At 73.1% G+C, this 56896-nt stretch carries 50 protein-coding genes (2 of these 50 only partly in view); 16 read left to right on the top strand and 34 right to left on the bottom strand.

Annotated features, from left to right (window positions below):
* Together KU893_RS11385 and KU893_RS11380 are read left to right on the top strand one after the other, a co-directional pair.
* On the top strand, positions 1 to 1747 hold the 3' portion of the coding sequence (locus tag KU893_RS11385; protein WP_218234480.1) for an MMPL family transporter. 389 nt of this gene lie to the left of the window's left edge; only the last 1747 of its 2136 coding nucleotides appear in the window; its start codon lies off the left edge, out of view; it ends in the stop codon at positions 1745 to 1747.
* Between the two features lie 105 nt (positions 1748 to 1852).
* Positions 1853 to 4462, top strand: coding sequence for a bifunctional FO biosynthesis protein CofGH (locus tag KU893_RS11380; protein WP_218234479.1), 2610 nt, complete (start codon positions 1853 to 1855; stop codon positions 4460 to 4462).
* Positions 4463 to 4470: 8 nt separating this feature from the next.
* On the opposite strand, the gene KU893_RS11375 is transcribed toward KU893_RS11380, so the two are convergent.
* From KU893_RS11375 to KU893_RS11365, 3 genes are read right to left on the bottom strand one after another with little or no spacing between them, the layout of a single operon-like run.
* A complete protein-coding gene (locus KU893_RS11375) occupies positions 4471 to 5718 on the bottom strand; it encodes a sugar ABC transporter permease (RefSeq protein ID WP_218234478.1) in 1248 nt (415 codons plus the stop codon).
* Complete coding sequence (locus tag KU893_RS11370) at positions 5715 to 6554, bottom strand: ATP-binding cassette domain-containing protein (RefSeq protein WP_218234477.1); 840 nt, start codon at positions 6552 to 6554, stop codon at positions 5715 to 5717. Before KU893_RS11370 ends, KU893_RS11375 begins: the two co-directional genes overlap by 4 nt.
* The gene (locus KU893_RS11365) at positions 6554 to 7645 is read right to left on the bottom strand and encodes a substrate-binding domain-containing protein (RefSeq protein ID WP_218234476.1); all 1092 of its coding nucleotides are present in this window, start codon (positions 7643 to 7645) and stop codon (positions 6554 to 6556) included. The genes KU893_RS11370 and KU893_RS11365 overlap by 1 nt, the downstream gene beginning before the upstream one ends.
* Before the next feature lie 152 nt (positions 7646 to 7797).
* Between KU893_RS11365 and KU893_RS11360 the strand changes: the two genes are divergently transcribed.
* Positions 7798 to 8964, top strand: a complete 1167-nt coding sequence (locus KU893_RS11360) for an ROK family transcriptional regulator (RefSeq protein WP_218234475.1) — start codon at positions 7798 to 7800, stop codon at positions 8962 to 8964.
* On the opposite strand, the gene KU893_RS11355 is transcribed toward KU893_RS11360, so the two are convergent.
* Positions 8965 to 9834, bottom strand: a complete 870-nt coding sequence (locus KU893_RS11355) for an alpha/beta fold hydrolase (RefSeq protein WP_218234474.1) — start codon at positions 9832 to 9834, stop codon at positions 8965 to 8967.
* A 75-nt stretch (positions 9835 to 9909) separates the two neighbouring features.
* Between KU893_RS11355 and KU893_RS11350 the strand changes: the two genes are divergently transcribed.
* Both KU893_RS11350 and KU893_RS11345 read left to right on the top strand, forming a co-directional pair.
* Positions 9910 to 10407, top strand: coding sequence for a DUF5709 domain-containing protein (locus KU893_RS11350; RefSeq protein ID WP_218234473.1), 498 nt, complete (start codon positions 9910 to 9912; stop codon positions 10405 to 10407).
* Between the two features lie 71 nt (positions 10408 to 10478).
* Positions 10479 to 10622, top strand: coding sequence for a GPGG-motif small membrane protein (locus tag KU893_RS11345; protein ID WP_218234472.1), 144 nt, complete (start codon positions 10479 to 10481; stop codon positions 10620 to 10622).
* 67 nt (positions 10623 to 10689) lie between these two features.
* On the opposite strand, the gene KU893_RS11340 is transcribed toward KU893_RS11345, so the two are convergent.
* The 10 genes from KU893_RS11340 to KU893_RS11295 all read right to left on the bottom strand — a co-directional run bounded on the left by KU893_RS11340 (position 10690) and on the right by KU893_RS11295 (position 26635).
* Complete coding sequence (locus tag KU893_RS11340) at positions 10690 to 12795, bottom strand: methyl-accepting chemotaxis protein (RefSeq protein ID WP_218234471.1); 2106 nt, start codon at positions 12793 to 12795, stop codon at positions 10690 to 10692.
* A 161-nt stretch (positions 12796 to 12956) separates the two neighbouring features.
* Positions 12957 to 15572 (bottom strand): EAL domain-containing protein, encoded by a 2616-nt coding sequence (locus KU893_RS11335; protein WP_218234470.1) that lies wholly within the window; start codon positions 15570 to 15572, stop codon positions 12957 to 12959.
* A gap of 139 nt (positions 15573 to 15711) precedes the next feature.
* The gene (locus tag KU893_RS11330) at positions 15712 to 16107 is read right to left on the bottom strand and encodes a hypothetical protein (RefSeq protein ID WP_218234469.1); all 396 of its coding nucleotides are present in this window, start codon (positions 16105 to 16107) and stop codon (positions 15712 to 15714) included.
* Positions 16108 to 16178: 71 nt separating this feature from the next.
* Positions 16179 to 17762, bottom strand: coding sequence for a glutamine-hydrolyzing GMP synthase (gene guaA / locus KU893_RS11325; protein WP_218234468.1), 1584 nt, complete (start codon positions 17760 to 17762; stop codon positions 16179 to 16181).
* 439 nt (positions 17763 to 18201) lie between these two features.
* On the bottom strand, positions 18202 to 19917 hold the full coding sequence (locus KU893_RS11320) for a GMC oxidoreductase (RefSeq protein ID WP_218234467.1): 1716 nt from the start codon (positions 19915 to 19917) through the stop codon (positions 18202 to 18204).
* Positions 19914 to 21545, bottom strand: coding sequence for a succinic semialdehyde dehydrogenase (locus KU893_RS11315; RefSeq protein ID WP_218234466.1), 1632 nt, complete (start codon positions 21543 to 21545; stop codon positions 19914 to 19916). The genes KU893_RS11320 and KU893_RS11315 overlap by 4 nt, the downstream gene beginning before the upstream one ends.
* A gap of 168 nt (positions 21546 to 21713) precedes the next feature.
* The gene (locus KU893_RS11310; protein ID WP_218234465.1) at positions 21714 to 22712 is read right to left on the bottom strand and encodes a phosphotransferase; all 999 of its coding nucleotides are present in this window, start codon (positions 22710 to 22712) and stop codon (positions 21714 to 21716) included.
* Between the two features lie 91 nt (positions 22713 to 22803).
* A complete protein-coding gene (locus KU893_RS11305) occupies positions 22804 to 24258 on the bottom strand; it encodes an aldehyde dehydrogenase (RefSeq protein ID WP_218234464.1) in 1455 nt (484 codons plus the stop codon).
* 26 nt (positions 24259 to 24284) lie between these two features.
* A complete protein-coding gene (locus KU893_RS11300; protein WP_218234463.1) occupies positions 24285 to 25484 on the bottom strand; it encodes an Rv3169 family protein in 1200 nt (399 codons plus the stop codon).
* Entirely contained in the window at positions 25481 to 26635 is a 1155-nt protein-coding gene (locus tag KU893_RS11295) for a phosphotransferase family protein (protein ID WP_218234462.1), read from the bottom strand. Before KU893_RS11295 ends, KU893_RS11300 begins: the two co-directional genes overlap by 4 nt.
* Before the next feature lie 88 nt (positions 26636 to 26723).
* On the opposite strand from KU893_RS11295, the gene KU893_RS11290 reads away from it, so the two are divergent.
* Positions 26724 to 27314 (top strand): TetR-like C-terminal domain-containing protein, encoded by a 591-nt coding sequence (locus KU893_RS11290; protein ID WP_218234461.1) that lies wholly within the window; start codon positions 26724 to 26726, stop codon positions 27312 to 27314.
* Positions 27315 to 27429: 115 nt separating this feature from the next.
* Here the strand turns inward: KU893_RS11290 and KU893_RS11285 are convergent, their stop codons facing one another.
* The 4 genes from KU893_RS11285 to guaB form a co-directional block, all read right to left on the bottom strand.
* Positions 27430 to 28137: a carbon-nitrogen hydrolase family protein gene (locus KU893_RS11285; RefSeq protein ID WP_218234460.1), complete on the bottom strand. Its 708-nt coding sequence runs from the start codon at positions 28135 to 28137 to the stop codon at positions 27430 to 27432.
* A gap of 13 nt (positions 28138 to 28150) precedes the next feature.
* Entirely contained in the window at positions 28151 to 29257 is a 1107-nt protein-coding gene (locus KU893_RS11280) for a GuaB3 family IMP dehydrogenase-related protein (protein ID WP_218234459.1), read from the bottom strand.
* Between the two features lie 24 nt (positions 29258 to 29281).
* A complete protein-coding gene (locus tag KU893_RS11275; protein WP_218234458.1) occupies positions 29282 to 29653 on the bottom strand; it encodes a hypothetical protein in 372 nt (123 codons plus the stop codon).
* 72 nt (positions 29654 to 29725) lie between these two features.
* Positions 29726 to 31225 carry an IMP dehydrogenase gene (gene guaB / locus KU893_RS11270; protein WP_218234457.1) on the bottom strand — a complete coding sequence of 500 codons (1500 nt, stop codon included), beginning with the start codon at positions 31223 to 31225 and terminating at the stop codon, positions 29726 to 29728.
* A gap of 59 nt (positions 31226 to 31284) precedes the next feature.
* Here guaB and zwf point away from each other — a divergent pair, with 59 nt between their 5' ends.
* Positions 31285 to 32787: a glucose-6-phosphate dehydrogenase gene (gene zwf / locus KU893_RS11265; RefSeq protein WP_218234456.1), complete on the top strand. Its 1503-nt coding sequence runs from the start codon at positions 31285 to 31287 to the stop codon at positions 32785 to 32787.
* Here the strand turns inward: zwf and KU893_RS11260 are convergent.
* From KU893_RS11260 to KU893_RS11250, 3 genes are all read right to left on the bottom strand, one after another.
* Positions 32750 to 33757: a cytochrome d ubiquinol oxidase subunit II gene (locus KU893_RS11260; protein ID WP_218234455.1), complete on the bottom strand. Its 1008-nt coding sequence runs from the start codon at positions 33755 to 33757 to the stop codon at positions 32750 to 32752. The two genes, zwf and KU893_RS11260, sit on opposite strands and share 38 nt — an antisense overlap.
* Entirely contained in the window at positions 33754 to 35157 is a 1404-nt protein-coding gene (locus KU893_RS11255) for a cytochrome ubiquinol oxidase subunit I (protein WP_257441594.1), read from the bottom strand. The genes KU893_RS11260 and KU893_RS11255 overlap by 4 nt, the downstream gene beginning before the upstream one ends.
* A gap of 86 nt (positions 35158 to 35243) precedes the next feature.
* On the bottom strand, positions 35244 to 35708 hold the full coding sequence (locus KU893_RS11250) for a hypothetical protein (RefSeq protein WP_218234454.1): 465 nt from the start codon (positions 35706 to 35708) through the stop codon (positions 35244 to 35246).
* A gap of 80 nt (positions 35709 to 35788) precedes the next feature.
* On the opposite strand from KU893_RS11250, the gene KU893_RS11245 reads away from it, so the two are divergent.
* Together KU893_RS11245 and KU893_RS11240 are read left to right on the top strand one after the other, a co-directional pair.
* A complete protein-coding gene (locus KU893_RS11245; RefSeq protein ID WP_218234453.1) occupies positions 35789 to 36499 on the top strand; it encodes a response regulator transcription factor in 711 nt (236 codons plus the stop codon).
* Positions 36500 to 37792 carry a HAMP domain-containing sensor histidine kinase gene (locus KU893_RS11240; RefSeq protein ID WP_218234452.1) on the top strand — a complete coding sequence of 431 codons (1293 nt, stop codon included), beginning with the start codon at positions 36500 to 36502 and terminating at the stop codon, positions 37790 to 37792.
* A 10-nt stretch (positions 37793 to 37802) separates the two neighbouring features.
* Here KU893_RS11240 and KU893_RS11235 read toward each other — a convergent pair whose 3' ends face one another.
* A complete protein-coding gene (locus tag KU893_RS11235; protein ID WP_218234451.1) occupies positions 37803 to 38333 on the bottom strand; it encodes a hypothetical protein in 531 nt (176 codons plus the stop codon).
* A 130-nt stretch (positions 38334 to 38463) separates the two neighbouring features.
* Between KU893_RS11235 and KU893_RS11230 the strand changes: the two genes are divergently transcribed.
* From KU893_RS11230 to KU893_RS11210, 5 genes are read left to right on the top strand one after another with little or no spacing between them, the layout of a single operon-like run.
* Entirely contained in the window at positions 38464 to 38928 is a 465-nt protein-coding gene (locus KU893_RS11230; RefSeq protein ID WP_218234450.1) for a hypothetical protein, read from the top strand.
* Positions 38925 to 39875: an FAD:protein FMN transferase gene (locus KU893_RS11225; RefSeq protein ID WP_218234449.1), complete on the top strand. Its 951-nt coding sequence runs from the start codon at positions 38925 to 38927 to the stop codon at positions 39873 to 39875. Before KU893_RS11230 ends, KU893_RS11225 begins: the two co-directional genes overlap by 4 nt.
* Complete coding sequence (locus KU893_RS11220; RefSeq protein ID WP_218234448.1) at positions 39872 to 40480, top strand: ferric reductase-like transmembrane domain-containing protein; 609 nt, start codon at positions 39872 to 39874, stop codon at positions 40478 to 40480. The genes KU893_RS11225 and KU893_RS11220 overlap by 4 nt, the downstream gene beginning before the upstream one ends.
* Complete coding sequence (locus KU893_RS11215; RefSeq protein WP_218234447.1) at positions 40477 to 41727, top strand: NADH-ubiquinone oxidoreductase-F iron-sulfur binding region domain-containing protein; 1251 nt, start codon at positions 40477 to 40479, stop codon at positions 41725 to 41727. The genes KU893_RS11220 and KU893_RS11215 overlap by 4 nt, the downstream gene beginning before the upstream one ends.
* Entirely contained in the window at positions 41724 to 41924 is a 201-nt protein-coding gene (locus KU893_RS11210) for a ferredoxin (RefSeq protein WP_218234446.1), read from the top strand. Before KU893_RS11215 ends, KU893_RS11210 begins: the two co-directional genes overlap by 4 nt.
* A gap of 10 nt (positions 41925 to 41934) precedes the next feature.
* Here the strand turns inward: KU893_RS11210 and KU893_RS11205 are convergent, their stop codons facing one another.
* The 3 genes from KU893_RS11205 to groES form a co-directional block, all read right to left on the bottom strand.
* Positions 41935 to 42798, bottom strand: a complete 864-nt coding sequence (locus KU893_RS11205; protein WP_218234445.1) for a GNAT family N-acetyltransferase — start codon at positions 42796 to 42798, stop codon at positions 41935 to 41937.
* Between the two features lie 136 nt (positions 42799 to 42934).
* A complete protein-coding gene (gene groL / locus KU893_RS11200; protein WP_218234444.1) occupies positions 42935 to 44560 on the bottom strand; it encodes a chaperonin GroEL in 1626 nt (541 codons plus the stop codon).
* A gap of 79 nt (positions 44561 to 44639) precedes the next feature.
* A complete protein-coding gene (gene groES / locus KU893_RS11195) occupies positions 44640 to 44933 on the bottom strand; it encodes a co-chaperone GroES (protein ID WP_218234520.1) in 294 nt (97 codons plus the stop codon).
* Between the two features lie 200 nt (positions 44934 to 45133).
* Here groES and KU893_RS11190 point away from each other — a divergent pair, with 200 nt between their 5' ends.
* Both KU893_RS11190 and KU893_RS11185 read left to right on the top strand, forming a co-directional pair.
* Positions 45134 to 47263 carry an MMPL family transporter gene (locus tag KU893_RS11190; protein ID WP_218234443.1) on the top strand — a complete coding sequence of 710 codons (2130 nt, stop codon included), beginning with the start codon at positions 45134 to 45136 and terminating at the stop codon, positions 47261 to 47263.
* Positions 47264 to 47296: 33 nt separating this feature from the next.
* On the top strand, positions 47297 to 48472 hold the full coding sequence (locus KU893_RS11185) for a class I SAM-dependent methyltransferase (RefSeq protein ID WP_218234442.1): 1176 nt from the start codon (positions 47297 to 47299) through the stop codon (positions 48470 to 48472).
* Between the two features lie 12 nt (positions 48473 to 48484).
* On the opposite strand, the gene tsaD is transcribed toward KU893_RS11185, so the two are convergent.
* From tsaD to KU893_RS11140, 9 genes are all read right to left on the bottom strand, one after another.
* Positions 48485 to 49549: a tRNA (adenosine(37)-N6)-threonylcarbamoyltransferase complex transferase subunit TsaD gene (tsaD, locus tag KU893_RS11180; RefSeq protein WP_218234441.1), complete on the bottom strand. Its 1065-nt coding sequence runs from the start codon at positions 49547 to 49549 to the stop codon at positions 48485 to 48487.
* Positions 49546 to 50007, bottom strand: a complete 462-nt coding sequence (gene rimI, locus KU893_RS11175; protein ID WP_218234440.1) for a ribosomal protein S18-alanine N-acetyltransferase — start codon at positions 50005 to 50007, stop codon at positions 49546 to 49548. Before rimI ends, tsaD begins: the two co-directional genes overlap by 4 nt.
* Positions 50004 to 50627 (bottom strand): tRNA (adenosine(37)-N6)-threonylcarbamoyltransferase complex dimerization subunit type 1 TsaB, encoded by a 624-nt coding sequence (gene tsaB, locus KU893_RS11170; protein ID WP_218234439.1) that lies wholly within the window; start codon positions 50625 to 50627, stop codon positions 50004 to 50006. The genes rimI and tsaB overlap by 4 nt, the downstream gene beginning before the upstream one ends.
* A gap of 42 nt (positions 50628 to 50669) precedes the next feature.
* Positions 50670 to 51824 carry a glycoside hydrolase family 16 protein gene (locus tag KU893_RS11165; protein WP_218234438.1) on the bottom strand — a complete coding sequence of 385 codons (1155 nt, stop codon included), beginning with the start codon at positions 51822 to 51824 and terminating at the stop codon, positions 50670 to 50672.
* Between the two features lie 132 nt (positions 51825 to 51956).
* Positions 51957 to 52904 carry a tRNA (adenosine(37)-N6)-threonylcarbamoyltransferase complex ATPase subunit type 1 TsaE gene (gene tsaE, locus KU893_RS11160; protein WP_218234437.1) on the bottom strand — a complete coding sequence of 316 codons (948 nt, stop codon included), beginning with the start codon at positions 52902 to 52904 and terminating at the stop codon, positions 51957 to 51959.
* Entirely contained in the window at positions 52901 to 53998 is a 1098-nt protein-coding gene (locus tag KU893_RS11155) for an alpha/beta fold hydrolase (RefSeq protein ID WP_218234436.1), read from the bottom strand. The genes tsaE and KU893_RS11155 overlap by 4 nt, the downstream gene beginning before the upstream one ends.
* Positions 53995 to 55164 (bottom strand): alanine racemase, encoded by a 1170-nt coding sequence (gene alr, locus KU893_RS11150; RefSeq protein ID WP_218234435.1) that lies wholly within the window; start codon positions 55162 to 55164, stop codon positions 53995 to 53997. Before alr ends, KU893_RS11155 begins: the two co-directional genes overlap by 4 nt.
* A gap of 5 nt (positions 55165 to 55169) precedes the next feature.
* Positions 55170 to 56612, bottom strand: coding sequence for an NAD(P)H-hydrate dehydratase (locus KU893_RS11145; RefSeq protein WP_218234434.1), 1443 nt, complete (start codon positions 56610 to 56612; stop codon positions 55170 to 55172).
* Positions 56609 to 56896, bottom strand: partial view of a holo-ACP synthase gene (locus KU893_RS11140; RefSeq protein ID WP_218234433.1) — the 3' portion only. It continues 69 nt past the right edge of the window; 288 of the gene's 357 nt are visible here — the last part of the coding sequence; its start codon lies beyond the right edge, outside the window; its stop codon occupies positions 56609 to 56611. Before KU893_RS11140 ends, KU893_RS11145 begins: the two co-directional genes overlap by 4 nt.

The raw sequence follows: 56896 nt of genomic DNA, 5'->3' as shown, positions 1-56896 counted from the left end.
GCTCGAGTTCACCGTCAACTACGGCGACAAGCTCTGGGAGGAGCTGCCCGACCTCAAGCCGGAGATCGACAAGATCATCGCGATCGACGGCGTGAAGTCCTACCTCGCCGGCGCCGGCGGCCAGAGCGCCGACGCCGCGACGATCTTCTCCTCCGGCGACAGCAACCTGCTGCTGATCACGCTCGGCGTCGTCGTCCTCATCCTGCTGGTCACCTACCGCAGCCCGATCCTGTGGCTGCTGCCCATCCTGACCGCGGTGGTCGGACTCGGCGCCGCGATGGGCGTGCTCTACCTGCTCGCCAAGAACACCAGCCTCACCGTCAACGGGCAGACCCAGTTCATCCTCACCGTGCTCGTCATCGGCGCCGGCACCGACTACGCGCTGCTGCTGGTGGCCCGCTACCGCGAGGAGCTGAGGCGCCACGAGGACCGTCACGAGGCGATGGCCTTCGCCCTCCACCGTGCCGCTCCGGCCATCTTGGCCAGCTCCGCGACCGTGGTCGTCGGCCTGCTCTGCCTGATGTTCGCCGACCTCAACTCGACCGCTGGCATGGGGCCGGCCAACGCCATCGGCATCGCCGTCACCTTCGTCGTGATGGTCACCCTGCTGCCGGCGCTGCTGGTGATCTGCGGTCGCTGGGTGTTCTGGCCCTTCGTGCCGCACTTCGGCACCTCCGAGCCGACCGCCTCCGGGCTGTGGGCGAAGGTCGGCCGCGGCATCGCCCCGCGGCCGCGCGTGGTCTGGGTCGGCACCGCCCTCGCCCTTGCCTTCCTGTGCCTGGGCTTCCTCCGCCTCGACACGAGCGGCATCCCGAGCGACGAGCAGTACACCCAGGACCAGGACTCGGTGATCGGCCAGACGATCCTGGTCGAGCACGGCCTCGTCGACGCGAGCACACCGATCCAGGTCGTGGCGAACGCCGACCACGCGGACGACGTGGTCGCCGCGATGTCCGGGGTCGACGGCATCTCCGCGCCGGTCCAGGTCGCGAGCAAGGACGGCACGGCGCTGATCGTCGCCGACCTGACGAGCGATCCCTACTCCGACAAGGCGACCGCAGCCGTGGAGGACGTGCGCGCCGCGGTCCACGACGTGCCCGGGGCCGACGCCCTGACGACCGGCATGACGGCCGTCTCGATCGACATCATGGATGCGTCGGCACGGGACAACAAGGTGATCATCCCGATCGTGCTGGGCGCCGTGCTGCTCATCCTGGCCGGGCTGCTGCGATCCATCCTGTCGCCCGTCCTGCTCATCGGCACGGTGATCTTGTCCTTCGGCGCCGCGCTCGGCATCTCCGGCCTGGTCTTCGACCTGCTCTACGGCCGCGAGCACACCGATCCGGGCTTCCCGTTGTTCGCGTTCGTCTTCCTGGTGGCCCTCGGCATCGACTACAACATCTTCTTGATGACCCGGGTCCGCGAGGAGGCGGCGGTCCACGGCACCCGGCGCGGCTCCCTGATCGCGCTGTCGTCGACCGGCGGCGTAATCACCTCGGCCGGCCTGGTGCTGGCAGCCACGTTCGCGATGCTCGGGACGATGCCGATGACCTTCACCCTCCAGCTCGGCACGACCGTCGCGCTGGGCGTGCTGCTCGACACGATGATCGTCCGGTCGGTCCTGGTGACCGCGCTGAACCTCGACCTGGGCGGGAAGATCTGGTGGCCGAGCAAGCTCGACCGGGGGGACGCGACGGTCACCGGACCGCCGGCCGCCGAGGAGCAGAAGGTGCCGGCGCTCGACTGATCGCCCGCCGATCGACCAGCGATCGTTCGGGTCCTCACGGGTGGACGTCCGGCCAGTGAGTAGAACCTGTTCTACCCGGGGCGTCCACCCGTTAGGCTCGTCGCGATGTCCGAGGTGCCCACCCCCCAACAGATCCGTCGGGCGCTGGCCCGCGCCGAGCGCGGCGCCGCGCTCGACCTCGCGGAGACCACCGCTCTCCTCGCCGCGACCGGCGAGGAGCTCGACCGGCTGACCGCGGCGGCGGCGAAGGTCCGCGACGCGGGCCTGGTCGCCGCGGGGCGCGACGGTGTCGTCACCTACTCCCCCAAGGTGTTCATCCCGATCACCCGGCTGTGCCGCGACCGCTGCCACTACTGCACCTTCGTGGAGACGCCTTCAAGTGGACGCAGGCAGGCCGCACGCGACGGCGGTGCTGATTGGTCGCCGTACCTGTCCCCCGACGAGATCCTCGACATCGCCCGCCGGGGCGCCGAGCTCGGCTGCCTGGAGGCGCTGTTCACCCTCGGCGACCGGCCCGAGGACCGGTGGCCCGAGGCGCAGGCCTGGCTCGACGAGCAGGGTTACGACTCGACGCTGGCCTACATCCGGGCGATGGCGATCCGGGTGCTCGAGGAGACCGGCCTGCTCCCGCACCTCAACCCCGGCGTGATGTCGTGGGAGGAGCTCAACCGGCTCAAGCCGGTCTCCCCGTCGATGGGGATGATGCTGGAGACCACCTCGCGGCGACTGTTCGAGACCAAGGGCGAGGCGCACTACGGCTCCCCCGACAAGGACCCCGAGGTCCGCCTCCGGGTGCTCGAGGACGCCGGCCGCCACGGCATCCCGTTCACCACCGGGCTGCTGGTCGGGATTGGCGAGACATTGACCGAGCGCGCGGAGACGATCTTCGCGCTCCGGGCGACCTCGCGGGCCTACGGCGCCGTGCAGGAGGTCATCGTCCAGAACTTCCGGGCCAAGCCCGACACCGCGATGCGCCACGTCGACGACCTCGCCCTCGCGGAGTACCGAGCAGCGATCGCGGTCACCCGCCTCGTCCTCGGCCCGAAGGCCCGGATCCAGGCGCCGCCCAACCTGGTCGACCTCGAAGAGTGCCGTGCGCTGCTCGACGCCGGCGTCGACGACTGGGGCGGCGTCTCGCCGCTGACCCCCGACCACGTCAACCCGGAGCGGCCGTGGCCCTCGCTGGACCGGCTGCGCTCGATCACCGCGACCTGCGGCTTCGAGATGCGCTCCCGGCTGACGGTGCACCCGGAGTACGTCGTCGGGTCGCTGCAGCGCGGCGAGGCCTGGATCGACCCGCGGCTGCACGCCCACGTCGCCGCGCTCGCCGGCCCCGACGGTCTCGCGGTCCCCGAGGTCCGGCCCACCGGCCTGCCCTGGCAGGAGCCCGACGGCGGCTTCGCGGCTGATCATGGCCGCGGTCGGACCGACCTGCACGCCGCCATCGACCATGACGGACCGACCGGGGGCCGCACCGACGACCGTCGCTCCGACTTCGGGTCGGTGTACGGCGACTGGGCGGCCGTCGGCGAGGCGGCAGCCCGGACCGGGCTGATCGATGGTGCTCCCGCCGTCCTCCACGCCGAGGGCGGCGACGCCCTGCGCGCGGCCGAGGCCGCCGCGGAGTCGGGCCTGGTCGACCTCTCCGACGAGCACGCCCTGACCCTGATGACCGCCTCAGGCGACCTGCTGCGAGCCGTGGTCCGGCTGGCCGACGACCTGCGCAAGGAGGCGGTCGGCGACGAGGTCACCTACGTCGTCAACCGGAACATCAACTTCACCAATGTCTGCTACGTCGGGTGCCGGTTCTGCGCCTTCGCGCAGCGCCGCACCGACGCCGACGCCTACTCCCTGTCGTACGCCGAGGTCGCCGACCGCGCCCAGGAGGCCTGGGACCTGGGCGCGACCGAGGTCTGCATGCAGGGCGGCATCGACCCCGAGCTGCCCGCGTCGGCCTACTTCGACATCGCGGCGGCGGTCAAGCAGCGGGTCCCGGACATGCACGTCCACGCGTTCTCCCCCATGGAGGTCGTCAACGGCACCGCCCGCACCGGGCTGTCGATCGAAGACTTCTTGATCAAGGCCCGCGAGTCCGGCCTCGGGTCGCTGCCCGGCACCGCCGCGGAGATCCTCGACGACGAGGTCCGCTGGGTGCTCACCAAGGGCAAGCTCCCCACCCGCACCTGGATCGAGATCGTCTCCACCGCGCACCGGATCGGGCTCCCGACGACCAGCACGATGATGTACGGCCACGTCGACAACCCGCGGCACTGGGTCGGCCACCTGGGCGTGCTCAAGCAGGTCCAGGACACCGCGGCCGAGAACGGCAGCGCTGGGTTCACCGAGTTCGTGCCGCTGCCGTTCGTCCACACCTCGGCGCCGATCTACCTGGCGGGCGTCGCCCGCCCCGGGCCCACGCTGCGCGACAACCTCGCCGTGCACGCGATGGCCCGGATCCTGCTCCATGGCCGGATCTCCAACATCCAGACCTCGTGGGTCAAGCTCGGCATCGACGGCACCCGGGCCATGCTCAACGCCGGCGCCAACGACCTCGGCGGCACCTTGATGGAGGAGACCATCTCCCGGATGGCCGGCTCCGAGCACGGCTCCGCCAAGACCGTCGAGGAGCTCACCGAGATCGGCGCCGGCATCGACCGGCCGGTGCGCGAGCGCACCACGCTCTACGGTGAGCCCCCCGTGCGGACCGGCCGCTAGGGCGTGTCCTAGCCTCTGCCGCTGCTGGACCGGGCGCGGCGGGCGACGGAGTCGATCGCGACCGCGAGCAGCAGCACCGCTCCGGTGACGATCAGCCGCACGTCGGAGTCGACGTTCATCAGGTTCAGGCCGGTCCGGATCGCCTGGAGCACGAGGATGCCGAGCAGGGCGGAGTAGGCCGAGCCCCGGCCCCCGAAGAGGCTGGTGCCGCCGATGACGGCCGCGGCGATGGCGGTGAGGTTCGTGTCCGTCGTACCGCTCGACTGGGAGACCGTGGTGAGCTGCCCGGCGACGAGCACGCCGCCGAGCGCGGCGAAGGTCGAGCAGAGCACGAACACCGAGCCGTAGACCAGGCCCACGCGGATGCCGGCCCGGCGGGCCGCCTCCTCGTTGCCGCCGACGGCGTAGACGTAGCGCCCCCAGCGGGTGCGGCGCAGCAGCAGGTCCATGAGCACGACCAGGCCCGCGAAGAGCACCGGCAGGTAGCCCCAGCCCCGGTCGATGCCGAGGTAGTAGGTCAACCAGCCGAGGCCGATCGCCAGAGCGGCGCCCTTGACGATCACCCCGAGCAGGTTGGGCGGGGTGAGCCCTGCAGCGCGCTTCTGGCGGATGGTCCACAGCCGCGAGCCGACGTAGACGGCCACGACGACCGCGACGAGGGCGTAGCCCTGCCCGTCGGAGAGGAACTTCTGCCGGGTGAACTCGGGCAGGCCGGAGTCGCGGGGCAGGTTGATCGTGCCCTGGTCGCCGAGCACCCAGTAGAGGGCACCCTCGAAGGCGAGCAGCCCGGCCAGGGTGAACACGAAGCTGGGGACCCCGACCCAGACGAACAGGACGGCGTAGCCGGCGCCGATCAGCGCGCCGAGCGCGATCGCAGCAAGCACCGACAGCGCCAGGGGCTGGCCGTGGCTGACGAACATGACGGCTGTGGTCGCGGAGGTGAAGCCGGAGACGGTACCGACGCTGAGGTCGATCTCGCCGAGCAGCAGCACGAGCACGATGCCGAGCGCGATCACGCCCAGCGGGGCGGCGTACAGCGTCATCGTGACCAGGCTGCGCGAGGACAGGAAGGTGGGTTCTTGGCTGTAGAAGAAGGCACAGATCGCGACCAGGCCGAAGATGACCGGCAGCATGCCGAGGTCCCCGCCGCGCAGCCGGCCGGCCAGCTGGCGCAGGTAGTCGCCCGGCGAGACGACCCGGACGAGTCGCTCGTCGGCGGCGTCGACGGCGGGCTGGTTGGTGAGCTGGTCGGTCACTGCTCCCCCTCGGAGTGGCCAGGGTGCCCGGCGGGGCCGGCCCGGCGGGCGGCACGCTGGGCGACGACGTTGTCGGACGCGCCGGTGATGGCAGCGACCAGCTGGTCGGTGGTCGCCTCCTCGGTGGTGAACTCCGCGGCGTTGCGTCCCAGCCGCAGCACGACGATCCGGTCGGACACCGCCTGCACGTCGGCCATGTTGTGGCTGATCAGGATCACGGCGAGGCCCTGCTCGCGCAGCCGCTCGACCAGGTTGAGGACCTCGGCGGTCTGCGCGACGCCGAGGGCGGCGGTCGGCTCGTCGAGCATGACCACCTTCGGGTTGCCGACCAGGGACCGCGCGATCGCGACGGTCTGGCGCTGGCCGCCCGAGAGGCCGGCGACCGGGATCCGCACGGACGGGATCTTGGCGGAGAGGCTGCGCAGCAGCCGCCAGGCCTCCCGCTCCATGGTGACCTCGTTCATCAGCGGACCGAGGCTGTGCTCCTTGCCGAGGAACAGGTTGGCGACCACGTCGAGGTTGTCGCACAGCGCGAGGTCCTGGAAGACGGTGGCGATGCCGAGGTGCTGGGCGCCCGCGGGGCCGGCGACCGTGACCGGCGAGCCGGCGAACTCGATGACGCCCGCGTCGGGCTGGTACACGCCGGCGATGGTCTTGACCAGCGTCGACTTCCCGGCGCCGTTGTCACCCACCAGGGCGACCACCTCGCCCGCACGGACGGTGAGGTCCACGTCGGTGAGCGCCTGCACGGCGCCGAACCGCTTGTTGATCCCGGTCAGGGACAGGACGACCTCGCCCGTGTCCCTGACCGCGACCTCGTTGTAGGTGACGGACATCAGGAGACGCCGGCCTCCGTGCAGACCTGCGCGTACTCGCCGGTGCAGATGTCGGCGGCCTCGTAGAAGCCGTCGGCGATCACGGTGTCGGCGACGTTGTCGTGGGTGACCACGATCGGCGTGAAGATGTACGACGCCACGTCCTTGTACTGCGACTGCGTGATGCCGGTCTCGGTGGTGCCGGGCACGTCGTCCCCGTGCGCGAGCAGGACGGCCACCTCGGCGGCGGTCTCGGCCTCGATCGGGATCGGCTTGTAGATCGTCATGGTCTGCTCACCCGCGAGGATCCGCTGGATGGCGGCGACCTCGGCGTCCTGGCCGGTGATCGGCGGCAGCTTGTCGGCGGAGAGGTGGTCGGTCAGCGCGGCGACCACGCCACCGGCCTGACCGTCGTTGGCGGCGTACACGCCGGCGATCTTCGCCGGGTCGTACTTGTTGAGCTGGTCGGTCGTCCACTGCTGGGCGTTCTCCGGGCTCCAGTCGGGGTTGTCGTACTCCTCGAGGATCTTCACGCCGCTGCCGTCGAGAACGCTGTGCGCCCCCGCCTTGAACTGGGCGGCGTTCGGGTCGCTCGGGGCGCCGTTGAGCATGAGGATGTCGCCCTTGTCGCCCATCGCGTCGACGAGCGCCTGCGCCTGCATCCTGCCGACGGTCTCGTTGTCGAAGGACATGTAGTAGTCGGCGTTCTCGATGAAGCGGTCGTAGGCGATGACCTTGACGTCCTGGCCCTGGGCCTCGTCGACCATGCCGGTGGCACCCTCACCGTTGACCGGGTCGAGCACCACGACGTCGGCGCCCTGGTCGAGCGCGGTCGTCATCTGCTGGGCCTGCTTGGCCTCGTCCTGGTCAGCGTTGTAGTAGAGGACCTTGCAGTCGCTGCACAGCTCCTTGACCTTGGCCTCGAACAGCGGGCGGTCGTGGGCCTCGTAGCGGGTGGTCTTCGACTCCGGCAGGAGCAGCGCGATGGTGCCTGCGCTGCCACCGTCGCCGCCGCCCTTCTCGGCGTCGTTGGCACCGCACGCGCTGAGCGTGACGGCGCCGAGGAACAGGGCCGCTCCGGCGGCGGCGACTCGACGAGCTGAAGTGGACATGACTCTCCTCGATCGGACGTTCTCGGTGATTCGAGTGTTGTGGCTCACACCGTAGACGTCAAGACTTGAACACAAACTTCGTGATTCCCAGAGTCGACGCCCTGTTATGAACATTTCTTGACCATTGAGTCGGGGGCGTGCACAGTGTCGCCATGACGTCGGAGCGCAGCGATCACGCCCCCGGGTCGACCGCCTCCCTGCGGACGGCGAACCAGCGGCGCGTGCTCGACGTCCTGCGCACCGCCACCGGCGGCGAGGCCGCCACCGTGTTCACCCAGGCCGAGCTGGCCCGCGCGACCGGCCTGGCCCGCGCGACGGTCTCCAACATCGTGCGGGACCTGGGGCGGGCCGGTCTGGTCGACACCGAGGCCGGCAGCGGGCGCCGCGGCTCCGCCGTACGCCTTTCGGAGGGGGCGGGCATCGTCGCCGGCGTCGACTTCGGCCACAGCCACCTCGCGGTCGCGATCGGCGACCTCACCGGGCGGGTGCTCGCCGAGGAGCGGCGCGCGATCCCCCCGGACTTCCCGCACGAGGAGGCGCTCGCCCTCGCCGTCGCCATGACCGACCAGCTCCGGCCCGCGGGCGCCACCTTGCGCCACGTGGGTCTCGGCCTTCCGGCACCGGTCACCGACGGCGTCGTGCAGAGCGCCGCGATCTTCCCCGGCTGGCGCAGTGTCGACGCCCGCCGCGTGGGCTCGGCGGCGTTCGGGTCCCCGGTCGACGTCGAGAACGACGCCAACCTCGGCGCACTCGCCGAACACCGCATCGGTGTCGGCCGGGGCGCCGACAGCTCGGTGTTCGTGAAGATCTCCTCGGGTGTCGGCGCCGGCATCATCTTGCGCAACGAGCTGTTCCAGGGCACCGCCGGGAGCGCGGGCGAGATCGGGCACCTGACCTTCGACGAGCAGGGGCCGATGTGCCGGTGCGGCAGCCGTGGCTGCCTGGAGACCTACACGTCCGTGCAGGCCGTCCAGGGCCTGCTCGCCGGCCAGCTCCCCGGCGCCGACCTCGACGAGATCATCGCGACCGCCCAGACCGGCGACGTCTCCGCCCGCCGCGCCCTGGAGGACGCCGGCCTCCACCTCGGCTGGGGCCTGGCCGCGGTGGTCAACTTGATGAACCCCTCGGTCGTCGTCATCGGGGGCGACATGGCCCGGGCCGGCGAGCTGTTGCTCGAGTCGGTCCGGATCGGCCTGCGCCGCCACGCGCTCGACACGCTCGCGCTGACCCCGGTCGTGGCCAGCCGGCTCGGCGAGCGGGCCTCGCTGCTCGGCGCCGTGCTGCTCGCCGCCGAGCGGACCGAGCTGCTCATCGACTGACTACGAGCCGGTCGCGAGGAAGTCCAGGAGCGCGTCGGCGACCGCGCCGGGCGCCTCCTCCGCCTGGTGGTGTCCGGACGGGATCAGGCGGTGGCGCAACGGCCGGGCGAGCCAGGGCCGCCAGATGCGTGCCGGGTCGCCCTGGATGTCGAGGTCGTCGTGCTCGGACTCGAGCAGGAGCGTCGGAGCGGCGACGCGTCGCCCCGCCGCGCGATCGGCCTCGTCGTGCGCGCGGTCGATCCCCAGGCCGGCGCGGTAGTCCTCGCACATGCCGTGAACGACCGCGGGGTCGCGGAGCGCGGCCCAGAGGTCGGCGTGGTTGGCCACGCCCATCGCCTCGGGGGTCGCAGTGCGGTACCACGCCTGCGGATCTGCGTTGATGACCCGTTCCGCGGGCTTGTCGACCTGACCGAGGAACCACCAGTGCCACCAGGCCTGCGCGAACCGCGCGTCGGTGCGTTCGAGGTGCTCGACGACCGGCAGGCCATCCATGACCACGAGGTGCGTGATCCGGTCCGGGCGGTCCTGCGCCGCCCGGAACGCCACGAGCGCCCCGCGGTCGTGCCCGACGATCGCGAAGCGGTCGTGGCCGAGCATGCTCATCAGTGCAGCGATGTCACCGGCCATGGCCCGCTTGCTGGACTGGGCGTGGTCGGGCCGGTCCGGCGGCACGGAGGAGCCACCGTAGCCGCGCAGGTCGGGGCACACGACCGTGTGCCGCCGCGCCACGCGTTCGGCGACCGCGTGCCAGGTCGTGTGGGTGCGGGGATGACCGTGCACCAGCACCACCGGACTCCCCGACCCACCACGCCGGTAGCGGATCCTGACCTCGCCGAGGCCGGCGTGCTCGAGGGCGAAGTGGTCGAACATCGTTCGAGCCTACGTCGACGCGAGTGCCCGCTTCTCGCCCGCGTAGGACGCCGCGAGCATGGGTACCGCAGACAGATGACCACCAACGACCCGACCGACGAGACCACCCCCGACCCCGAGCAGTACGACGGCTACAGCGTCGACGACGAGACCCAGCTCCAGCCCGAGGACACGCTCCTCGACGACGGCGTCGAGGACGAGCTGGACCGCGGGTACTCCCCGCCGGAGAGGTACTCGGCCGCACAGCGCTACGGCAACACCGCGTGGGAGCAGGCACACGACCAGCCGCTCGACGACCGCCTCGCCGAGGAGGAGCCCGAGCCGGACCCGATCGCCGAGGCGGACCGCGCCGAGGCTGCCGACGACGGGCTCGCCCATGAGGCGGACGAGCCCGGTACCGAGGTGGGCGATGACCGCGCCGGCCGGCTCGTCGATCCCGACCAGGGCCTCGGGGACGACCTCGAGCCCGATCTGGTCGCCGAGGACGTCGGGATCGACGGCGCCGCCGCCGGCGCCGAGGAGGCCGCGATGCACGTCATCACGGACGACGCCGCCGACGACGCGGAGGAGTGACGGGCGTCTGCCCGCACCGCAGCCGGGTACTTCAGGTCAGGGCCGGAAGGCCCGCGACGAAGGAGGGAACTGTGGCACTCATCTTGTGGATCCTGGCGGTCATCCTCGTGGTCTCCGGCATCGTGAGCCTGTTCCGCGGTGAGCTGCTCTGGGGGATCGTGCTGATCGTGATCGGCCTGCTGGTCGGCCCCGGAGGCGTCAGCCTGTTCACCTGAGCATCGCCTGCCGGGGCCCGGCCGGGCACCGCCCGACCGGGCCCCAGCAGGCGACCCAGCAAGCGAGCTAGCAGGCGAACTGCCGAACCAGGCCGTCGAGCTGGGCCGCGAGCTCCGCCAGCGACCGCGCGGCGTCGGACGTCCGCTCGGCACCGAGCTGGGTGGACGTCGCGGACTCGGCAGCGACGGCGGCGTCGGAGGCGATGCCGTCGGTTCCGCTGGCGGCTTCGGTCACCGACCGGGAGATCTCGTTCGTCGTGGCGGTCTGCTCCTCGACCGCGGCCGCGATGGTCGTCTGGATCTCGTTGATCGTCACGATCACCTCCCCGACCTCGGTGAGCGCCACCGCCGCCCCGGCGCTGTCACGCTGGATCGCCTCGATCAGCTGACCGATCTCGCCGGTGGCCTTCGCCGTGGCCGCGGCGAGGTCACGCACCTCGTTGGCGACGACCGCGAAGCCCTTGCCGGCCTCGCCCGCCCGCGCGGCCTCGATGGTCGCGTTGAGGGCGAGCAGGTTGGTCTGCTGCGCGATCGAGGTGATCACCTTGATGACCTGCCCGATCTCCGCCGAGGACGTGCCGAGCGCCTCGACCGTGCCGGTCGCGGCCCGCGCCCGCTCGACGGCCTCCGCCGCGACGGTGGACGCGCGGGAGGCGCTGCGGGCGATCTCGGAGATGCTCGCGGTCATCTCCTCCGCGGCGCTCGCCACGGTCTGCACGCTGCCCGAGACCTGGGCAGCGGCGGCGGACACGCTGCCCATCCGGGCCGACGCGTCGTCGGCGCTGCAGCCCATGTCGGCACTGACCGCGGTGAGCTCCTCGGAGGCGGTGGCGACCGAGGAGGCGGTCTCCCCGATCCTGGTCATGCTGCTGCGCAGGGAGCTGACCAGGGCCCGGACCGACTCGGCCATCGCTGCGACGTTGTCGTCGCCCGCGATCGCCAGCTCGCGGGTGAGGTCGCCCCGCGCGATCGTCGCCAGGTAGTCCTTGACCACCTCGACACGTGCGGCCGTCTCGGCGGCCGCCTGGGCGGCGGCCCGCGAGCGCGACGCCTCCTCCTCCAGCCGACCGCGTTCCCGGGCGGCGCGCTCGTCCGCCAGCTCGCGTTCGCGCTGCTCCTCGGCGCGCTGCGCCGCCGCTCGCTCCTGTTCGCGACGCGACTGCGCCTCGGCAGCCTCCCGCTCCAGCCGGGCGCGCTCCTCGGCAGCCCGCTTGTCGTCCTCGACGCGCGCCAGGCGCTCGATCTCGGCCTGCCGCGCCGCGGCGTCCCCGGCCTCGAGGGCCTCGATCACCTGGTCGACCGCAACGGCGATCGCACCGATCTCGTCGTCGTTGGGGTGGTCCACCCGCTGACTGCGGTCACCCGACGCGATCGCGTCCAGCGAGGCGACGACCTTGCGCAGCGGCGCCGCGATCGACCGTACGACGGCCAGCCCGGCGAGCACGAAGACCAGCAGCCCGACGAAGGCGACCGCCAGCAGCAGCGTCCGGAGCAGGTCGGCAGCGTGCTGCACGTCGTCGACCTGCTGGGCGACCCGCTCGTCGGCGTGGTCGTCCGCCTCGTCGTAGAGGGTGTCGATCCGGTGCGCCGGCGGCCCCTCGGCCTCGAGGGCGAGCGCGACCATCCGATCGGCGTTGCCCGCCAGGGCGGCGGCGTGGATCCGCTCCAGGTAGGAGTGGTACGCGGTGGTCAGGTCGGCCAGCTCACCGAGGTACTCCCGGGCGACGCCCTGGTCGTCGAGGGCGAGCCCGTCCCGGTACTTCTCCAGCGCGGCCTCGTAGTGCTGCTGCGCGCCGGCGTGCACCTCTTGGACCGCCTGCGACCGGGCAGCCGCGCCGGTCGCGACCGTGGCGACGTACTCACCGGTCTCGGCACGCTGCAGGAGCCACTCCTGGTAGCCGGCGTTGAGCTTGCTCGACACCGCGGCGCCGGCGCGGTTCGCCGCGGTGTGTCGCGCGACGTCGGACACCTGCAGCGCGGCGGCCACGGCCACGACGAGCAGCACGGCCACGCCGAGGCCGACCATCCCCCACAGCTTCTGGACCAGGGTGACCCGACGGCGGAACGACGGCCGAGGACCGCTCGGCTCAGGACGACGGGAGACCGACGCCGGGGCCTCCCGGACCGGGGTGGGGCGGTCGAGCGGCAACGGGGAGCGTTCGAGCGTCGTCACTCGGGGCACCATCGGCACGGCGGCACGAGAGTGAAGGCAAAGGCGGGAATCGCCGCTCGGGCCCGATCGACCCCCGGGCCGCAGTCAGCCCGCCGGGCACCGGACCAGGTGCCCCGACGGGGCGGGGACGGTGCGCACCCGGGCCAGGGAGTCAGTCCTGCTCATCGGCGCCCGCGCCGCTTGGCGTCGTACATGCGCAGGTCGGCGAGGCGCAGCAGCTCGTCGGCGTCGCGGCCCTCGGGGCCGATCGCGGCCGACCCGACGCTGACGCCGACGGGGACGTGCAGCGCGAACGGGTGGGCGTCGAGGACCTCCTGCACCCGGCTCCGCAGCCGCTGCGCGACCACCGCGTGGCTGGTGCGCTCGGGCAGGCGGACGACGAGCACGAACTCGTCGCCGCCGACCCGCGCGACCGTGTCGTCGGGCTGGACGGCGTCGGCGAGCACGTCGGCCACGGCGCACAGGACGCTGTCCCCTGCCGCGTGACCCAGGTCGTCGTTGACGGCCTTGAAGCCGTCGAGGTCGAGCATCACCAGGGCGTGGGGGGACCGGCCCGGGGCGGACGCCGCGGCGAGCGCCTCCTGGAGCGCGATCCGGTTGGCCACGCCGGTCAACGGGTCGACCCGGCTCTGGGCGCGCAGCCGGTCCTGCTCCTCACGGTGGGGCGTGACGTCGAGGAGGGCGTGCAGGCGCATCGGCTCGCCCGCGGGTCCGGTGAGGTCGCGGACCTGCACCTCGACCAGGCGGACCTCGCCGGCCCGGGTGACGACGGCGGCGGTGAACGCTCCCCCGTCGGTCGCCGGCTGGTCCCGCGTGGTCAGCCAGCTGCGCACCGTCTGGCCGCGCAGCGACGCGACCGGGACGCCCAGCAGGTCGGCGGCGGCGGCATTGGCCTGATGCACCCGGCCCTCGACGTCGCTGACCAGCACCGGCGTCGGGGTGGCCCCGAGGATCGAGGTCAGCCAGGCGTTGGACCGGTGCAGGTCGCCCTTGAGCCGACGGCGGCGGGCGTCGGTCGCCAGCCACAGCAGCACCAGCACGAAGCCGATGGCCACCACGAGCGCCGCCAGCAGCGGATCGGTGCCGCCCGCGACGTTGCCGACCGCGGCCTCGCGGCCCTGCTCGACGAGCAGCCAGCCGCCGATGGCCGAGACCTCGCTGACCGCCCACAACCGGTCGGTCTCGGCGTCGGCGGCGCGGCCGGTGGCGTCCGGGCCGTCGAGGAGCCGGGGGTCCTTCGTCGTGGCGCCCACGTCGCCACCGGAGTCGGCGAGGGTGGTGCCGTGCCGGTCCACGACGGTGACCGCGACGCCGTACTGGCGGAACAGGGCCTCCATCTCGGCCTGGATGCCCGACAGGGCGAGGGTCGCGACGAGGTAGCCGCGGATCCGGCCCTGCGGGTCGCGGACGGCGGCCGCGACGGCGATCGCCCAGGTCCGCTCGGGCGTCATCAGCCGGTAGGCCTGCGAGATGTAGGCGGTGTCGCTGCGGCTCGCCGGGAGGTACCACTCGCGGAAGGAGAAGTCGCGGCCGATCACCTCCGGGTCGCGCTGGGGCGGGACCAGGTCCAGCATGACGCCGTCGGCGTCGTACAGGGACGTGTTGTAGGCGCCGGTCGTGGCCGAGCCGAGCGCCTCCAGCACGACGTCCATCCGTTCCTGGTCGCCGGTCGCCACGGCGCGGCGTACGGCGGCGCTGCGGCTGAAGGCGGTCACCGTGTCCCGCAGGCCGCCGAGCCGGAGGTCGACGCCGCGGGCGGCGAGGGAGTCGATCGCCGCGAGCCGGTTCTGCGCGGCGCTGGTCAGTGAGGCGTCGGTGTCGGCGCGGCCGGTGACCACGAGCGTGGCGACCAGCACGAGGACCAGGCTCACCAGGCCGGCGAGGACGCGGGGCACGAGCCGCTCGAGGACCGAGGACTCGGTGCTCGGCACGGTGGTGAGGGCGGGCAGCTCGGCGCGCTCCGCGGGGTGGGCCAGGCTCGCCGGGACCCGGTCGGCGCGCAACAGCGCGCCGAGCGCGTCGGCGTCCAGGGGGCGGCTCATCAAGAAGCCCTGGCCGAACGGGCAGCCGAGACGGCGCAGGGCAGCGACGTGCTGGGGCCGCTCGATCCCCTCCGCGACGACGTGGACGCCCAGCGACAGGCAGAACCGGACCAGCGACTCGGCCATCCGCTCGTGCGGGCCGCCGGAGCCGAGGAACTGCACGAACGACCGGTCGATCTTCACCCCGTCGACCCGGAACCGGCGCAGGTAGTCGAAGCTCGCGTTGCCCGTGCCGAAGTCGTCGAGGGTGATGTTGCAGCCGAGGGCTGCCAGCTCGGCGAGGACCTGCTCGTGCCCCTGCCCCGTCCGCGACAGCACGGTCTCGGTCAGCTCGACGATGACGGCGTTCAGGGGCAGGCCCGCGGCCTCGGTCGCCTCACGGAAGCGCGCCGGCAGCATCGGGTCGTCCAGGTCGGCGGGTGACAGGTTGACCGCGAGGCAGAGCCGGTCCCCTGCGGGCAGCTGCCGCCACTGCGCGACCTGCTCGGCCGCGGCCGTCAGCACCATCTCGTCGAGGTGCACGACCAGCCCGGACTCCTCCAGCGGCTCGAGGAACCCGGCCGGCTCGACCAGCTCCCCGCTCTCGCGGTCGAACAGGCGCGCCAACGCCTCGACCGCGACCATCTCCCCCGTGCGCAGGTCGTAGCAGGGCTGGTAGTGGACGACCACGTCGCCCTGCTCGAGCGCACGCGCGATCCGTTCCGCAGTCAGTGTCTGCGCAGCACCGGATGCCATGGCGACCTCGCTCCTGGGGCCCGTACGACGCCCCTCCCCCGGACCGCTGGAATCCCCGCGGACCATCGTACGAAGCACCACGGTCGCGCGCGGCGGAATGTCCGCTCTCGCACCCGTGCAGCGAGCGCCCGTCGCTCGCTCAGGCCTGCGCCCCGTCGGGCTCGTCGAGGAAGCGCACGGCCTGGACGGGCGCCGGGTCGCCCAGCGTGTTGAGCGGTGCGTGGGCGATCACCGACCGCGCCCTGCGTCGTACGACGGAGTCGCGTCGGCCCCGCTCGTCGATCAGCACCAGCCGCCGGCCGTGGCGCAGCACCGGCGCGGCCGTGATCCCGGCCAGGGACAGCGCCGCCAGGATCGCCGTCGGGTCCTGGCCCTCCGGCACCTCGTAGGCCAGCACGTCGCGATCCCGGCTCGCCAGCTCGTCCTCGCGGGCCATCTCGGCCCGCACCCAGGGCACCAGCACCACGATGCCCGCGCACGCGAGCACCGCTGCGAGCGCCCCGAACACCATCCACGGCAGTCCTGCTCCGCCCATGGCACACCTCCTGCTGCTCCCGGGCGGTACCCGTGCGGGAGAGCAGCAACCGGGTCAACGGACCCGGAAGGTCACTCCCACTCGATGGTGCCCGGCGGCTTCGAGGTGATGTCGACGGTGACCCGGTTGACCTCGGCCACCTCGTTGGTGATCCGGGTCGAGATCCCCTCCAGGACCTCGTACGGCAGCCGCGCCCAGTCGGCGGTCATGGCGTCCTCGGAGGTGACCGGACGCAGCACGACCGGGTGGCCGTAGGTGCGGCCGTCGCCCTGGACGCCGACCGAGCGGACGTCGGCGAGCAGCACGACCGGCATCTGCCAGATGTCGCCGTCGAGGCCGGCGGCGGTCATCTCCTCGCGGGCGATGGCGTCGGCCTCGCGCAGGAGGTCGAGCCGTTCGCGGGTCACCTCGCCGATGATCCGGATGCCGAGGCCGGGGCCCGGGAAGGGCTGGCGCTGGACGATGACGCTGGGCAGGCCGAGCTGGGCGCCGACGGCACGGACCTCGTCCTTGAACAGCTCCCGCAGCGGCTCGACGAGCTCGAACTCGAGGTCCTCGGGCAGGCCACCGACGTTGTGGTGGGACTTGATGGTCGACGTACCGGCGCCGTGGCCGGACTCGACGATGTCGGGGTAGAGCGTGCCCTGGACGAGGAAGCCCACCTTCGTGCCCGCGGGCGCGTCCTTGATCACCTCCAGCTCGGCACCCTCGAAGGCGCGGATGAACTCGCGCCCGATGATCTTGCGCTTCGCCTCGGGCTCGCTGACGCCGGCGAGGGCGTCGAGGAACTGCTTCTCCGCGTCGACGATGACCAGCTTGGCGCCGGTCGCGGCGACGAAGTCGCGCTCGATCTGCTCGGTCTCGCCCTTGCGCATGAGGCCGTGGTCGACGTACACGCAGGTGAGCCGGTCGCCGATCGCCTTCTGCACGATCGCCGCGGCGACCGCCGAGTCGACACCGCCGGACAGCCCACAGATGGCGCGGCCGTCGGGGCCGATCTGCTCGCGGATGCGGGCGATCTGCTCCTCGGCGATGTTGCCGATGGTCCACGTCTGGCGGCAGCCGGCGATGTCCCACAGGAAGTGCTCGAGGACCTTCTGGCCGTGCTCGGAGTGCAGCACCTCGGGGTGCCACTGGACGCCGGCCAGGCCGCGGTCGACGTCCTCGAACGCGGCGACCGGGGTGACCTCGGTCGAGGCGAGCACCGTGAAGCCCTCGGGGGCCGCGCTCACCGAGTCGCCGTGCGACATCCACACGTTGTGCTCGGCCGGGATGCCGTTGAGCAGGGTGCCGGGGTGGTGGATGGCGACCCGGGTGCGGCCGTACTCACGCGCACCGGTCGCGGAGACCGTGCCGCCGAGGTGGGCTGCCATCAGCTGGAAGCCGTAGCACATGCCGAAGACGGAGGGGCCGGCCGTGAAGATGGCCGGGTCGACCGCCGGGGCGCCGTCCTCGTAGACCGACGACGGACCGCCGGACAGGATGATCGCCTTCGGGTTCCGCGCGATCATCTCGGCCACCGGCATCGTGTGCGGCACGATCTCGGAGTAGACCCGCGCCTCGCGCACCCGACGGGCGATCAGCTGGGCGTACTGGGCTCCGAAGTCCACCACCAGGACCAGGTCGTGCTCGGGCTGCGTCTGCTCGGCCGTCATGGCCGAATCGTATCGGCGGCGTGCCCGCGGCCCCGAACTGACAGGTGACCTTGCACGTGCCCGGCTCCCCCAGGTTTCGAGACGCCTCCCCCGAAGATCTCGATACGCGCGTCGCGACCTCGTTCCTCGGTCGCGGCGCTACTCGATCTCCCCGGCTGATCCGCGAGCCTCCTCGTCCCTCGGAGCCTCGCGGGCCGGTGAAAACGCACCAGGGCCCGGCCGGGGAGGGAGGGTGGCCGGGCCCTGATTGTCCACGCAGCTGATGGACAGTGCCTGGACCGAGCCCGGTCTTCGGGAGGGAGCGTGATTCCCGGGCTCGCTTCGTTCAACGACCCCCCTCAGGGGGAGTTACGCCGGCTCCGGACAAGTTCGACGAAAAAATCTGGGACGGTCCCGGATCGCTCCGGGACCGCCCCCGCAGGCACACCGGCCCCAGCGCTCAGCTGACCCCGACGATCGGCAGCCGCAGCGCTGCCGGCGCCTCGTCCGGCACGACCGGCGCGCGGGGCGCGACCGGCTCGATCGAGCGGTAGGACTCACCGAGGGCCGGGCGGGCGTCGGCCTCGCCCTTGTTGGGCCAGTACGCCATCGCCCGCTCCGCCTGAGCGGTGATCGTCAGCGACGGGTTCACGCCGAGGTTGGCCGAGATGGTCGACCCGTCGACGATGTGCAGCCCCGGATGCCCGAAGACCCGCTGGTAGCCGTCGACCACCCCCGACTCGGGGCTGTCACCGATCGTGCAGCCGCCGATGAAGTGGGCGGTCAACGGCCGGTTGAACGGCTCGCCGATGGTGCCGCCGGCGGTGCCGCCGCCCATGACCGCCGCCATCCGGCGCACCGCGTCGTTGGCGGCGGGGATCCAGGTCGGGTTGGGCTCGCCGTGGCCCTGCTTCGAGGACAGGATCCACCTGCCGGCGACCCGCTTCGGGAAGGTCGTGATCGAGTTGTCGACCGACTGCATGACCAGCGCGATGACGACCCGCTCCGACCAGTGCTTGACGTCGTAGAGGTCGCGGACGCGCCGGCGCTCCTTCCACAGCTCCTTGAGCCACACCTTCCAGCGCGGGTCGGGCCCGTCGCCGTCGGTGAGCACGGTCTGCATCAGGGACATCGCGTTGCTGCCCTTGCCGTAGCGCACCGGCTCGATGTGGGTGTGCTCGTCGGGGTGCCACGAGGAGGTGATGGCGACGCCGTCGGTGTAGTCGACGTCGGAACCCTCCGGAGCGATCGCGCCGAGGATCGACTCGGAGTTGGTCCGGGTCAGGTGGCCGAGCCGGTCGGAGACGTTCGGCAGGTCGCCGGTCGCCTTGAGCCGGTGGAGCAGCTTCTGGGTGCCGAGCGCGGCCGCGGAGAACACGACCTGCTCGGCGGTGAACGTCCGGGTCGCCGTACGACGCGACAGCTTCGCCTTCGTCCAGCGGGTGTCGACCCGGTAGCCGCCACCAGGCAGGGGCCGGACCCGGGTCACCGTGGTCAGCGGGTGCACCTCGGCGCCGTTCTGCTCGGCGAGGTAGAGGTAGTTCTTGACCAGGGTGTTCTTGGCGTTGTGCCGGCACCCGGTCATGCACTCGCCGCAGTCGCGGCAGGTGTTGCGGGAGGGGCCGACGCCGCCGAAGTAGGGATCGGCGACCGACGCGCCGGCCTCCTGGCCGGGGCCGCCGAAGAAGACCCCGACGGGGGTGGCGTGGAAGCTGTCGCCGACGCCCATCTGGTCGGCGACCTTCTTCATCACCTCGTCGGAGGGTGTCATCCGCGGGTAGGTGACCACGCCCAGCATCCGCTTGGCCTGGTCGTAGTACGGCGCGAGCTCGGCCTTCCAGTCGGTGATGTGGGACCACGACGGGTCCCGGTAGAACGGCTCGAGCGGCTCGTAGAGGGTGTTGGCGTAGACCAGGGAGCCGCCGCCGACGCCCGCGCCGGCGAGGATCAGGCAGTCCTTGACCATGTCGATGCGCTGGATGCCGTAGCAGCCGGCGGACGGGGCGTAGAGGTACTTCTTCAGGTCCCAGGAGTTGTCGGCGAAGTCGGCGTCGTCGAAGCGGGCGCCGGCCTCGAGGACGCCGACGCGGTAGCCCTTCTCGGTCAGCCGCAGCGCGGTGACCGAGCCGCCGAAGCCCGACCCGATGACCAGGACGTCGTAGTCGAAGTCGCTCATGCGCGGCCCAGCTTGTCCATCAGGCGCAGCGAGGCGGTCATGAACTTCGCGTAGCCCTCGTCGGACATGCCGAGCATGGGACCGAACCGGATCAGTCGCTGCGTGGCGACCGACTGGGTCTCGGTGTAGCGGTGGATGCCCTCGGCGCCCTGGCGCCGGCCCATGCCGGACTCGCGCATGCCGCCCATGGGGGCGTCGATGCTGGCGAAGGTGGCCCCGAAGGCCTCGTTGACGTTGACCGTGCCGCACTTGATCTGCCGGGCGATCGCGCGGCCGCGGGCGGTGTCGCGGGTGTAGACCGAGCCGTTGAGGCCGTACTCGCCGTCGTTGGCGCGGGCGATCGCGTCCGCCTCGTCGTGGAACCGGTAGATCGAGACGACGGGGCCGAAGGTCTCGTTGCCGAAGCAGGTCATCTCCGGCGTGACGCCCTCGAGCACGGTCGGCTCGAAGTAGTACGGCGCCAGGTCGGGCCGGGCCTTGCCGCCGGCGAGCACCCGGGCGCCCATGGCGACCGCGTCCTCGACGTGGGCGGTGACGGTCTCGAGCTGGTCGGCCGAGATCAGCGTGCCCATGTCGGCGTCCCAGTCCATCGTGGCGCCGAGGCTCATTGCCTTGGTGCGGGCGACGAAGCGCTCGACGAAGCGGTCGTAGACGGCGTCGGCGACGAACATCCGCTCGGTCGAGACGCACAGCTGGCCGGCGTTGGAGAAGCAGGCCCGGACCGCGCCCTCGGCGGCGCGCTCGATGTCGGCGTCGCGGAGCACGAGGATCGGGTTCTTGCCACCGAGCTCGAGGGAGCAGCCGATCAGCCGCTCGGCCGCCTGCTTGGCGATGATCTTGCCGGTGGCGGTCGAGCCGGTGAAGCAGATGTAGTCGGCGCGCTCGATGATCGGCGTACCGAGCTCACGGCCCGGGCCGGCCACGACCTGCCACAGGTCGCGCGGGAAGCCGGCGTCCTCGAGCAGCTGGGCGGCGAGCAGCGCCGACAGCATGGTCTGCGCGTCGGGCTTGGTGACCACGGCGTTGCCGGCGAGCAGGGCCGGAAGGCCGTCGCACAGCGCCATCGTGAACGGGTAGTTCCACGGCGAGATGATCCCGACCACGCCCTTGGGCACCCGGTTGAGCTCGACCTTGGTGAGCACCGGGACGACGCCCGGGCGGCGCTGGGTGTCGAGGTGCCGGTGGGCGGTGCGGGCGTAGTAGCGCGCGGTGAGCGCGATGTGCAGCGGCTCGTCGAAGGCGTGCTTGCGCGCCTTGCCGGACTCGAGCTGGATCAGGTCGATGATCTCGGCCTGCCGGTCGAGCACGATGTCGTGCAGCCGGTGCAGGATCCGGGCCCGCTCGTCGACCGACACCCGCGCCCACGCGGCCTGGGCGACCCGCGCGCGGCGGAACGCCTCGGCGACGTCGTCGGTGCTCGACTGCGGGATGTTGGCGACCGGGGCGCCGTTGATCGGCGAGAAGACCTGGGTGGTGCGGCCCGTGGTCGCCAGGACGCGGTCGGTCAACCGGGCGACGTACTCCGGCTCGAGGGCGTACGACGCCCGCGGGTCGTGCTCGGGGTCGTGGGGACCGTCGACGACAGGGCCCTCGGAGGACGCGCCGGAGCCGGGATTCGCTTCGCTCATGGGACGAGCGTAGGTGACCGCCGTCACCGAATCTACTGATCGGTAGCAGATGTGCTGCTTTACACATGTCCTCTTGGTGTCAAGAGGCGGGGAAGGGCCGGGAACGGGCTGCGAGCCCGGCTGCCAACCCGGCCGAGCGGGCCCGGTCGGGCCTTCGCCAGCGGCGGGTCAGCCGAGCAGGGCCGCCGCGCGCACGGCCCGCTCCTCCCACCACGCCAGCTCGTCGTCGTACCCGCCGAGGGCCTTCTCCCAGCCGAACTGCACCAGCGCGCCCAGCAGGGCGAGCGCGAGCTGGCGCTCCCACCACGGCTCGGTGGCCACGCCGCGGCGCTCGAGCGCGGTCCGGTAGTCGACGATCGCCTGCTCCTTGCTGACCGGCAGGCGGCGGCAGTTGATGGCGAGGTACCACGCCAGGTCGGCGGTCCCGGCGCCCCGCCCGGGCGTCTCCCAGTCGAGCAGGACCGTGCGGCCGGCGGCGTCGGTGCCGAGGTTGTCGAGCTTCCAGTTGCCGTGGACCAAGGTCTGTGGGGTGCCCGCCAGCGCGGCCAGCAGCGGTCCCGGCTCCTCGACGAGGGGGACGACGACCGCCGCGGCGCGCGGCGCGACCGACTCCAGCCGCGGCCAGCCCTGCGCCACCAGGCCCGGCACGAGATGCCCCGAGCCCCGCGCGGCCTCGGCCTCCGCCATCCGCGGCGACAGCTCGAGGTAGCGGTCCCGTGGGGCCACGACGTCGAGGTCGAGGTCGCTCTCCCAGAAGGCGGCGTGCAGCGCGGCCATGTGGTCGAGGAAGCGGGCGTTCTGCTCGACCCCGATCGGGTCGTCGACCGCCGGCACCAGCCACGGCCCGACGTCGCGCATCAGCACCGCCGACAGGGTCGGCCGTGCCCGTTCGCGGGCCACCGCCACGATCGGCTGGGCGATCTCCTGCGGGAGCAGGTCGAGGATCCCCCGCTGCCACAGCACCAGGGTCGGGCTGCCCGGCACGCCCGCCGCCCGCAGCGACCAGTCGGCGTCGTGGTCGAGGTACTTCACGACGTACGGCCGCCCGCCGATCCGCACCCGCTCGAGCACCGCCCCCGACCTGCCCGGCGCATCCAGCACCGCGCGCTCGGTCGCGCCGTCGAGCAGGGCGGCCACGGAGTCGACCACCGGACGGGGATCGGTCATCGCGCGCCTCCTCGCTCGGTTCCATGGTGACACCCCGGAGCGGGTCGCGGGAGGCCTGCGGGCCGCTTCCCGGCGCGGACGGAGAGATCCCCTACATCGGCGGCGCCGACAGGTACACCGACTTCGCCTCGGTGTACTGCGCCAGCCCCTCCGGACCGAACTCCCGCCCCAGGCCGGATGCCTTGAAGCCGCCGAACGGAGCGGCGAAGTCCATCGTGTAGGTGTTGATCCCGTAGGTGCCGGTGCGCACCCCGCGGGCCACCTCGAGGCCGGCCTCCTGGTCGGCGGTCCACACGGTGCCGGCCAGGCCGTACTCGGAGTCGTTGGCGATCCGGACGGCGTCGGCGACGTCGTCGTACGGGATGACGGAGAGGACCGGGCCGAAGATCTCCTCCTGGGCGATCCGCATCTTGTTGTCGACGCCCGCGAAGACGGTCGGGCGGACGTACCAGCCGTGGTCGAGCCCGTCGGGGCGGCCCTCGCCGCCGGTGAGCAGCTGGGCGCCCTCCTCCTGGCCGATCCGGATGTACGACGCCACCCGCTCCTGCTGGCGCCGGGCGACCATCGGGCCGATCTCGGTGGCCGGGTCGAGCGGGTCGCCGACCACCATGGCGCCGATCGCCGTCGCGAGCGCCGCGGCGAAAGCGTCGTGCCGCTCCCGGCTGACCAGGACCCGGGTCTGCGCGACGCAGGCCTGGCCGGAGTTCATCACGCCGAGGAACTTCAGGCCCTCGATGGCGGTCGCCTCGTCGGCGTCGTCGAGGATGATCGCGGCCGACTTGCCGCCGAGCTCGAGCGAGACCCGCTTGAGCTGCTCGCCGCAGATCGCGCCGATCTTGCGGCCCGCGGCGGTGGAGCCGGTGAAGGCGACCTTGTCGACGCCGGGGTGGCGCACCAGGTGCTCGCCGACCTCGCGGCCCCCGGCCACGATCGAGACCACGCCCTCGGGGACACCGGCCTCGACGAGCAGCTCGGCGAGGAGGTAGGCGTCGAGCGGGGTCTCCGGCGCCGGCTTCACGACGACGGTGCAGCCGGCCAGCAACGCCGGGACCACCTTCGACAGGATCGTGAACTGCGGGACGTTCCACGGCGGGATCGCCGCGACGACCCCGACCGGCTCATGGCGTACGACGACGTCGCTGCCGAGCGCCCCGGGCCGGGTCGCCTCCCACGGGAACTCCCGGGCGATGGCGAGGAAGGCCTCGATCTGCATCCACGGCGCCGGCGCCTGCGCGAGCGAGCTGAAGGAGATCGGCGAGCCCATCTCGGTGGAGATGATCCGCGCCATCTCGTCCAGCTTGGCGGCGTACAGGCCGGAGAGGTTCTGCACGACCTCGATCCGCTCGGCCGGGCTCATCCGCGGCCACGGCCCCTCGTCGAAGGCCGTGCGGGCCGCGGCGACCGCGGCGTCGATGTCGGCCGTCGATCCCTCCGGGACCCGCGCGACGACCTCCTCGGTGTGCGGCGAGACCACCTCCAGCACGGCGTCGGTGGCGGGCCTGGCCCAGGTGCCGCCGATGAAGAGGGCGTCGCGGTCGAGGGTCATGGGGGGTTCCTTTCGGGTGGTGCGGGTCAGGGAGCGAGGGTGAACCAGTCGGCGAAGCCGCTGGGGTCGTGCCGGCCGAGGGCACCGTGCTCGAACAGGCCCCACCCCTCGGAGCCCTCGGGTACGCCGGCCCCGGCGCCGTGCACGGTGGCCCGGCCGACGTGGTCGATGACGCCGAACATCACGCGCCCGGCGACGGCGGGGTCGGCCATGTCGTAGGTGAGCCGCTCGGTGAACGCGGGGCCCTTCCACATGCCGTGCGTCCAGTCCGGGTCGCCGCCGTAGCCGCCGCCGACGTGGATCGGCACGGGCAGCTTGGAGGCGACCTCGAGGACGAGCTCCTTGCCCTCGGGGGTGGTGCACACGATGGTCGCGCCGGTGGGGACCCGGGTGCCGGAGGTGTAGCGGACCTCGACCCGCGGCCAGCCGAGCTGCTCGACCCGGCCGTCCTTCCAGGTCCGGGTGCAGTCGTTGAGCGTCCGGAAGCCGTCGGGGGTCTCCTGGATGATGATCACGACGCAGAAGTCCTCGAAGCGCAGCGGCACATAGAGCCACCACATGCCCTCGAAGGCGGGGTCCGCGGGCTTGCCGGCGGGCGCGGCCTCGCCGACCGGCCGGATGCCCCAGGAGCGGTCGCGCGAGCCGACCCACCGCTCGGGGGTGACCTCGATGTCGGTGCCGTCGACGCTGAGCACGCCCTCCCAGGTGCCGACCTGGGCGAAGCGCTGCGCGTCGAGCGTCGTACCGCTGCCCTGGCGCATCACGTGCGGCAGCTCCTGGACGACCGGGAAGGAGCCCTCCCAGGTCAGGTCCATCGCGACGCCCTCGGTCTCCTCGAGGACCAGGCGCAGCTTGTGGAGCGGCTCGACGACCTCGATCCGGTAGTTGCCGACCTGCTGGGCCATCCGGTCGGCGCCGCGCGGGTCGGCGGCGTCGCTGAGGTGGAGGGCGGTCTGCTCGTCCCTGCCGTCGACGCTGCGGCGGAGCAGGACGAAGGCGTCCTTCGTGCCCAGGTTCGGGTAGAAGCCGAGGCCGGTGATCAAGAACAGGTCGCCGGTGCGGTCGTGGGCGTTGAGGTAGCAGCGGTCGTAGAAGTTGCGGTCGCTGCTGCCGGCCCACGCGACGGGCCGCGGGAGCTGGTGGATCGGGAACTCGTCGAGCGGGCCGAGGCCGTGGTACTCGCCGTGCAGGCCGTGGTCGGGCCCGGCGTTCGGGGTGGCGCTCATGCACCGACCTCCTCGAGGAGCCGCTCGAGGAGCGGACGGTGGTGGAAGACGGCCTCGGGGTCCTCGGGCCGCTCGATCTCGCCGAAGTGGATCTGGCGGGCGCTGGTGCGCAGGAACACGCAGCCCCAGTTGACGGCGGCGTGCAGCAGGTACCAGGTGAGGTCGCCGGTCTCGACGCCGCTCAGCTCGCGGTACGTCGCCACGACGTCGTCGGTCGCCAGGAACTCGGGCATGCCGGGCAGGCCGAGCATCGTGGCGATCTCCTGGAAGACCTGGTGGGCGAAGACCAGCCAGGCGAGGTCCATCTCGCGCGGACCGAGGGTGGCCATCTCCCAGTCGAGGACGGCGACCGGCTCGAAGTCGCGGTACATCATGTTGCCGATCCGCGCGTCCCCCCACACCAGCACCGGCGCGCCCTCCTCGGCGGGCAGGTTCGCCTCGAGCCAGGCCAGGCCGCGCTCGATGAGCGGTGAGCGCGGGCTCGCCTCGGCGGTGGTGATCGCGTACTCGTACCAGGCGCGGGTCTTGGCGAGGTTGCGCGCGAGCGCGGTCGGCCCTTCGTGGCCGGTGACCGCGGGGTCGAGGAAGCCGAAGGTGGAGGCGGCGTCGGGGATGCCGTGCAGCTTCGCGAGCACCTCGACGGTGCTGCGCTGCAGCTTCTCCTGCTGCTCGGGCGAGGCGTCGAAGAGCCAGTTGTCGCCGAACGGGTACGGCAGCACGTCGGGCGGTACCGCACCGTCGAGGCGGTCCATGAGGAAGAACGGCGTGCCGAGCACGTCGCCGGTCGGCTCGTTGAGGCCGACGGTCGGGACGGGTACGCCGGCGAGCTCGCCGGCGAGGCGCATCGCGTCGTACTGGTCGGTGAGGCGGTACTCCGCGAAGACGGGCAGGTCGTCGGCCGCAGGCGCCACGCGGGCGACGTACTCACGGGTGACGCGAGCGCCTTCCTCGGTGGTGGTGATCGCGAGCAGGACCGTCTCGCTCGACATGCCGTTGGTCTGCACCCCGTCGTGGATGCTCACCTCCGGCGCGGCGCCCTCGGGCAGCAGGCCGGTGAGCCACTCCTCGAGGCGGTCGTGGACCGCGCCCTGGTCACGGCTCGACCGCTGCAGGGTCATCTCGGCCATCTCTGCGGGCAACGACTCGCTCACGGGACCTCCTGCCTCCACGCTACTAGAACGTGTTCTATGTCACGACCCGCGTTACGGTACCGTCGGTATCGAAAGAGGGGAAGAGGTCATGGGGACGGAACCGCCCGCGGCCCGGGCGACCGGCCGGCCACGGGACCCGCGGATCGAGCAGGCGGCGCTCGAGGCGGTCCGCGCCCTGCTCGCCGAGGGCGGGTACGCCGCGGTGACCGGCACGGCCGTCGCCGCCCGGGCCGGGACGACGAAGGCGGCGCTCTACCGCCGCTGGACCGCCCTGCCCCACCTCGTCCACGAGGCCGCGTTCCCCAGCGAGCTGGCCCTCGACCTGCACCTCGGCGGGTCGCTGGAGGAGGACCTCGCCGGCATCGTCCGCGGCGCCCGCGACGCCCTCTGCTCGCCCGTCGGCACGGCCGCCCTGCCCGCCCTGCTGGCCGAGATCACTACCTGGCCCGACCTGCACGCCGCCATGCTGGAGCGCTTCGCCGGGGCGTTCCGGGCGATCGACGAGCGGCTCGCCGTCGCGGTGGCGGCCGGCGAGGCACATCCCGACGCCCGGGCCGACGACCTGATCCAGAGCGTCGTCGGGACGATCATCGCCGGGGTGCTGCTCACGCCCGGCCGGCTCGACGACGCCTGGACCGACCGGCTCACCGCGACGCTGGCGCGCGGCCTGCGCCCCTGACCCGGTTGACCTGCCGCATCCTCACCGTTGACCTGCCCCGACCTCACCGTCGAGCTGGCCGACGTGGCAGCTCGACCGAGGGGATGCGGCAACTCAACGGTGAGGATGGGGAAGCTCAACGGATCTCGGCGAGCGCGATGCCCTCCTCGTCACCGAGCCGCACCAGCGCCTCGGCGTTCGGCCCGTAGACGGCGGAGCCGCCGATGAAGGTCGACGTCCCGCAGCGCCCGGTCAGCCCGGCGACCACGACGTGCAGGCCGTGGTCGAGCGCGCGGGCGGCGTAGGTGACGTCGAGGCGGCGGGCGCCTCCGGGGAAGTAGGCGACCGAGGCGAGGTACGCCGACGCGCCGGCCGCCGCCACGGTCGCGGCGTGCTCGGGGACGCTGCCGTCGCGGCAGATCGAGAGCCCCAGCACCACGCCGTCGACGGTGATCGTCGCGGGGTGCTCACCGGGGACGAACCAGGTCGGCTCGTCGCCGTCGAGGTGCTGCTTGTCGTACGGCGCCGTGGTGGTGCCGTCGGGCTCGACGACCACGGACGCGAGGGTCCGGCCGTGGTCGCGGCGCAGGGCCGTCGAGCCGACCACCGTCGCGCCCGCCGCCGCGGCGGCCGCCCGCAGCGGGTCGAGCAAGGGCCCGGCGAGGTCGTTGGTCGTCGGCAGGTCGCTGCAGAACGCGCTGGCGTCGTACCCGGACAGGTGCGCCTCCGGGAGGACGACCCGGGCCCCGCGCTCGCCCGCCTCACGCACGAGGCGGGCGGCCGTCGCCACGTTGTGGGCCAGGTCGCCGGCGCGCGCCTCGCACTGGGCGGCGGCGACGATCATCAGCGGTCGCTCCTCAGTGGGCGACGACCTCGACCCGCTGGAACTCCTTGAGCTCGGTGTAGCCGGTCGTGGCCATCGAGCGCTTGAGGGCGCCGACCAGGTTCATGGTGCCGTCGGCGACCCGGGAGGGCCCGAACAGGATCTCCTCGATGGTGCCGACCTGGTCGAACTGCACGCGCTGACCGCGGGGCAGGTCGGCGTGGTGGGCCTCGGCGCCCCAGTGGAAGCCGCGGCCGGGCGCGTCGGTCGCGCGGGCGAACGGCGAGCCGACCATGACGGCGTCGGCGCCGCAGGCGATCGCCTTGGCCAGGTCGCCGGAGGTGCCGATCGAGCCGTCGGCGATGACGTGGACGTAGCGGCCGCCCGACTCGTCGAGGTAGTCGCGGCGGGCGGCGGCGACGTCGGCCACCGCGCTGGCCATCGGCACCGAGATGCCGAGCACGGTCCGGGTGGTGTGGGCGGCGCCGCCGCCGAACCCGACGAGAACGCCGGCCGCGCCCGTGCGCATGAGGTGGAGCGCGGCCTGGTGGGTCGCGCAGCCGCCGACGATGACGGGCACGTCGAGCTCGTAGATGAACTCCTTGAGGTTCAGCGGCTCGGCCTGGCTCGAGACGTGCTCGGCCGAGACGGTGGTCCCGCGGATGACGAACAGGTCGACGCCCGCGTCGGTCACGGTCTTCGCGAACTCCTTGGTGCGCTGCGGCGACAGTGAGCCCGCCACGGTCACGCCCGCCTCGCGCACCTCGCGCAGCCGCGCGGTGATCAGCTCGGCCTTGATCGGCTCGGTGTAGATCTCCTGCAGGCGGCGGGTGGCCTCGACCCCCTGCAGCCCGGCCACCTCGTCGATGAGGGGCTGCGGGTCGTCGTACCTGGTCCAGAGGCCCTCGAGGTTGAGCACGCCGAGGCCGCCGAACCGGCCGAAGTCGATCGCGGTCCTGGGCGACATGACCGAGTCCATCGGCGCCGCGAGGATCGGCAGCGAGAACCGGTAGGCGTCGATCTGCCAGTCGACGCTGACCTCCTCGGGGTCACGCGTGCGCCGCGACGGCACGATCGCGATGTCGTCGAAGGAGTACGCCGTCCGGGCCCGCTTGGCGCGGCCGATCTCGATGTCGCTCACCCGAGGAGGATATCGGTGACCGGCTCAGCGATCCTCGCGGCGGCCCCGGGAGCGCGGATCGAGCTCGTCGGCCTCCCGCAACCGGTGGGTCTGCTCGCCGCGCTCGCGGTCGAAGCGGTCCCGCTTCTGCTGGGCCAGCGCCTCGAGCCGGTCGGCCTCGGCCCGGGCCTGCTCCGACTCCGCCTCGAGCCGGCGCGCCTCGGCGTCGTGCTGACGCAACTGGCCCTCACGCTGCCGCGCCTCGGTGCGGATCTCCCGCGCCCGGTGGCGGTTGCGCTCACGCCGCTGCCGGGTCGCGACCATCACGAGCGCGGCGACCAGCACCAGCGCCACGATCACGTAGACGGCGATCCAGCCGGGGTCGCTCGCCTCACCGAACCACTTCTCGACATCCATCTCGGCTCCCTTCTCCGCTTCCGATGCAGTACCGCCGCACCGGCGCGTCATACCCAGGAGCAGAGAAGCGGGCTACCGGTGGTAGTTGGGCGCCTCGACGGTCATCTCGATGTCGTGCGGGTGGCTCTCCTTGAGGGAGGCCGAGGTGATCCGGATGAACCGGCCCTTGGCCTGCAGCTCGGGGACGGTCTGCGCGCCGACGTAGAACATCGACTGGGACAGGCCGCCGAGGAGCTGGTGGGCAACACCGGCGAGCGGGCCCTTGTAGGCGACGCGGCCCTCGATGCCCTCGGGGACGATCTTGTCGTCGCTGCTGACCTCGGCCTGGAAGTAGCGGTCCTTGGAGTAGGACTTCTTGCCGCGCGAGGACATCGCGCCCAGCGAGCCCATGCCGCGGTAGGCCTTGTACTGCTTGCCCTGGTGGAAGACGACCTCGCCGGGCGACTCCTCGCAGCCGGCGAGCATGGAGCCGATCATCACCGACTCGGCGCCGGCGACGATCGCCTTGGCGATGTCGCCGGACTGCTGCAGGCCACCGTCGGCGATGACGGGTACGCCGGCCGGCCCGGCGGCGAGGGAGGCCTCGTAGACCGCCGTGACCTGGGGGACGCCGCAGCCGGTGACGACGCGGGTGGTGCAGATGGAGCCGGGTCCGAAGCCGACCTTGACGGCGTCGGCGCCGGCGTCGACGAACGCCTGCGCACCCTCGCGGGTGGCGACGTTGCCGCCGATGACCTGGACGTGCTTGGTGGCCGGGTCGGACTTGAGCCGGCGGACCATGTCGAGCAGGAGGGTGACGTGGCCGTGGGCGGTGTCGGCGACGAGGACGTCGACGCCGGCCTCGATCAGGCCGGTCGCCCGCTCCCACGCGTCGCCGAAGTAGCCGATCGCGGCACCGACCAGGAGCCGGCCGTCGCCGTCCTTGGAGGCGAGCGGGAACTGCTCGGACTTCACGAAGTCCTTGACCGTGATCAGGCCACCGAGACGCCCCTCGGCGTCGACCAGCGGGAGCCGCTCACGCTTGTGCTTGCGCAGCAGTGTGGTGGCGTCGTCGCGGCTGATGCCGACGGCGCCGGTGACCAGCGGCATCGGGGTCATCACCTCGTCGACCTTGGTGGTGGCCCACTCCGCGACGGGGGTGAACCGAAGGTCGCGGTTGGTGCAGATGCCGAGCAGCCGGTTGTCGGCGTCGACGACGGGGAGGCCGGAGACGCGGTACTCACCGCAGATCCGGTCGAGCTCCTCGAGCGTCGCGTCGGGGCCGATGGTGACCGGGTTGGAGATGATGCCGGTCTGGGTCCGCTTGACCAGGTCGACCTGGTAGGCCTGCTCCTCGGCGGAGAGGTTGCGGTGGAGGATGCCGATGCCGCCCTGGCGGGCCATCGCGATCGCCATCCGCGACTCGGTCACGGTGTCCATCGCGGCGCTGACCAGCGGCGACCTGAGCGAGATCTCGCGGGTCAGCCTCGAGGTGGTGTCGATCTCGTCCGGCACCAGGTCGGAATGACCGGGCAGCAGCAGGACGTCGTCGTAGGTGAGACCGAGCGCGGCGAACTTGTCGGGGACCTCCACTGGACCAGTGTAGGGCGTGATCGGGGTCACCCCCTTGACGGGTTCGGGAGGCTGGGACCGTGGTTTCCGACCTCTCCCCGCACGTCCTGGTCCTCTTCGGCGCGACCGGCGACCTGGCCGCCCGCAAGCTGTTCCCCGGCCTGTACCGGCTGGCCGCCGCGGGCCGCCTGCCCGACCACGTCGAGGTGATCGGCAGCGGCCGCCACTCCCCCGGCAGCGACGAGGAGTTCCGCGGCCACGTGCGCGACGCGTTGGGCGAGTTCGTCGGCGCCGTCGACGAGTCGGTGGCGGGCCCGCTGCTCGATCGGGTCCGGTTCGTGCCCTCCTCCGCCGACGACGGTACGGCGCTGGCGCGGGCAGTGGCGGACGCCGAGGACCGGATCCTCGCCCGGTGCGGCTGCCTGCTGGGCGACGTGCGCCGGCTCCTCTACCTCTCGGTGCCGCCCAGCGCGGTCAAGGGCATGGTCGCGATGCTCGACCGCGAGGACCTCGTCGACCGCTCCCGGCTGGTCGCCGAGAAGCCGTTCGGCACCGACCTGGCCACCGCCCGCGAGCTGCACCAGGTGCTCTGCTCGGTGTTCGCCGAGGACCAGGTGTTCCGCATCGACCACTTCCTGGGCAAGGAGGCGGTGCAGAACATCCTCGCGCTGCGCTTCGCCAACGGCCTGTTCGAGCCGGCCTGGAACCGGCACAGCATCGAGTCGGTGCAGGTCGACGTACCGGAGAAGCTGACCGCCGAGGGGCGCGGCAGCTTCTACGAGGGCACCGGCTGCCTGCGCGACATGGTCACCACCCACCTCGCCCAGCTGCTCGGCTTCGTCGCCCTCGAGGACCCGCACGCGTTCCGGGCCTCCGCCATCCGCGCGGCCAAGGCGGCCACCTTCGCCGCCGTACGCCCGATCGACCCGGAGCGGGTGGTCTTCGGCCAGTACGACGGATACCGCGACGAGCCCGACGTCGCCGCCGACTCGCAGGTCGAGACCTTCGTCGCCGCCGAGGTGTGGATCGACAACGACCGCTGGCGCGACATCCCGTTCTACCTGCGCACCGGCAAGGCGCTGGCGGACGGGCGCCGCACCATCACGGTCCGCTTCCGCGACCCGCGGCACCGCTGGCTCAAGCCCGAGGGCGGCGGCACCCCGGCGCCCAACGAGCTGGTCATCGAGCTGGCCGACCAGCCGCGGATCGCGATCGACGTGCGCGCCAAGCGCCCCGGCCCCGACATGGCGCTGGTGGAGGGCGTCTTCCGCCTCGACCTCGTCGACGACGTGCCCGGCGCCGACCCGCTCGAGGCCTACGAGCGGCTGCTGCTCGACGTGATGCGCGGCGACCGGACCCTGTTCATCAGCTCCGACGAGGTCGACCGGATCTGGGAGATCTTCCAGCCGGTGCTCGACCGGCGCCCGCCCACGCAGCCCTACGCCGTCGGCTCCTGGGGCCCGGCGGACGCGCTCGACCTGCCGCTCGGCGGGTGGCGGCTGGGCGGCCACCCGGCCGCCCCGCAGCCCCGTCGGCGCGAGCCGCTCAGTGGTCGGGGCGGGACCACGCCTCCGACTGGGTGAGCCGGAACAGGTAGGCGAGCGGCGGGACGACGACCACGACCGCCAGCCCGACGGCGACGAGCAGTCCCTGCAGGGTGGCCGTGGCACCGGCCGCGTCGACGATGCTCACCTCGTCGACGAGCAGCCACGGGTACTGGCCGACGCCCCAGCCGGACACGACGGCGGCGACGGCGAGGACGGCGGTGATCCGCGCGACGGCGTACCTCCGGGTCCACAGCAGCGCCATCGTCGCCAGGCCGGCGAGGCCGGCGAGGACCACGAGCGGCGCGGCGCGGCCCTCGAGCCCGGCCGCGAGCGTGGGAGCGTCGTGGTCGATCGGGACGAGCGCGGCGAACACGATCGCGCCGGTGACGGCGCCGACGCCCAGGGCACGGACCCGCAGCTCGTCGGCGAGCCGGTCCTGGCCGCTGCGCCGGGCGTCGGCCACCAGGAAGGTGCCGGCGAGGAAGGCGCAGGTCCCGACTGCGATCACGCCGCCGAACAGCGAGGTCGGGTTGAGCCACGACGACCAGTGGTCGCCGGCGCCGTCGAGCGGCACCCGCCCCGAGGCGATGCCGCCGGCCACGGTGCCGAGGAAGAACGGCGTGATGATCGAGGAGGTGGCGAACACGATGCCGAACAGGCGGGCCTGGGCCAGCGTGGCGGCGTACTTGCGGAAGGCGAAGCTCGCGCCGCGCAGCACGATGCCGAGCAGGGCCAGGAGCAACGGCAGCACCAGCGTCGACATCGCGGCGGCGAAGGACTCGGGGAAGCCGGTCCACCAGATGACGAGGACGTAGATCAGCCAGACGTGGTTGGCCTCCCACACCGGGCCGATGCTGTGGTCGACGAGGGTCCGCAGCTCGGCGCCGCGCCGGCTGCTGCCGGCCGTGAGGTCGAAGAAGCCCGAGCCGAAGTCGGCCCCGCCGAGCACGGCGTAGGCGATGACGCCGACGAAGAGGGCTGCGGCGACCGCCAGCTCGAGGCTCATGCGCCCTCCCCCGCCGTCACCGCGGGGGCGTACGGACTCGGGAGGTCCGCGTCTCCGGCGCGCCAGCGGCGGGCCATCGACCGGAGCACGACGACCGCGCCGACCGTCATCGCGGTGTAGACCACGGTGCTGATGCCGAGCAGCCACCACAGGGCGGCGGTGTAGTCGCCCACCGCGTCGGTGGTGCGCAGGACGTCGTACACGATCCAGGGCTGGCGGCCGACCTCGGTGGCGATCCAGCCGGCCTCGAGCGCGATCACGGCGAGCGGTCCGGCGGCGGCCGCGAAGCGCAGGAACCAGCGCCTCTCCAACAGGTCTCGGCCGCGGCGGCGCTGGAACCAGAACCAGACGACGGCGGCCGCGAGCAGGGTGCCGATGCCGATCATGGTCTGGAAGGCCAGGTGGGTCAGGTTGACCGGCGGGTGGTCCTCCTCGGGGATCGCGTCGAGCCCGGGCACCGGCTTGTCGGGCGAGTTCATCGCGATCAGCGAGCCGAGGTAGGGGATGTCGATCGAGCCCTTGACCTCCCCGTCGACGAGGATCCCGCCGAGCCGCAGCGGCGAGGGGCTCTCGGTCGTCTCGGCCAGCTCGAAGGCCGCGAGCTTGGCGGGCTGCCGCTCGTCGAGGCCGAAGCCGAGGACGTGCCCGACGAACGGCTGGGTCACCGCGGCGATCGAGGCGAACACGAACGGGACCAGGAAGCCCAGCCGGTGGTGGGCGTCGCGGCGGCCGCGGAGCATGCCGACGGCGTACACGCCGGCGACCGAGAACCCGGTCAGCATGTAGGCGCCGACCCACATGTGGGCGAACTGGAGGAAGGCGTGCCGGTTGAACAGCACCGCCCAGGGCTGGACGTCGGTGACCTCGCCGTCGACGAGACGGAAACCGGTCGGGACGTTCATCCACGCGTTGACGGCGAGCACGCAGTAGGCGCCGATGATCCCGGTGATCGCCATCGGCAGCACCATCAGCACGTGCCGTCTGCCGGGCATCCGGCCCCAGCCGTAGAGGTAGATGCCCAGGAAGATCGCCTCGAGGAAGAACGCGAGGCCCTCGAACGCGAACGGCAGGCCGAGCACGTCGCCGTAGGTCCCCATCAGGCCGGGCCACAGCAGGCCCATCTCGAAGCTGAGCACGGTGCCCGAGACGGCGCCGATCGCGAACAGGACGGCGGACACCTTCGCCCAGCGCCGGGCGAGGCCCAGCGCGACCGGGTCGTCGCGACGGATGCCGCGCAGGTGCATCACGAAGATCATCGCGGGGAACGCGACCCCGAAGCAGGCCAGCACGATGTGCCAGCCGAGCGAGAGCGCCATCTGCTCGCGGGCGGGCAGCAGGCCGGGGGGCTCCACCTCGGTGACGAGGCGACTGAGGGCGGTGACGACGTCGGTGGTCAGCACGCCTCGAACGTAGCCCTTGTGAATGTGTTCACAAAGTCATCGGCGGTGTCGTGTCGCCCACACCGCCACCGTGGGAGCGGTGCCGGCTAGTCCTCGGCGTCGACCTGGTAGTGGGGCGTCCCGTCGACGCAGCGCGCGCGCACCCGGGTGTCGAGCACGGTCTCCTCGCCGCGCCCCTCGAACTCGACGTCGACCTCGCGCGGCCCGCGGCTCTTGACCTCCACGACGTAGCCGTCCGAGGAGGCAGCCGCGCCGGCCAGCGCGATCGTGCCGCCGGCGCAACGGGTGGTCACGACTCCGGCCGACCCGGTCCAGGTCCGGGTCACCTGGTCGGCGTCCCCCGAGGGAGCCGCGGTGGGCGTGGGGCGGGGCGAGGTCGACGGTGCCGGTCCCGCACTCGGAACCGTGCCACGCGGGATCGTCGAGCCCGCGACGTCGCGCCCGGCGTCCGACACGACCAGCCACACCAGCCACGACCCGAGCACGACGATGATCGCCCAGGCCACCAGGCCGAGTCCCAGCCGGCCCAGGCCGGTTCGCGAGAGCCTCACCCGCACTCCTCTCCCCCACGGTGGACCGGATCCGCCGAGCAGGCGACGTGGCTGACGTGGTTGACGCTAGCCTGCAAGGCGTGGCGAGCATCCTGGTGGTCGAGGACGACGACGCCATCCGCACGGCGGTGCACCGCGGGCTGAGGGCACGCGACTACGCCGTCGCCACCGTCGCGACCGGCCTGGCCGGCCTCGAGCACGTCCTGCGCGAGGGGCCCGACGTGGTGCTCCTCGACCTCGGGCTCCCCGACATCGACGGGCTCACCCTCATCTCGATGGTCCGCACGGCCAGCAACGTCCCGATCATCGTCATCACCGCCCGCGACGACGATCCCACGATGGTCCGGGCGCTGGACGCCGGAGCAGACGACTACGTCGTCAAGCCGTTCGGCACCGAGCAGGTCGCCGCCCGGATCCGAGCCGTCCTGCGGCGCGGCCGCCCGGGGTCCACGCCGACACCCGCGCTGAAGGTGGGCGGCCTGGTGGTCGACGAACGCAGCCGCACCGTGACGCTCGACGGGGAACCGGTCGAGCTCGCGCGCAAGGAGTTCGACCTGCTGCACCTGCTGGCCTCGAGGGCAGGCGAGGTCGTCTCGAAGCGGGAGCTGCTCGCCGAGGTCTGGCAACAGGCCTGGGGCGGTTCGGAGCGGACGGTCGACGTCCACCTCTCCTGGCTGCGACGCAAGCTGGGCGAGTCGGCCGCGTCCCCGCGCTACCTGCACAGCATCCGCGGCGTCGGCGTACGCCTGGCCCCTCCCGAGGAGCCCGCGGTCGCCGAGACGGGATCCTGAGTGCGCTCCCGGATCACCTGGCTGGTGCTGGCGACGACCTCCACCATCGTCGTGTCCTTCGTGGTCCCCTTGTGCCTCCTCGTGCGGACCCTCGCCGAGGACCGGGCGATGGCGGCCGCGGACCAGGAGGCCCGCAACGTCGCCATCGTGATGGCCGGCCTCGGCGACGACACACAGCTCGCCGGCCTGCTGGCCGGCCTCGACGACGGCGAGGACCCGACGACCACCGTGCTGACGGTGGACGGCCAGCAGCTCGGGCCGGGCCCGGCGATGACCGAGGACCCCGACGTCGCACGGGCGCTCGGCGGGGAGGCCTTCCGTGTGGTGCGCGACGGCGGAGGCACGGTCGTCCTGCCCGTCGTCGTGGGCGCCGGCACCGCGGTCGTGCGGACCTCCGTCGACGCGCGGACCCTGCACCAGGGCGTCCCCCGGGCGTGGACGGGGATCATCGGCCTCGGCGTGCTCCTGCTGCTGGTGGCCGCGGCCGTCGCCCGCAACCTGGGGCGTCGGATCAGCGAGCCGCTGCTCGAGGTCGCGGGCACCGCCCACCGGCTGCGCGAAGGTGCCCTCGAGGCGCGGGCACCGGTGCGCGGCACGGAGGAGACCCGCGAGCTCGCCCGGGCGCTCAACGGCCTCGCCGAGCGGACCACCGAGCTGCTCGCGTCCGAACGGGCCGTCGTCGGCGACCTGTCCCACCGCCTGCGCACCCCGGTGACCGCACTGCGCCTGGACGCCGAGGCGGTGGCCGACCCGGCCCTCTCCGACCGGCTCCAGGAGCACATCGGCGTCCTCCAGCGCACCATCGACAGCATCGTCCAGGAGGCCCGCCGCCCGGTGCGCGAGGACCTCGGCCCCCGCTGCGACGCCGCGGCGGTGGTGACCGAGCGCGTCGGGTTCTGGCGCGTCCTCGCCGAGGACCAGGACCGCACCCTCGAGGTCACGGTGCCCGCCGGCAACCTCGTCGTACCGCTGCCGGGAGAGGACCTGCGCGGGCTCGTGGACATCCTCGTGGACAACGTCTTCGCCCACACGCCCGACCGCACGCCGTTCGCCGTACGCCTGACCGCACGCCCCGGCGACGGTGGCGAGGTGGTGTCCCTCACCGTGGCGGACGAGGGGCCGGGGTTCCAGGGCACCAGCCGCCGGCCCCGTCGCTCGGGCACCACCGGGCTGGGCCTGGACATCGCCCGGCGCACGGCCGAGGCCGTCGGCGGCACCCTGCGCTGCCTGCCCGGGCCCGGCGGCGGAGCCCTGGTCGAGGTGCTGCTGCCCCGGCTCGACGAGCCGGCCTGAGCCGATCCGCTCAGTCGTCCTCGTGCTCGTCCTCGTGCTCGTCCTCGTGCGACTCGGACGCATGGTCCTCACCGTCCTCGCGGTCCTCGCCGTGGTCCTCGCGGTCCTCGCCGTGGTCCTCGCGGTCCTCCCCCCCGCTGCGCTCGTCCCGGTCGTCGTCGCGGTCGTCGTCGCGGTCGTCGTCGCGTCCCGGCTCGTCCCGATCACGGGAACGGGCCGGCTGCCCCCCACCGGCACGGCCCGCCGAAGCCACCGGCGGCAGGACGACGGTCCGCACGACGTCGGTGACGCACTCCTCGCCCTCCAGCACGGCCGGCGGGACGCAGGGGGCCAGCTCGACCCGCGGCGTGGGGGCGGGGGTGGCGGCCGTGGCACTCGGCTCCTGTGCCCCGGTCAGCGCCGGCGGGGCGCTGGAGGTCACGGCCGGGCCGGCGATCTCGCGGTAGACCAGCACAGAGGCCGCCGCGCCGAGGGCGATGGAGGCGACCAGGGTCGCAGCGGCCGCGGAGACCGCGCCGCGTGAGGACATCGTGGATCTCATGTCGCCAGCATCGGCACTTCCACCTCAGGCCTGCGTGGCGCGAACCTCAAATCCACGTCAAGACCGACCTTGACCTGGATTTGAGGTCGGGCTGAGTCGGCCTTGGCGTCGGCTCGTCGACGATGCGGACATGACCTACGACAGCACGACCCGGGACCGGTTCCGCTGGGCGGTGACCGGGGTGTCCGGAGCCCTGGCCGTGACCGCCCTGGTGGGGACCGGCGCGATCACCGGCCAGGCCGCCCGTCAGCTCCACGAGCAGGAGGCGGCCGATCAGCGCCGTCAGGCCGAGGAGCTCGCCGCCTGGCGCGCCGAGCAGGCCGCGTACGAGGCCGCCCTGGCCGCCAGCGCACCCACCCCGGCGGTCGTGAAGCAGCGCCCGACCCGGACCCGGGTCACCGTGCGCTACGTCTCCGGTACCGGCCCGAGCCCGGTCACCGTCTCCTCCGGCTCGTCCGGTCCGGCCTCGTCCGGAGGCCGGTCCGGCGCCCCGGGGGGCGGCACCGGCGCAGCGAGCGGATCGGGCACGCCCGGCGGCGGCACGCCGGCACCACCCCCGCCGCCACCGCCGCCGCCGGCATCGAGCGGCTCGTGACCGCCTTGACCGAGGCGCCGCGCCACGTCGCCCGGTGGACCGCGATCGGCTGCACCGTGCACGTGGAGACCCGTCGCGCGGACGAGCTGTCCCGGGCACGCGGGCTGGTCGAGCAGATCCTCACCGACGTCGACGAGGTGGCGAGCCGCTTCCGGGAGGACTCCGACCTGTCCCGGGTCAACCGACGGCCCGGCTCCTGGGTCCGCGTCGATCCGTTGCTGGTCGCAGCGGTCCGGGTCGCGGTCGAGGCAGCCGAGGCGAGCGACGGCATCGTGCACCCGCTGCTCGGACGCCCCCTCGTCGAGCTCGGCTACGACCGCACGATCAACCAGGTGCGTGAGGTCGACCGCCCCGCACGGCCCCAGACGCCCCCGCCGGCCATCGACTCCTGGCGGGACATCGAGCTCAGCGAGGACGGTGTCCGTATCCCGGGCGGCACCTCGCTGGACCTCGGCGCGACCGGCAAGGCCTGGTGCACGGACCTGGCGGTGGCCGCGCTCGAGGAGAGCCTGGACGACGACGCCGTGGTGTCGGTGGGCGGCGACCTGCGCACGGCGGGATCCGGCTCGTGGCAGGTCGCCGTCGCCGAGCGTCCCACCGACGCCCCTGCGGTCCTGGTCACGCTGACCGGGGCGCTGGCCACCTCGAGCACCCAGGTCCGACGGTGGCGGCGCAACGGCGTCGAGCGCCATCACCTCCTCGACCCGCGCACCGGCGCGCCGGCGCCGGAGCGGTGGCGGACCGCCACCGTCGCCGCAGCCACCTGCGTCGCGGCGAACACGGCCTCGACCGGGGCCATCGTGCAGGGTGCGGACGCCGTGGCCTGGCTCACCGACCTCGCCGTACCCGCCGCCCGGCTGGTCGACCGGTCCGGCCAGGTCCGGACCCTCGGCGCCTGGCCCGCGGCTGCCCACCCGGCCCTGCCGTCCTACGGAGGAGAGCGATGAACGAGACGACACCGCTGCTGTGGCTGCTCAACCGCAGCACCGGCCTGAGCCTGACCCTGGCGCTGAGCGCATCGGTGGCGCTGGGCGTGCTGACCCTGCGCGGACATGCCGGCGGGGACGGCGGGGCCCGCCTGCCGCGCTTCGTGACCCGGTCGCTGCACCGCAACGTGGCGATCGGCGCGCTCGCCCTGCTGGTCGCCCACGTGGTGACGGCCGTGGCCGACACCTACGTGGACATCCGCTGGTGGCAGGCGGTCGTGCCGTGGGGTGGCACGTACGAGCCGCTGTGGCTCGGTCTCGGCGCCCTCGCGCTGGACCTGCTGGTGGCGGTCGCCGTGACGACCGCCCTCCGGGGTCGTCTGGGCTATCGCGGCTGGCGGCTCGTCCACCTCTCGTCGTGGTTGGCGTGGGTGGCCGCGGTCGCCCACGGCGTGATGATCGGGACCGACCTCGGCGCTCCGCCGCGCTGGGTCTCGTGGGCGGCCGCACCCACCCTGGCCGGCATCGCCCTGGTCGCGTCGTCCCTGGCCTACCGTGTCCTCGCCCGCCCGCGGCGCAGCACGACGGCGCCCCGGCCGCTCGACGCCCTGGCGGGTGGGCGATGAGCCGGTCTCCGATCCAGGTCACCGAGGACCTGCGGATCGTCCCGGGGCCGGGCCTGCTCCAGCACGCGGCCGACCCGCTCGACCTGCGGCGGCACCGGGCACGCTACGGCGCACCGCCCACCCTCCCCCTGCCGGTCCTGCACTCCGCCGTCGAGACGGCGCAGGTCCGCGGGAGGGGCGGCGCCGGCTTCCCCTTCGCCCGCAAGCTGCGAACGACGGCCGACCACGTCCGGGCCGGCCGGAAGGCGGTGGTCGTCGTGAACGCCAGCGAGGGCGAGCCGGCCAGCGCCAAGGACGCGGCCCTGGCCGAGGTCGCGCCCCACCTCGTGCTCGACGGTGCCGCCGCGACCGCTGCGAGCCTCGGGGCCCGGGACGTCCACGTGGTGCTCCCCGCCGATCGGCCCCGAGCCCGCGCGTCGCTCGCCGCCGCCGTCGCCGAGCGCGACGATCCCCGGCTGCACTGGCACGTGCACGTCGCCGAGGCGCGCTTCGTCGCCGGGCAGGCACGCGCCGTCGTGGAGCTGCTGGCCGGCCGGCCCGGGCTGCCGGTCACCGCCTGGGAGCCGGAGGCCGTCCGCGGGCACCGCGGCCGCCCGACGCTGCTGTCGAACGCCGAGACCTGGGCACATGTCGGCCTGCTGTGCCTGGAGGGACTGGGCCCCACCCTGGAGCGAGGCACCCGGGCCGAGCCCGGCACCACGCTGCTCACCGTGCACGCGCCGGGCCAGCGGGTCGCCGTGCACGAGGTCGAGCACGGCAGCGCGCTCGCGGAGCTGCTGCCCGCGCCGGCGTACGGCGGGCCGGTGCTGGTCGGCGGCTTCCACGGCACGTGGGCGAGCTGGGACACCGTCGCCACGATGCCGGTCTCGGCCACCGACCTGCGCGCCCGGGGAGTCGCGCTCGGCGCCGGCGTCCTCATCGCGCCGGGCCCGGACGCGTGTGCACTGGCGCTGACCGCCCGGATCGTCGCGCACCTGGCAGCGCAGAGCGCAGGGCGATGCGGTCCCTGCCGCAACGGTCTGCCCGCGTTGGCGAGCTCGGTCCGGGCCCTGGCACTCGGGACGCCGGACGCCGCCGACGAGGCCTCCCGGATCGGTTCCCTGGTCACCGGACGGGGAGCGTGCGCGCACCCCGACGGCACGGCCCGCCTCGTCGCATCGTTGATCAGGACGCTGCCCGGCGAGATCGAGGCCCATGCCCGGGGCCGCTGCGTCGCAGGGCGCCCGTCGCAGCGGGCGGCGTCATGACCGCGGTGCTGCGGGTCGACTGGCCGGCCTGCCAGGCGCACGGGCTGTGCCACGAGCTGCTCCCGGACCTGGTCCGGCTCGATCCCTGGGGCTATCCGGTGGTGCTCGGACCGGTGCCGGACGGCGAGCTGCGCGAGGCACGCGCCGCCGTGCGGGCCTGCCCCCGGCTGGCGCTGCGCCTCCTCGACCGGCCCTGATGCCGGCCGCTCAGACCCGCAGGTCGCCGAGCGCGATCCGGACGGTGAGCACGTCGCCGGCCATCCGGATCCGACCGCGCATCCCCGCCGCGAGCACCATCGGCAGCACCGCCTTGGAGTCCGACGGCGCGGTCAGCACGATCTCGTCCGCGCCCGCCGACCGCGCCGCGCGGGCGACGTCGGCGAGCAGCCGGGTACCGACGCCACGGCGGTGCCAGGCGGGGTCGACCCACAGGTCCACCGGCCAGGGCTCCTCGCCCTCGCCGGGCGTGAACTCCGCACGGCCGGTCACCTTCCCGCCCGCCAGCGCGGACACGACGGCGCCGGTGGTCACGAAGTCCGGATCCGTCGTCCCCGGCTGCTGCGGCGGCACCGGCGGGGCCTGCGCGTCGAGGACCTGGGCCAGCAGCTCGGTCAGTGCCGTCGCGCGAGCCCGCTCGACCGAGGTGAAGGGCGTGTCGCGGCGGACCTGGATCGTGGTCGAGCCACCGATGGTCATCTCCAGCACGTCCTCCGTGCCGTCGCTCGGGGCGGTGTCGGCATCGAACAGGTGCGCCACCACGTCGGGGAAGGACGCCGGCTGAGCGACGATCGCGCGCACCGCCTGGACGTAGCGGGTCGGCTGGTCCTCGAGCGCCGCCGTCGTCACGGGGAGCGCCGAGACCGCCTCGCCGCCGGCCGCGGTGACCAGCGCGCGCAGCTGCGCGGGCGTCCAGTCCTGCGGCACCTGCAGCACCAGCTCGTCGGTCACCGACCCGCCCTCGGGGAAGACCTGGACGGTCTGGATGTTGACCCCGGACCGGCCGCAGGCCGCCGCCAGCTCGGCCAGGGCCCCGGGGCGGTCGGGCAGCCCGGCTCGTACGCGCCACAACATGTCCCCACTATGCCGGAGGAAGGTCACCGGGAGCGATCATCCGTGTTTCGGCTGGGGGCAGGCCGGGGCGGGATCGCGGAACGCAACGGCCCGCCGCACCCTGGGGTGCGACGGGCCGGACCCGTTCAAGCGAGGCTCAGTGGCCGTGACCGTGGCCGTGGCCGTGACCGGCCGCCTCGGGCTCCTCGTCCTCGGGCTTGTCGACGACCAGCACCTCGGTCGTGAGGAGCATGCCCGCGACGGAGACCGCGTTGGCCAGGGCCGAGCGGGTCACCTTGACCGGGTCGATGACGCCCTGGGCCAGGAGGTCGCCGTACTCGCCGGTCGCGGCGTTGTAGCCGTTGCCGACGCCGAGCTCGCGCACCTTGTTGGTGATGACGTAACCGTTCTCGCCACCGTTCTCGGCGATCCAGCGCAGCGGCTCCTCGGCCGCCTTGCGGACGATCCGGACGCCGAACGCCTCGTCACCGCTCAGGCCGAGGTCGCCCTCGAGGACCGACACGGCGTGGACCAGGGCGGAGCCACCACCGGGGACGATGCCCTCCTCGATCGCGGCACGCGTCGCGGAGACGGCGTCCTCGATCCGGTGCTTCTTCTCCTTGAGCTCGACCTCGGTGTGCGCGCCGACCTTGATCACCACGACGCCGCCGGCGAGCTTGGCCAGCCGCTCCTGCAGCTTCTCGGTGTCCCAGTCGGAGTCGGAGGCCTCGATCTCCTTCTTGATCTGCTCCACGCGACCCGTGACGTCGGACTCGGCGCCCGCTCCGTCGATGATCGTGGTGTCGTCCTTGGTGATCACGATGCGACGCGCCTGGCCGAGCACGTCCAGGCCGACCTGGTCGAGCTTGAGGCCGACCTCGGGCGAGATGACCTGGCCGCCGGTGAGCACCGCGATGTCCTGCAGCATCGCCTTGCGGCGGTCGCCGAAGGCCGGGGCCTTGACCGCGACAGCGTTGAACGTGCCGCGGATCTTGTTGACGACCAGGGTCGAGAGCGCCTCGCCCTCGACGTCCTCGGCGAGGATGAACAGCGGCTTGCCGGCCTGGATGACCTTCTCCAGCAGGGGCAGCAGGTCGGCGATCGCGCTGATCTTGCCCTGGTGGATGAGGATGTACGGGTCGTCGAGGACGGCCTCCTGGCGCTCCGCGTCGGTGACGAAGTACGCCGAGATGTAGCCCTTGTCGAACTGCATGCCCTCGGTGAACTCGAGCTCGGTCGAGGGGGTGTTGGACTCCTCGACGGTGATGACACCGTCCTTGCCGACCTTGCCAAACGCCTCGGCGAGCAGCTCGCCGATGTGGCTGTCGCGCGAGGAGACGGTCGCCACGGAGGCGATGTCCTTCTCGTCGTCGACGTCGCGCGCGGCCTCGCGCAGCGCGTCGCCGACAGCCGCGGCAGCGGCGTCCATGCCGCGCTTGAGGCCCATCGGGTTCACACCCGCCGCGACGGCGCGCAGGCCCTCGTGGACCAGGGCCTGGGCGAGCACGGTCGCGGTCGTCGTACCGTCACCGGCGACGTCGTTGGTCTTGGTCGCGACCTCCTTGGTGAGCTGGGCACCGAGGTTCTCGAACGGGTCGTCCAGCTCGACCTCGCGCGCGACGGTCACGCCGTCGTTGGTGATGGTCGGCGCGCCCCACTTCTTGTCGAGCACGACATAGCGGCCCTTCGGGCCGAGCGTCACCTTGACGGTGTTGGCGAGGGCGTCGACGCCACGCTCGAGGGCGCGCCGGGCGTTCTCGTCGAACTCCAGGATCTTGGGCATTGCTACTCCTCAACGTGAACGAGTCGTGCCGGTGGGGGCGACCCGGAGGTCACTCCCACCTGCACGACTCGAGAGAAAATCAGGAAACGACGGCGAGGACGTCGCGGGCCGAGAGGATGAGGTACTCCTGGCCGGCGTACTTGACCTCGGTGCCGCCGTACTTGCTGTAGATGACCTTGTCACCCACGGCGACGTCGAGCGGGACGCGGTTGCCGTTGTCGTCGATGCGGCCGGGGCCGATGGCCAGGACCTCGCCCTCCTGGGGCTTCTCCTTGGCGGTGTCGGGGATGACCAGACCCGAGGCGGTGGTCTGCTCGGCCTCGAGGGGCTTGACGACGATCCGGTCCTCGAGCGGCTTGATGTTGACCGACACGATGTCGACCTCCACTTTCTAAGACTGTCTGGGCGTGTCCTGCAGGGTGACCCTGCGTTGGCACACTCGCGGCGAGAGTGCCAACAACGAAACTAGCACTCTCCGCAAGGGAGTGCCAGAGGCCCCCTGCCGACGATGCTGGTGGAGTCCTACCAAAGTCGGTTGACCGTGGCCCCCTGCCCGCGGATAGCGTTCGGGTCATGTTCGGTGCCCTCGGCCGTCTCGTGTCCCGTCGACCCTGGTACGTCATCGCGGCCTGGCTGGTCGCGACCGTCCTCGTGGTGCTCTTCCACCCGCAGGTGGAGGCCACCACCGACCAGGCGGACTTCCTGCCCGACTCCTACGACTCGATCAAGGCGGCCACGCTGATGGCCGACGCCTTCCCGGACCAGACCGACTCCGGCGCCACCGTCGTCTTCGACCGCACCGACGGGGAGCCGCTCGAGCCCGCCGACGTCACGAAGATCGACTCGATCATGCAGGGCCTGGACCTGCCGAAGGTGTTTACGTCCGCCGGGGAGCCGCTCGTCTCGCCGACCAACGAGGTCGCCATCTCCAACCTCGCCCTGGCGGAGGGCGTCACCGGTCAGGACGAGAAGGAGATCGACCAGGTCAAGGACCTGCGCGAGGAGCTGGCGAAGGCCACCGCCGACACCGGGCTGCGCGCGCAGACGACCGGATCGCTGCCCGAGAGCTACGACCAGATCGAGTCCAGCGGCAACGCCGAGGCCATCGTCGGCCTGGCGACCGTCGTGCTCATCGTGCTGCTGCTCAGCATCATCTTCCGCAGCGTGCTCATCACCTTGCTGCCGCTGATCGCCGTCATCTTCTTCATGACGCCGATGGCGACCGGCCTGATCGACATCGCCTCCCAGGTCTTCGGCCTCCAGAAGGACCCGTCGACGACCGTGATCCTGATCGTGGTCCTGTTCGGCGTCGGCACCGACTACGTGCTGTTCTTCGTGTTCCGCTACCGCGAGCGGCTGCGTGAGGGCGAGGAGCACCACGCCGCGGTCGCGCACGCCATCGAGCGGGCCGGCGAGGCCATCGCCTCCGCCGGGGGCGCCGTGGTGGCCGCCTTCCTGGCGCTGCTCCTCTCCACGCTCGGCATGTTCCGTTCGATCGGCCCGTCCCTCGCCATCGCGGTCGCGGTGTCGGTCGTCGCGGCGCTGACGCTGATCCCCGCGTTCGCCACCGTGGTCGGGCGGGCCTTCTTCTGGCCGTCGAAGAAGTGGCGGGTCGCCTCGAAGGGCGCCCGGTTCGAGCGGATCGGCAACGCCGTGGGCCGCAACCCGGTCCGCTACGCAGTGGTCTCGGGCGGCACCCTGCTCATCCTCTCGGTGTTCGCGCTCGGCTTCACGCCGACCTTCGACATCGGTTCGTCCAGCTCGGCGAAGAACATCGAGTCGGCCCAGGCGTCCGAGACCCTGGAGAAGGGCGGGTTCTCCGCCGGCGCGACCCAGCCCGCGCCCGTCGTGCTGCACTCCGACGACGCCCTCACCCCGACCTCCTTCGCCGCGTTCAAGGACGCCCTGGCCGCCGCCGACGGGGTCGCCGAGGTGGCCGACCCGGTCGCGGCGCCCGACGGCAGGACGGCGATCTTCATGACCACGCTCGAGCACGACCCGTCCTCGGACGCCGCGCTCGAGGACGTGCGCGAGGGCCTGCGCCCGGCGGCGGAGAGCGCCGCCCCCGAGGGCACCTCGGCGTACGTCGGCGGGCTGACCGCGGTCTTCGTCGACTTCCAGGCGGCGATGAACCGCGACTACAAGGTCGTCTTCCCGGTGGCGGCGGCGATCATCCTGATCATCCTGGCGCTGCTGCTCCGCTCGCTGGTCGCGCCGTGGTACCTCATGGTCTCGGTCGGCCTCGGGTTCACGGCGACCCTGGGCGCCACGACGATCGTGTTCGAGCTCATCGGCGGCGCGGACGGGCTGATCTTCATCCTGCCGATCTACATCTACCTGTTCGTGGTCGCGCTCGGCACCGACTACAACATCTTGATGGTGGCGCGGCTGCGCGAAGAGGCACGGGAGGGCCTGACGCCACGCGAGGCGGCCGCGAAGGCGGTCCACCACGGCGGTCCGACCATCGCCGCGGCCGGCCTGATCCTGGCGGGCACGTTCGCCTCGCTGATGCTCGCGGGCAACTCGTTCATGACCTCGATGGGCTTCGCCATCGCGTTCGGCATCTGCGTCGCGGCGTTCGTGATGGCGATGTTCTTCACGCCCGCCCTGACCGCGCTGATCGGCCACGCGGCGTGGTGGCCCGGCCACGGCGACGAGAAGCACGGCGACGAGCCGGAGCACGAGCTGGTCTCCGCCCGCTGAGCCCGGCCGGGGCCGACCTGACAGGATCAGGGGGTGGACCTCGACGACTTCCGGTGGCTGCTGACCGACGAGGGGCAGGCGCTGCTCGCCGAGGCCACCGCCCTGGTCGCCGCGGGCACGGCCCCGTTGGCCGCCGGCTCCGCCCTGCGTCGTACGACGACCCCGGAGCGTGCGGCGACGGCCCTCACCCAGGTGGAGCTGCGCGCACGCGCGGTCGCGAAGTTCGCTGACCTGGCGCCGCGGATGTACTTCACCCCCGACGCCCTGGAACAGGCCACCCGGCTGCGGGTCGCCCGGCACCGGGCCGGCCGCGCGGCAGCATTCGGGGCGCGGACCCTGATCGACCTCGGCTGTGGCATCGGCGGCGACCTGATCGCCGCCGCCTCGGCGGGGATCGTGTGCGCGGGCGTCGACCTCGAGCCGGTGCGGGTCGCGGTCGCGGAGGCCAACCTGGCCGCGCTCGGCCTGCCCGGCGCCGTCCAGGTCGCCGACGCCACGACCATCGACCACAGCGGCTTCGACCTGGCCTTCGCCGACCCGGCCCGGCGCTCGGGCGCGGGCCGGTCCTTCCGGGTCGAGGACTGGACGCCGCCGTGGAGCTGGGTCGAGGGCCTGCTCGCCCGCGATGCCTGCGTGAAGGTCGCCCCCGGCATCCCCCACGCCCTGGTGCCCGACGCCGTCGAGGCCGAGTGGGTCAGCGACGACGGTGAGGTCAAGGAGGCCGCGCTGTGGGCGGGCCGGACCGCCACCGTGGCCCGGCGCGCGACCGTGATCGGTGTGGGCGGCCTGGCGACGATCACCGACGAGGAGGACCCGGGTGCCGGTGCGGTCGGGGTCCGCGCGGTCGGCGACTACCTCTACGAGCCCGACGGCGCGGTGATCCGGGCCGGTCTGGTGACCGCGGTGGCGGCCGGCGTCGACGGCGGCCTGGTCGACCCGAAGATCGCCTACGTCACCGCCGACCAGCCGTTCCGCACGCCGTTCGCGCGCAGCTACCGGGTCCTCGAGACCCTCCCCTACCGCGAGAAGCAGCTCAAGGCGGCGCTGCGCGAGCGCGGCATCGGCCGGCTGACCATCAAGAAGCGCGGCGTCGACGTCTCCCCCGAGGCGCTGCGCAGACGGCTGTCGCTGAGCGGCGACGCCGAGGCGACCATCGTGCTGACCCGCGTCCTCGGCGAGGGTACGGCGCTGCTCGTCGAGCCCTTCTGAGCCCGGGAGCGCTCAGCCCGCGAGCACCTCGGTGACCGGCAGGCTCGAGTCGGCCGGCAGGTCGAGCGGGGACGGCGTGCGCCCACGCGCGACCATCGTCGAGCCGAGGGCGGCCACCATGGCGCCGTTGTCGGTGCACAGGCCGGGGCGCGGGACCCGGACCCGGATGCCGAGCCGGGAGGCGCGTTCCTCGGCGAGGGCGCGCAGCCGGGAGTTGGCGGCCACACCGCCGCCGATCATCAGGTCCTCGATGCCCGCCGAGCCGGCGGCGTCGAGGGCCTTGCGGACCAGGACGTCGCACACGGCCTCCTGGAAGGAGGCCGCGACGTCGGCGACCGGCACCGGCTCGCCCGAGCGCTCCCGCGCCTCGACCCAGCGGGCGACGGCGGTCTTGAGGCCGGAGAAGGAGAAGTCGAAGCGGTGCCGCTCCAGGTCACGGCGGGTGCTCAGGCCGCGCGGGAAGTCGATCGCGACCTGGTTGCCCTCGCGGGCCGCCTTGTCGATGTGGGGGCCGCCGGGGAACGGGAGGCCCAGCAGCCGGGCGACCTTGTCGAAGGCCTCGCCGGCCGCGTCGTCGATGGTCGCTCCCATCGGGTCGATGCCGCCGTCGGCGCCGGTGATGTCGGTGACCTTGAGCAGGCTGGAGTGTCCGCCGGAGACGAGCAGCGCGAGGCACGGCTCGGGCAGCGGGCCGTGCTCGAGCTGGTCGACCGCGACGTGCGCGGCGAGGTGGTTGACGCCGTAGATCGGCTTGCCGAGCGAGAGCGCGAGCGCCTTGGCGGCCGCGACGCCGACCAGCAGCGCCCCGGCGAGACCGGGGCCGTGGGTCACCGCGATCGCGTCGACGTCGGCCAGCGCCACGCCGGCCGTGTCGCAGGCGCGCTGGATGGTCGGGACCATCGCCTCCAGGTGCGCCCGGCTCGCGACCTCGGGGACGACGCCCCCGAACCGCGCGTGCTCCTCGACGCTGCTCGCGACGGCGTCGGCGAGCAGGGTGTGGCCGCGCACGATGCCCACGCCGGTCTCGTCGCACGAGGTCTCGATGCCGAGGACCAGGGGTTCGTCGCGGGTCGTCACGGGACCATTGTGACGGGTGAGGCGAGCACCAGTGCGTCGGTGCCGTCGCGGTAGTAGCGCGGGCGCCGCCCGAGCTCGGCGAACCCGTGCCGCTCGTAGAACCGGCGGGCGGCGGTGTTGTCCTCGCGGACCTCGAGCAGCACTCGTCCGGCACCGCCGGCAGCGGCGACGGCCCGGACGGCGGCCAGCAGGGCCGTGGCGACGCCGGTGCGACGCAGCTCCTCGGGGACCGCGATCCGCTGCAGCTCGGCGTCGACGTCGACGACGCTGAGCACCGCGTGGCCCGCGAACGCCCCGTCGCGCTCGGCCACGAGGTAGGTCACGGTCGGCAGGCTGCCCGAGACACCCTCGCCGACCAGGTTCTCCGACCACGGGTCCAGCGGGAAGGACGCGGCCTCGAGGGCGACGATCGCCGCCACGTCTGCGGCCGCCGCGGGTCGGACGGTGGGGTGGCTCATCGCACGGACGCCACCGCGTCGGGGCGCCGGAGGTAGAGCGGCTCGGAGCCGAGGATCGTGAACCGGCCGGCCACCACACCGCGCGCCAGCCAGGCCGCGTCGGGTCGCTCGGGTCCACGGGCGTCGGGGAACGCCTCCGGGTAGAGCCGGGCGCCCTCCCCCACCACCGGGCCGCTGGTGGCGAGCACGGCCGGCTTGTCGACGACCGGCTCGTCGAGCCGCACCCCCCGGGCGTCGTACGACGCGAGGTAGACCTCCTTGCGCCGCGCGTCCGAGGCGACCACGAACGGGCCGGCGACGGCCCCGGTCTCGACGGCCTCGAGGGCGAGCGCGTCGAGGGAGCACACGCCGTGGACGGGGACGGCGAGCACGTGGGCCATGGTGCGGGCGGTGACCAGCCCGACCCGCAGGCCCGTGAACGGGCCGGGGCCGACCCCGACGGCGATGCCGGTGAGGTCGCCGGGCTGCGCGCCGGCCTCGGCCAGCACCTGCTCGATCAGCGGGGCGAGCTGCTCGCCGTGCTTCATCCCCTGGGCGGAGGTCGCCACGGCGACGACCTCGGTGCCGTCGTGGAGCGCGACGGTGACCGTCGAGGACGCGGTGTCGAAGGCGAGCAGCACCCTTGGAGGCTACCGGTCGGGGCTGCGGCTACTGCCAGGCCTTCACTGCCAGGCCTTCACGTAGTCGACGAGCAGCGTGGAGGTGTCGGCCATCGCGTCCGTGCGGGTGTTCCACAGCGCGCCCCACACCTGGGTGAGGACGATGTAGAAGGGCTGGTCGAAGGGCTGCGGCGCCGTCTGGCCGGTGGGCGTCCACGAGTGGGAGTAGCACAGCGCACCGTCGTAGTAGAACTTCATCACGGTGGGCGTCCACTCCACGGCGTAGGTGTGGAAGGCCGTCGACGAGGTCGGCATCTTGCAGTTGTAGCCCGAGCTCAGGGCGGTGTTCTCGCCGGCGTAGTGCACCGACGGGAACACGTTGCCCGACAGGCCGCTGAACCACTCGGCGATGTCGACCTCACCCGACGCCGGCCACCGGCCGTAGGTCTGCTCCTGCGGGTAGAGCCAGAACGCCGAGTGGGAGCCGGGGATGCCGGCCTCGGCCGGCATCTTGATCCTGGCCTCGAACCGGCCGTACACCTGGACGAACTTCGACCGGGTGGCGACGGTGGACACCTCGGCGTTGGTCATCCACGAGCCGTACGGGCTCTTGCACAGGAACTGCTCGGGCAGGATCGTCGAGGTCAGCCGCAGCAGGCCGGAGGAGACGCCGACCGTGCGGTCGTTGTCGACGTAGCACCCCATGCTGCCGCCGACCATGCCGCTGAACGACGACTCCTGCACCATCCACTTGCTCCGGTCGAGCGTGGTGCCGTCGAAGTCGTCGCGGAAGGTGCACGCGTAGTAGCCGCCGCCGGGCCGCTCGGGCTGCACGCCGCAGGCGTCGCTCGGCGCGGGCTGCTTCGGCTGGGGCGACGCGGCGGGCACGATCCGGCGGGTCTTGCTCACCTTGCCGCCGGCCACGACGCGGAAGGTCAGCGGCTGGTCGGGGTAGGGGGCAGTGATCCGGAAGGCGCCCTTGCGGGAGGCGCGGTCCTTGCCGACCGTCGTCCAGTACGACGGCCCGCGGGCCTGCAGCTTGACGACCTGGCGCGGCTTGGCCCGGCCCTTGAACACCACGGCCTTGCCTGCGCCCTGGCGCAGCGACGGCCGGTCGAGCGCGGGCGCGGTGCCGCTGTCGGCGCCGGCCGGACCGTCCACGAGTCCGATCCCGAAGATCACCAGCACGGTGACCAGGAGCATTCGCAGTGAGCGCATCTTCGTTCCCCCCAAGACTTTTTCCTTCGGCTTTCACCGTAGGAATCGCCAGGGGCCCGACGACACGGGAGCGCGGACCGACCTCGCTGCCCCACGAGGACCACCGCACCCGGGACATGGTCCCGGGTGGGCTCAGTCGATCGGTCGGAGGTCCGTGTCGAGCCAGCGGGCGCCGATGCCGTCGAGCTCGACGACCCGGGGGTCGGCCTCGGGGTCGACCGCGCGGTCGGCCTCGCCGTCATCGGCCTGCCCGGTGGCGCGGGTGATCCGCACCTCGAGCCGGGCCTCGGACAGGCCCTCGGCGATCCCGGTGCCCCACTCCACGACGGTGACCGCCTCGTCGAGGTCGGTGTCGAGGTCGAGGTCGTCGAGCTCCGCCTGCCCACCGAGACGGTAGGCGTCGACGTGGACCAGCGCGGGACCGTCGCCGAGCGACGGGTGCACCCGCGAGATGACGAACGTCGGGGAGGTGATCCCGCCGCGGACACCCAGTCCCTCGCCGAGGCCCTGGGTGAAGGTGGTCTTCCCGGCGCCGAGCTCGCCGCTGAGTACGAGCACGTCCCCGCCGGCGAGGCGGCCGGCGATGCGGCGGCCGAGGTCGCGCATGTCGTCGGCGCCCGGCACGTCGACGACCACCGGGGCGGGCCGGGCCATCTCGACGTACGGCGCGTGGCGGCCGGTCTCGATGAAGCCGAGGTCGCGCCAGAAGCCGATCGTGCGCGGCAGCTCCTGACGGGCCAGCAGGCGGACCCGGCGGGCGCCGGCGCGGGCGGTCTCCAGCAGCGCGGCACGGACCAGGCGGTGGGCGATGCCGTGCCCCTGCGCGCCCGGGTCGACGCTCACGCGCCGCAGGTAGACGTCGTCGTCGACCGGGTCGAGGACCAGGGCGCCGACGGGACGGCCCTCGTCGAGGACCAGCAGCCCGCCGCTCAGCGCCAGCATCGCGGCGATGGAGTCCTCGGTCTCGGCCAGGGCGTCGGCCGGGGGGTCGAGGACCGGTCGGTCCGCGAACGCGGCCTTCACGACGGCCAGCACCTCCGCGGCGGCCTCGGGACCGACGCGCCTCGTCTCCAGGGTCATCGGGTCGCTGCCCTCGCGGAGGCGGCAGTGATCAGCTGGTCGAGCTCGGCGTTGACCAGCTCGTGGCGCTCCATCGTCACCATGTGCCCGGCGTCCTCGCACTCGAGCAGCCGCGACCCGGGGATCCGGGACTGCAGCTTGCGGGCGTGCCCGATCGACGTCAGCCGGTCGTCGGTCCCGCAGATGACCGAGGTCGGCACCCGTCCGAGCACCTCGACGAAGTCGAACTTGTCGAGACCCGCGAAGTGCGGGAAGAAGTCGGCGACCACCTCGAACGGGGTGGCGGCGAGCATCTCGTCGACGAACTCGACGTACCCGCGCGGCACGTCGCCGCCGAACGCGAACCGGTCCGTGGCGACCGTCGCGACGGCGCTGCCGGCCCGACGCAGCGAGTCGACGGCGCGGTGGCCCAGGTGCAGGGTCCGCATCGCGCGGCTCGCCAGCGGCCCGGCCAGGCGTGCCGGCAGCATCGGCAGCAGCATCCGGCTCGGGTCGAGTCCGCCCGCCGTGGTGGCGATCAGGCCGACGCCGACGACCCGGGTGCCGATCAGCTCGGGGAACTGCTCGGCGAAGGCGACGATCGACATGCCGCCCATCGAGTGCCCGACGAGCACCACCGGGCCGTCCGGGACGACCTCCTCCAGCACCCGGTGGAGGTCGCGGCCGAGCTGGTCGATGTTGGCGTGGGCCCGGTCCGAGTGGCCCGAACGACCGTGGGAGCGCTGGTCGTAGTAGACGGTGCGGACCAGGCCGCGGTAGGCCGCGCGCTGGAAGTGCCAGCAGTCGAGGTTGAGGCAGAACCCGTGCACGAACACCACGGTGACCGGCGGCGGATCACCCTTCGTGCGCCGCAGCAGCCGCTCGACCGCACCACCCGCGGCGGCCGGCTCGACCTCGTCGACCTCGACGTGGAGCGGCAGCCCGTCGTCGGCGACCACGGTCACCGGCGTCGAGCGCAGCGATCCGAACGGGATGTCGTCGCCGGCCCGCCGGCTGATCGCCCGCTCCCGCCGCAGGATCCCGACGGCCGCCGTACCGGCCGCGACGCCGAGGGCGCCGGCGAGCGAGCCGACCAGCCGGTTGCGGCGGCTCATCCGCGCACCCCGTCGATCTCGGAATCCACGTACCTGCGGGACATCCGGCCCCCGATCCTGGTGACGATCTCGTAGTTGATGGTGCCGCAGGCCTCGGCCCAGTCCTGGGCCGTGGGGCCTCCGGCACCGGCCGGGCCGAAGACGACGACCTCGCTGCCCAGCGGCGGCCGGTCTCCCCCGAGGTCGACGACCACCTGGTCCATGCACACGGTGCCGCGGATGGGACGGCGCTTGCCGTCGATGCCGACCGTGGCGGCGGCGTCAGGGGCGCCGGGCCGGCTGGCGCTGCGCGGGATGCCCTCGCCGTACCCGACCGGGACCAGGCCCACGGTGGTCGTCTGCTCGGCCACCCAGTGCTGGCCGTAGGACACGGCGTCGCCGGGGACGAGGTCCTTGACCGCGAGCAGCGGCGCGGTGACGGTCATCGCGGGCAGCAGCCCGATGTCGGTGGCCTCCCCCGGCGCCGGGTCGAGGCCGTAGAGCGCGATGCCGCACCGGACCGCGTCGAAGCGGGACGACGGGCGCAGGATCGCGGCGGCGGAGCTGGCGAGGTGGCGCAGCTCGGGACGCAGGCCGTGCTCCTCGGCGAGCGCCAGCGCGTCGCGGAAGGCCTGCTCCTGCCGGTCGTTCGCCGGGTGGTCGGGCTCGTCGGAGCAGGCGAAGTGGGACCACACACCGGTGATCCGCCAGGTCCCCGCCTCCTCGCCGGCCCGGGCGCGGGCGAAGACGTCGGCCCAGGCCGCGCGCGGCACACCGTTGCGGGACAGGCCGGTGTCGACCTTGAGCTGGACCCGCGCGGGGGTCGTGCGGCCGGCGAAGGCGGCGGCCATGGCATCGAGGTCGGCCACGCTGTGGGCGGTGAGGTCGATGCCGGCCGCCGCGGCAGCGGCGAAGTCGCTGGCGGGCCCGTTGAGCCAGCACAGCACCGGCCCGGCGACGCCGGCGGCCCGCAACGCGAGCGCCTCCTCGACGGTCGCCGTCGCCAGCCACGCGGCGCCGCCCTCCTGGGCGGCCCCGGCGCAGGCGACCATCCCGTGGCCGTAGGCGTCGGCCTTGACGACCGCGATCAGCGGGACCCCGGCCGTGGCGCGCAGCAGCCGCGCGTTGGCCCGGACCGCCGCCAGGTCGACGACGATCCCGGCCGGGCCGAGGGACGGGCGATCCATGTCGTCTATGGTCCCACCAGCGCGGCGACCACCGCCGGGAGGGCCGCCGCCACGTCGCCCGCGACGATCGGGCCGCGCTGGGCGGCCAGCGTCGCGGCGGCGCCGTGCAGCCAGGAGCCGACCGACGCGGCGTCGAACGGGTCCAGGCCGGCGGCGAGGAGGGCGCCGACCAGGCCGCCGAGGACGTCGCCGGCACCGGCCGTCGCGAGCCACGGGGTGCCGGTCGTCGTGACCCGCGCCCGCCCGTCCGGTCGGGCGACGACGCTGTGCCGCCCCTTGAGCAGCACCACGGCGTCGTACCGCCGGGCGGCGAGGCGGGCGTGCTCGAGCCAGCGGGCCTCGACGTCGGCACGCTCGACGTCGAGCATCCGGGCCAGCTCGCCGGCGTGGGGCGTCAGGACGGCCGGGCGGCCCCGGGTCGTGCCGGCGAAGGCGAGCGCGTCGGCGTCGACGACCATCGGGACGCCGTCGGCCACCGAGCGGCGTACGGCGTCCTCGGCACCCGCGTCGCTGCCTGACCCGACCACCCACGCCTGCACCCGGCCGGGACCGACGACCTCCGGGTGGGCGGCACGGACCAGGTCGGCCGCCGCCGGGTCGCCGTCGTAGCGCACCATGCCGGCGAGCCCGCTCGCGGCGCCGGCCACGCTGAGCAGGGCGGCGCCGGGATAGGCGGCCGAGCCGGCGCGCACACCGACGACGCCGCGGGTGTACTTGTGGGCGTCGGGTGCCGGACGGGGTAGCAGTGCGGCGACGTCGGCGGCCTGGAGGGCCTCGATCGGACCGGAGAACTCGGTGGTTGAGGTGCGAGCTTGCGAGCCTCGAAACCCCAGGCCGATGTCGACGAGCTGGACCGCGCCGCAGGCCCGGGCCGCGGGGTCTTGGTGGGGGCCGCCGTTGGGGGGCCCGCTGGTGCCCGTGAGGTCGGCGGTGACGTGCGGGCCGTCGACCCGGCCGGTGTCGACGTCGACACCGGAGGGGGTGTCCACGGCCACGACCGGGGTGCCGGCGACGCGCGCGAGGGCCGCGACCGCCTCGGGCCGCAGGCCGGGGCGGCCGCCGATGCCGACGATCCCGTCGACGACGAGGTCGAAGCGGTCCCGGGACGGTCGCTGCGCGTCCGCCTCGGCGCCCGGGGCGGGGACGACCCGGCCACCGGCGGCCCGCAACGCCGCGACCCCACCGGAGTGCGCGGTGTCGGAGAGCAGCCACGCCTCGACCTGTACGCCGCGACGCGCGAGCAGGACGCCGGCGTACAGGGCGTCGCCGCCGTTGTCGCCGGACCCGACGAGCAGCAGCACCCGGCGGCCGTAGGCGGAGCCGAGGAGGTCGAGGACGGCGTACCCCAGGCCCGCGGCGGCGCGCTGCATCAGCGCCCCCTCGGGCAGCCGGGCGAGCAGGTCGTCCTCCGCGGCTCGGACCTGCTCGACGGTGTGGGCCCGGATCACGACGACTCCAGGACGACCACGGCCGAGGCGATGCCGCCGTCGTGGGTCAAGGACAGGTGGACCGAGGTGACGCCGAGCGCGTCGGCCTCGGCGAGGACCGTCCCCCGGAGCACGAACCGCGGGCGGCCGGAGTCCTCCACGACCACCTCGGCGTCGTGCCACGACATCCCGCGCGGAGCGCCCAGCGCCTTGGCGAGCGCCTCCTTCGCGGCGAACCGGGCGGCCAGCGACTGGACGTGCAGGTCACGCTCGGCCTCGGTGAACAGCTTGGTCACCAGTGCCGG

Source organism: Nocardioides daeguensis, assembly GCF_019192965.1.
Lineage (GTDB): Bacteria > Actinomycetota > Actinomycetes > Propionibacteriales > Nocardioidaceae > Nocardioides > Nocardioides daeguensis.
This window is presented reverse-complemented; position numbering and strand designations above follow the sequence as displayed.

What these genes read in the sequence shown, in the direction of transcription:
- KU893_RS11275 (WP_218234458.1), bottom strand. Translation starts at nt 29,653, where the DNA reads ATGGATGTCGAGAAGTGGTTCGGTGAGGCGAGCGACCCCGGCTGGATC.
- groL (WP_218234444.1), bottom strand. Translation starts at nt 44,560, where the DNA reads ATGCCCAAGATCCTGGAGTTCGACGAGAACGCCCGGCGCGCCCTCGAG.
- KU893_RS11330 (WP_218234469.1), bottom strand. Translation starts at nt 16,107, where the DNA reads ATGGGCGGAGCAGGACTGCCGTGGATGGTGTTCGGGGCGCTCGCAGCG.
- KU893_RS11335 (WP_218234470.1), bottom strand. Translation starts at nt 15,572, where the DNA reads ATGGCATCCGGTGCTGCGCAGACACTGACTGCGGAACGGATCGCGCGT.
- KU893_RS11210 (WP_218234446.1), top strand. Translation starts at nt 41,724, where the DNA reads ATGACCGCGGTGCTGCGGGTCGACTGGCCGGCCTGCCAGGCGCACGGG.
- KU893_RS11190 (WP_218234443.1), top strand. Translation starts at nt 45,134, where the DNA reads ATGTTCGGTGCCCTCGGCCGTCTCGTGTCCCGTCGACCCTGGTACGTC.
- KU893_RS11305 (WP_218234464.1), bottom strand. Translation starts at nt 24,258, where the DNA reads ATGACCCTCGACCGCGACGCCCTCTTCATCGGCGGCACCTGGGCCAGG.
- rimI (WP_218234440.1), bottom strand. Translation starts at nt 50,007, where the DNA reads ATGAGCCACCCCACCGTCCGACCCGCGGCGGCCGCAGACGTGGCGGCG.
- KU893_RS11235 (WP_218234451.1), bottom strand. Translation starts at nt 38,333, where the DNA reads ATGAGATCCACGATGTCCTCACGCGGCGCGGTCTCCGCGGCCGCTGCG.
- KU893_RS11220 (WP_218234448.1), top strand. Translation starts at nt 39,872, where the DNA reads ATGAACGAGACGACACCGCTGCTGTGGCTGCTCAACCGCAGCACCGGC.
- KU893_RS11320 (WP_218234467.1), bottom strand. Translation starts at nt 19,917, where the DNA reads ATGAGCGACTTCGACTACGACGTCCTGGTCATCGGGTCGGGCTTCGGC.
- KU893_RS11300 (WP_218234463.1), bottom strand. Translation starts at nt 25,484, where the DNA reads ATGAGCGCCACCCCGAACGCCGGGCCCGACCACGGCCTGCACGGCGAG.
- KU893_RS11205 (WP_218234445.1), bottom strand. Translation starts at nt 42,798, where the DNA reads ATGTTGTGGCGCGTACGAGCCGGGCTGCCCGACCGCCCCGGGGCCCTG.
- tsaE (WP_218234437.1), bottom strand. Translation starts at nt 52,904, where the DNA reads ATGACCCTGGAGACGAGGCGCGTCGGTCCCGAGGCCGCCGCGGAGGTG.
- KU893_RS11355 (WP_218234474.1), bottom strand. Translation starts at nt 9,834, where the DNA reads ATGTTCGACCACTTCGCCCTCGAGCACGCCGGCCTCGGCGAGGTCAGG.
- KU893_RS11310 (WP_218234465.1), bottom strand. Translation starts at nt 22,712, where the DNA reads ATGACCGATCCCCGTCCGGTGGTCGACTCCGTGGCCGCCCTGCTCGAC.
- KU893_RS11230 (WP_218234450.1), top strand. Translation starts at nt 38,464, where the DNA reads ATGACCTACGACAGCACGACCCGGGACCGGTTCCGCTGGGCGGTGACC.
- KU893_RS11315 (WP_218234466.1), bottom strand. Translation starts at nt 21,545, where the DNA reads ATGAGCGAAGCGAATCCCGGCTCCGGCGCGTCCTCCGAGGGCCCTGTC.
- guaA (WP_218234468.1), bottom strand. Translation starts at nt 17,762, where the DNA reads ATGACGGCCGAGCAGACGCAGCCCGAGCACGACCTGGTCCTGGTGGTG.
- KU893_RS11260 (WP_218234455.1), bottom strand. Translation starts at nt 33,757, where the DNA reads ATGAGCCTCGAGCTGGCGGTCGCCGCAGCCCTCTTCGTCGGCGTCATC.
- KU893_RS11285 (WP_218234460.1), bottom strand. Translation starts at nt 28,137, where the DNA reads ATGATCGTCGCCGCCGCCCAGTGCGAGGCGCGCGCCGGCGACCTGGCC.
- KU893_RS11290 (WP_218234461.1), top strand. Translation starts at nt 26,724, where the DNA reads ATGGGGACGGAACCGCCCGCGGCCCGGGCGACCGGCCGGCCACGGGAC.
- KU893_RS11380 (WP_218234479.1), top strand. Translation starts at nt 1,853, where the DNA reads ATGTCCGAGGTGCCCACCCCCCAACAGATCCGTCGGGCGCTGGCCCGC.
- KU893_RS11215 (WP_218234447.1), top strand. Translation starts at nt 40,477, where the DNA reads ATGAGCCGGTCTCCGATCCAGGTCACCGAGGACCTGCGGATCGTCCCG.
- KU893_RS11370 (WP_218234477.1), bottom strand. Translation starts at nt 6,554, where the DNA reads ATGTCCGTCACCTACAACGAGGTCGCGGTCAGGGACACGGGCGAGGTC.
- alr (WP_218234435.1), bottom strand. Translation starts at nt 55,164, where the DNA reads ATGGATCGCCCGTCCCTCGGCCCGGCCGGGATCGTCGTCGACCTGGCG.
- KU893_RS11165 (WP_218234438.1), bottom strand. Translation starts at nt 51,824, where the DNA reads ATGCGCTCACTGCGAATGCTCCTGGTCACCGTGCTGGTGATCTTCGGG.
- KU893_RS11365 (WP_218234476.1), bottom strand. Translation starts at nt 7,645, where the DNA reads ATGTCCACTTCAGCTCGTCGAGTCGCCGCCGCCGGAGCGGCCCTGTTC.
- KU893_RS11360 (WP_218234475.1), top strand. Translation starts at nt 7,798, where the DNA reads ATGACGTCGGAGCGCAGCGATCACGCCCCCGGGTCGACCGCCTCCCTG.
- KU893_RS11350 (WP_218234473.1), top strand. Translation starts at nt 9,910, where the DNA reads ATGACCACCAACGACCCGACCGACGAGACCACCCCCGACCCCGAGCAG.
- KU893_RS11155 (WP_218234436.1), bottom strand. Translation starts at nt 53,998, where the DNA reads ATGAGCCGCCGCAACCGGCTGGTCGGCTCGCTCGCCGGCGCCCTCGGC.